Source organism: Inhella crocodyli (assembly GCF_004004565.1).
Lineage (GTDB): Bacteria > Pseudomonadota > Gammaproteobacteria > Burkholderiales > Burkholderiaceae_C > Inhella > Inhella crocodyli.
Window position 1 is genome coordinate 1,177,422 of record NZ_SACM01000001.1, and the last position, 56,696, is coordinate 1,234,117.

Below are 56,696 nucleotides of genomic sequence, written 5' to 3' on the forward strand. Positions count from 1 at the left end.
CGCGCGAAGTACACGCTGCAGAAGGTCAGCAAGGCCCAGGCGCACAGCAAGCCACCGGTCAGGCGCCGCGTGGCGCGCCAGTGGCGGGCGGCGCCCTTGTCGGGGGTGTCGGGCACCGCGTTCATGCCAGCACCGGCTTTATGACAGCGTTTGGCTGCGCCAGTTCCTGCGCCACCGCGCGGGCCACGGCCGCGTCCACCTGCCCCAAGCGCGCCATCGCCGTGCGAACGCGGTCGTCGAGACCAAGTCGGTGCCCCACCCTGGCGATCTGGGTCCAACCGTAGGGGCTGATGGGTTGCAATTGGGCGTTGACTTCGAAGGCCTGCAGGGCCTCCTGCCAACGCCCAAGGCCGACCAAGGCCAGTCCGCGCCCGTACCAGGCGCGGTCGGCGCGCGGGTCCAGGGCGCAGGCGGCCTCAAAACAGGCCAAGGCCCGCGCCGGCTGCCCCGCTTGGTCACACACGAAACCCAAGTTGTACTGGGCCACCGCGTCCTGCGGCGAGGCGGTGACGACCGCCTCCCAATCGTCGCGGGCCAGCGCCCATTGACCGGCCCGCCCGGCGGCCCAGGCCCGCGAAGCCCGCGCGTCGACGGAATCCGGCTGGACCGCCACCACCCGGTGCCAAGCGCGCAAGGCCCGGTCCCATCGGCCCGTCCAAGCCGCCCCATGCGCCACCACGCACCAGTGCAGCGCGCGCCACCCCGGCCTCATGCGCACACCACCCGACCCGCGTCCACGCACAGGCTTAGCTTGGCCACCGCGGCACCGAGCCACACCGCCAGCGCGAGCGCGGCCGCGCACCAAGGCACGAGCCGGGGCGACGGCGTCCCCGGCCAGCAGCGGCGCACCAAGCCCTCCACGGGCTGCGTCACCGTCCAAAACAGGCGATGCATGAGGTTGTCGGGGGCGCGAGACCCGGCCAGCACGGCCAAGACGCCACGGGCGGCGAAGGCCATCAAGGCCACCTCCGCCAGCAACTTCATGCTCGTCACGAACCACAACATGCGCCACATCCTAAAAGCCCCGAATCCCGTCCGACGGGGGCTCCCAAAGGAAAGGGGCGGAGCCGTCGCCGACCCCGCCCGCCTCGTCACTGGAAAACCGTCAGGCTTCAGCGCGTGTCGTCGGCAAAGATGTCCTTGTCCTTGTTCTCGGGCACGAACAGCAGGCCCAGAACGACCGTCATCAGCGCGATCACGATGGGGTACCACAGGCCGTAGTACACGTCACCCGACTGGGCGATCATGGCAAAGGCCGTGGCCGGCATCAGGCCACCGAACCAGCCGTTGCCGATGTGATACGGCAGCGACATGCCGGTGTAGCGGATGCGCGTGGGGAACAGTTCCACCAGCGCCGCAGCGATGGGGCCGTAGACCATGGTCACCAGGAGCACCAGGTAGGTCAGGATCAAGACCAAGGGGAAGGCCTGGCCGTTGAAAACGCCGAAGAAGCCCTCGACCTTGACGGCGCCCTCACCCGCCTTGCCCGGCGCGGGGTAGCCCGCCGCGGCCAGCTTTTCGTTCACCGCCTTGGCGAACGCAGCCGGCACGGCCTTGACATCGTCGCCCGAGAGCTTCGTGGTCTCGTAGGCCACGATCTCGGCGTCGCCCACCTTGACCTTGGCCGGAATGGCACCGGGTTGGTAGTCGACCGAGTAGTTGACCGAACTGCGTGCCAGCAAAGCCTTGGTCACGTCGCAACTGCTGGTGAACTTGGCCGTGCCCGTGGGGTTGAACTGGAACGAGCAGTCGTTCTTGTCGGCCACGATCGTGACCTTGGTGTTCTGTTGGGCCGCGTGCAGAGCCGGGCTGGCAATGCTCGTGATGGTCTTGAACACCGGGAAGTAGGTGATCGCTGCGAGCACGCAACCGGCCAAGATGATCGGCTTGCGGCCGATGCGGTCCGACAGCGAGCCAAAGATCACAAAGCCCACCGTGCCCAAGATCAGCGACCAGGCGATCAGCACGTTGGCCGTGAACATGTCGATCCGCAGGATGGTCTGCAGGAAGAACAGTGCGTAGAACTGGCCCGTGTACCAAACCACGGCCTGACCGGCCACCAGGCCGAACAGGGCGATCAGCGCGAACTTGGCGTTCTTCCACTGGCCAAATGCTTCGGACAGCGGCGCCTTGGACTGCGTGCCCTCGGCCTTCATCTTCTTGAAGGCCGGCGACTCTTCCATCTGCAAGCGGATCCAAACCGACACGGCGAGCAGGAAGATCGACAGCAGGAACGGCACGCGCCAGCCCCAGGCCTTGAACGCGTCCTCGCCCACGAAGGTGCGAACGCTCAAGATCACCATCAGCGACAGCAGCAGGCCCAGGGTGGCCGTGGTCTGAATCCAGCTGGTGAAGAAACCGCGACGACCGTGCGGGGCGTGTTCGGCCACGTACACGACCGCGCCCCCGTACTCACCCCCCAGGGCCAAGCCCTGCAGCATGCGCAGCGCGATCAGGATGATCGGCGCCGCCCACCCGATGGTGTCGTAGCCGGGCAGCAAGCCGACGATGAAGGTCGACGCGCCCATGATCAGGATCGTCATCAGGAAGGTGTGCTTGCGGCCGATCAAGTCGCCCAAGCGCCCGAAGAACAGCGCGCCAAACGGACGCACCAAGAAGCCGGCAGCGAAGGCCAACAACGCGAACACGTTGCGCGTGGCCTCCGGGAACGACGAGAAGAACTGCGCGCCGATGATGGCGGCGAGCGAGCCGTACAGGTAGAAGTCGTACCACTCGAAGATGGTGCCGGCCGACGACGCCAAGATGACGCGCTTTTCCTCGCGTGTCATCGGTCGCTTGCGGTCGGCGAGGTTGGGTACCGCGTTGCTGGTTGCCATGGGGTGTCTCCTCTTGGATGTCAAGCCATGTTGGACGGGTCGACTTGATCAGGATCAGTGTTGCCAGCCAAACTGACCGCTTCCTTACATCCCTGACAAGCGGAAAGGAAGTTCGTCCGCTCGCGTTTTCGCCCGGTTTCATAGGGGGCCGACGGGGTGGCTCACGCAGAATTCGGGGCGGTCCCGACCGGGAAGTCCCCATGCGGAGTTACCCGAGACGTGGCCAACGCGGCCTGTGAGGCCTCGGTCCGGGCCGCCAAAACCCCGTGAAACCTAGAATCCGCGCTTTCGCCGCCCCTGGGGCGGCCCACGCACGCCACAACGCAAAGAGACCTATGGACGCCGAACGCATCAACGCCTTGGGCACGCTGATCAATGACCTCCGTGCGCGCACCGACGCGCTCCGGGGGTATCTTTGACTACGACCGCAAAGCCCTGCGCCTGAACGAGGTCAACGCCGCCCTCGAAAACCCCGCGGTCTGGAACGAACCCAAGCGCGCCCAGGAACTGGGCAAGGAAAAGCGCGAACTCGACCGGGTGGTGGAGACCATCAACCACTTGGACGCCAACCTTGGCGACAACCTCGAACTCTTCGAGATGGCCAAGGAAGAAGGCGACTTCGACTCCATCGAAACCCTGGAAGGCGAGACCGCCAAGCTGACCGCCCTGGTCGAGGAGTTCGAGTTCCGCCGGATGTTCAACAACCCGGCCGACCCGAGCAACTGCTTCATCGACATCCAGGCCGGCGCCGGCGGCACCGAGGCCTGCGACTGGGCCGGCATGCTGCTGCGCCAGTACTTGAAGTACTGCGAGCGCAAGGGCTTCAAGGCCACCGTCGAAGACGAAACCCCGGGCGACGTGGCCGGCCTCAAGAGCGCCACGATCAAGGTGGAGGGCGAGTACGCCTTCGGCCTGCTGCGCACCGAAACCGGCGTGCACCGCCTGGTCCGCAAGAGCCCCTTCGACAGCGCGGGCGGCCGCCACACCAGCTTCGCCTCGCTGTTCGTGTACCCGGAAATCGACGATTCCATCGAGATCGAGATCAACCCGGCCGATGTGCGCACCGACACCTACCGCGCCAGTGGCGCCGGCGGCCAGCACATCAACAAAACCGACTCGGCCGTGCGCCTGACGCACATCCCGACCGGCATCGTGGTGCAGTGCCAAGACGGGCGCAGCCAGCACAGCAACCGCGACGTGGCCTGGAAACGCCTGCGCTCGCGCTTGTACGACCACGAGATGCGCAAGCGCCAAGAAGAGCAGCAAAAGCTGGAAGACACCAAGACCGACGTGGGCTGGGGCCACCAGATCCGCTCCTACGTGCTGGACCAGAGCCGCATCAAGGACCTGCGCACCAACGTCGAAATCTCCAACACCCAAAAGGTGTTGGACGGTGACTTGGACGCCTTCATCACCGCCAGCTTGAAGCAAGGCGTGTGATCCATGGCCCCCGGTCTCCCTTCGGTCGCCACCCCCCAAGGGGGCCGCGGTCGCCTTGGGGCGGCCCGGCGCCGACCGGCCGCATGAAAACGACGTTTGCGCTCGCGCTCGGCATCGCCATCGTCGGCCAGGTCCTGTACCAGGTCACGCAAAAGACGGTGCACGCCGAGGCCCACCCGGTGCTGGCCCTGATCGCCTTCTACTTGGTGGCGGCCGTGCTGTCGCTGCCCTTGTTCTTCCTGTTTCCCCTGCAGGGTTCGCTGTCGGGCGGCATCGGCCAGCTCAACGCCTCGGTGCTGGGCGTGGCCCTGTCGATCGTGCTGATCGAGCTGGGCTTTTTGCTGGCTTATCGCGCCGGCGGCAGCCTCTCCAGCACCTACGTGCTCAGCGCGTCCGTCGTGACCTGCGTGATGCTGCTGCTCGGCACCCTGTTTTTCAAGGAGGCCGTGACGGCCTCGAAGCTGGCCGGCATCGGCCTGTGTTTTGCGGGCATCTGGCTGCTGACGCGGCCCGCCGCCTGACCCCCTGATTTCCAAAGGAACCGCCATGCGCGAAGGCAACGCCACCGCCATCCAACGTCTGGACTACCGAGCCCCGACCTACTGGATCGCCACTGTCGACCTGACGTTCGACCTCGACCCGGCCAAGACCCTGATCACCAGCAAGATGGCCGTCAAGCGAAACAGCGCGCAGGCCCACGGCCCCCTGGTGCTGGTGGGCGAAGAGCTGACCCTGCTGCGCTGCCTGATCGACGGCGAGCCCGTGAGCTTCCGGCAGGAAGGCAACGACCTCGTCATCGACGCGCCCGACCGCGACTTCGAGCTGACCCTGCGCAACACCTGCGCGCCTGAAAAGAACACGGCGCTCAGCGGCCTGTACACCTCGGGCGGCAGCTTCTTCACCCAGTGCGAGGCCGAGGGCTTCCGCCGCATCACCTACTTCCTGGACCGCCCGGACGTGATGGCCGTCTACACGGTCACCCTGCGTGCCGACGCCGCCAAGTACCCGGTGCTGCTGAGCAACGGCAACTTGCTGGAGCAGGGCACGCTGGACGGTGGCAAGCACTTCGCCAAGTGGCACGACCCCTTCCCCAAGCCCAGCTACCTGTTTGCTGTGGTGGCCGGTGACCTCGTCGCGCGCGAGCAGCGCATCACCACGCGCTCGGGCAAGGACCACCTGCTGCAGGTCTACGTGCGCCGCGGCGACCTGGACAAGACCGAGCACGCGATGAACTCGCTCATCGCCTCCATCGTGTGGGACGAGAAGCGGTTCAACCTGCCCCTGGACCTGGAGCGCTTCATGGTCGTCGGCGTGTCCGACTTCAACATGGGCGCGATGGAGAACAAGGGCCTGAACATCTTCAACACCAGCGCCCTGCTGTGTTCGCCCGCCACCGCCACCGATGCCGACTTCCAACGCGTCGAGGCCATCGTGGCCCACGAGTACTTCCACAACTGGACCGGCAACCGCGTGACCTGCCGCGACTGGTTCCAGCTCTCGCTCAAAGAAGGCCTGACCGTCTTCCGCGACCGCGAGTTCAGCATGGACATGGCCGGCAGCGCCAGCGCGCGCGCCGTCCAACGCATCCAGCAGGTGCGCAACCTGCGCGCCATCCAGTTCCCCGAAGACGCGGGCACGATGGCGCACCCGGTGCGCCCTGACAGCTACGTCGAGATCAACAACTTCTACACCGCCACCGTCTACGAAAAGGGCGCCGAGGTGGTGGGCCTGTACCAAACCCTGCTGGGCCGTGACGGCTTCGCCAAGGGCATGGCCCTGTACTTCGAGCGCCACGACGGCCAGGCCGTGACCTGCGACGACTTCGCCCAGGCCATGGCCGACGCGAACCCCGGCTCGCCGCTGAGCAGCCGCCTGGACGCCTTCAAGCGCTGGTACAGCCAGCCCGGCACGCCTCACGTGGCAGCCCAAGGCGAGTACGACGCCGAAGGCCACACCTACACGCTGCGCCTGAGCCAGCGCAACGCCAAGGGCCCGCTGCCGCAGGTCATCCCGGTGCGCATGGGCCTCGTCGGCCCCGAGGGCCAGGCCCTGCCCTTGCAACTGCAAGGCGAGATCGCGGCCCGCGGCACCGACACCGTGCTGATCTTGGAAGAGGCCGCGCAGGCCTTCACCTTCGTGAACGTCATGGTGCCGCCGGTGCCCTCGTTGCTGCGCGGCTTCTCGGCCCCGGTGCTGCTGGAAGACGGCCTGAGCGACCCGCAACTGCTGACCCTGCTGCGCTTCGACGCCGACGCCTTCAACCGCTGGGAAGCCGGCCAGCGCCTGAGCCTCAAGCGCCTGCTGCGCGCGGCCCGTTCGGGCCAGCCCTTGCAGCTGGACAACGCCTACGTGGAAGCCATGCGCGCCGTGCTGCGCCATGCCGACCTGGACCCGGCCTTCAAGGCCGAGGCCCTGAAGCTGCCCGACGCGGCCTACATCGCCGAGCAACTCGAGGTGGTCGATCCGCAGGCCATCCACGCCGCGGTGGAAGCCGCGTGGGACCAACTGGCCGCCGCCCTGCGCGACGACTGGGCCTGGGCTTTCGACGCCCACCAAGTGACGGGCGGCTACAGCCCGAACGCCGTGGACGCGGGCAAGCGCGCCCTGGCCAACCTGGCCCTGGCCATGCTGGTGCGCGGCGCCGTGGCCCAAGGCGACCCGGTGTGGCCCGGCCGCGCCTACCAGCGCGTCAAGACCGCCAGCAACATGACCGAGCGCTTCGGCGCCTTGGCCGCACTGGTCAACGCCCATGCCGAGCTGGCCGAGCCGGCTTTGGTGCACTTCCACGCCCTCTTTGCCGACGACGCCCTGGTCATCGACAAGTGGTTCATGCTGCAAGCCCGCACGCCCGAGCGCGGTGGCGCCGTGTTCGAGCGCGCGAAGAAGCTGCTCCAGCACCCCGACTTCACGCTGAAGAACCCGAACCGCGCGCGCAGCCTGCTCGTGCAGCTGTGCAACATGAACCCGGGCGCCTTCCATCGCAGTGACGCGGCCGGCTACGTGCTGTGGGCCGAGCAAGTGGCGGCCATCGATGCCATCAACCCGCAACTGGCCGGCCGCCTGGCCCGCGCCATGGACCGTTGGAGCACCTTGGCCGAGCCCTACCGCACCGCCGCGCAAGAAGCCCTGAAACGCTTGGCCGAACGCTCTACTTTGTCCAACGACGTTCGCGAGATCGTCACCAAAGCCTTGGGGGCCTGAAGATGGCACAGCGCATCAGCCTGACCCAGTACCTCGTCGAACAGCAACGCGCCCACGGCCACATCCCGCAGCAGCTGCGCCTGCTGATCGAGGTGGTGGCCCGCGCCTGCAAGCGCATCGCGATCAGCGTCAACAAGGGCGCCCTGGGCGACGTGCTGGGCACGGCGGGCAGCGAGAACGTGCAAGGCGAGGTCCAGAAGAAGCTGGACATCATCGCCAACGAGGTGCTGATCGAGGCCAACGAGTGGGGCGGCCACCTGGCGGCCATGGGCTCGGAGGAGATGGACAGCATCCACGTCGTGCCCAACCGCTACCCGCAGGGCGAGTACCTGCTGCTGTTCGACCCGCTCGACGGCAGCAGCAACATCGACGTCAACGTCAGCATCGGCACCATCTTCTCGGTGCTGCGCAAGGTCAACAACCAGCGCGGCATCAGCGAGGAAGACTTCCTGCAGCCCGGCAAGCAGCAGGCCGCTGCGGGCTATTGCATTTACGGCCCCCAGGTCACCCTCGTGCTGACCGTAGGCGACGGCGTGGCCATGTTCACCCTGGACCGCGAGATGGGCTCTTGGGTGCTGACCGAGGACGACATCAAGATCCCGGCCGACACCAAAGAGTTCGCCATCAACATGTCGAACATGCGCCATTGGGCGCCGCCGGTGAAGCGCTACATCGACGAGTGCCTGGCCGGCAGCACCGGCCCGCGCGAGAAGGACTTCAACATGCGCTGGGTGGCCAGCATGGTGGCCGACGTGCACCGCATCTTGACCCGCGGCGGCATCTTCATGTACCCCTGGGACGCCCGCGAGCCCAACAAGGCCGGCAAGCTGCGCCTGATGTACGAGGCCAACCCCATGGGCTTCATCGTCGAGCAGGCCGGTGGCATGGTGACCGACGGCAAGCGCCGCATCCTGGACATCGTGCCCACCAAGCTGCACGAGCGCGTGGCCGTGGTACTGGGCTCCAAGAACGAGGTGGAGCGCGTGACGCGCTACCACCTCGAAGCCGCAACGGGCGATTGACACCAGCCGGGCTCCATCCGTGAAAAGCATCCGCTAATGGCGGGTGCAAAAGCCCCGGGGCTTGTCCGGCATCAAGGCAGCGCGCATCATCGACGCACCTCCTTCACCTCGAAAGGTGCTTCATGAAGCTGCTTCACTTTGCCGCCGCCTTCAGCGTGGTTGCCATGGGCGGGATTGCCAATGCACAGGACCCCAAAGCCACCATCGCCGATCTGGAAGCTCGCCTCGGAAAGATCGGGGCACCCAAGGTCGAAGGCACGGACACCGTGGCTGGAAAGACCGTGCCCGCCCTGTTTTTTGGGGATCGCAAGATCAACAACAACTACGAAGTGGTGGATGCCGTCCGGAAAGCGCATGGGGCCACGGCCACCTTGTTCGTCAAGGACGGCGACGAGTTCATTCGCGTCAGCACCAACGTCCTGACACCCGAAGGCAAGCGGGGCGTTGGCACGGCGTTGGCGCGCAATCCGGCCTATGAAGCCCTTTCCAAGGGCAGCAACTACTGCGGCACGGTTGACGTGCTAGGAACCTCGTTCGACGCTTGCTACAACCCGATCAAGGTGGCGGGCAAGGTGGTCGGAGCCACTTATATCGGACACAAGAAGTAACTCCCGAACCCCGCCATGGCGGGGTTCGCTTTATTTCATTGGAGTGGCTCGCCATGAATCCCTGGACCAAGCTGCAATCGGCGTTGGGTCGCCTCCCCATCGGGTGGCAATTGACCTTGGCGTTTGGGGTCATCCTTGTTTTGAGTGCCGTCGCTGGGCTGGGCTCGCTGGCGGCATTGGCGCGCGTGGAGTCCCAAGCCCAAACGCTGAGTAGCAAGTGGCTCGCTGGCGTGGGAAGCCTGGCGACTGCGCGCAGCGCACTGATTGACATGCGGGACTGGGAGATCAAGCACAGCCGAACCTCGGACAAGAGCTACCACAGCGAGTACGAAGACAAGATCAACAGCAGCACTGAGACGCTGGAGAAGTCCTTGAGTTCCTTCGAGGCCCTCGTCAGCGAATCCGCCGAGCGGGACATGATGAAGAAGCTTCGTGCGGGATGGGAGGAGTACGCCAAGTTCCGCAAGACCGTCCTCAGCCTGGGGCGGGAGGGGCAACAGACAGACGCCGCCGATGTGAGCGATGGCGCGGCGAGCATGGGTTTTGACAACGCGCTCACGGCCCTGGATGCATTGACGCGGCACAGCTTCGATGGGGGACGTCAGGCCGCCCAGGACTCCAAGCGCACGTACGAAACGGCGCGCAATGCCCTTCTAGGCTTCCTCATGCTGAACCTGGGGATCGGCCTGTTGTTTGCCTTGGCCATCACGCAGGTGCTGGTTCGACAGCTCGGCGGGCAACCCACCACCGCTGCCCAAATCGCCCGTTCAGTGGCCGATGGCGAACTCAGCCAAAGCATCCGCGTCCGCCATGGCGATGAGGACAGTTTGATGGCCAGCCTGAGCCAGATGCAAACATCGCTTCGCGACGCAGTCAGCCGCGTGCGGCAGGGGTCAGAGAGCGTGGCCACGGCGAGCGCAGAGATCGCCACAGGGAACCAAGATCTGTCCAACCGCACCGAGCGGCAGGCCAGTGCCCTTCAACAAACGGCAGCGGCCATAGACCAGTTGAACCAAACCGTCACGGCCAACGCCGACAGTGCCAGCCAAGCCGCGCGCTTGGCCCAGAGTGCCTCGGACGTCGCTTCGCGCGGCGGCACGGTCGTCACCCAGGTCGTCGACACCATGGGCGGCATCCAAGAAAGCAGCCGCCGCATTGGCGACATCATCGGCGTGATCGACGGCATCGCGTTCCAGACCAACATCTTGGCCTTGAACGCAGCGGTTGAGGCCGCCCGTGCGGGTGAGCAAGGGCGCGGGTTTGCCGTGGTGGCGGGCGAAGTCCGCAATTTGGCGCAGCGCAGTGCCGAAGCGGCCAAGGAGATCAAGACCTTGATCGGCACGAGCGTGGAACGCGTTGAACAAGGCACCGCACTGGTGGGCGAAGCTGGGCAGACCATGCGAGAAATCGTCAATGCCATCGAACGAGTGACCACCATGGTGCAGGAGATCAGCGTCTCAAGCGCCCAACAGCGTTCGGGCATTCAACTCGTCAGTGACGCGATCTCGGAGATGGACCACGCGACGCAGCAGAACGCGGCGCTGGTGGAGGAAAGTGCAGCCGCGGCGGAAAGCTTGAAGCAACAAGCCCGTGGTCTGGTCGATGCGGTTGCCGTGTTCCGCGTGGACTGAGCAACAACAGCACAAACACCCCGCCGCATTGAGAGAAGCTCGACACCGAACAGAGGTGAGGCGAACAAAAATGGGGCCCGTGGGCCCCTTTTTCAAGCCGAGGTAGCGACCCTCACTCGCACAGCTTCTTGAAGGTGGCGATCACCGCGTCGCCCTTGAAGGGCTTGACGATCCAACCCTTGATGCCGGCGGCCTTGCCCCGCTCCTTCATCACCGGGCTGTTTTCGGTGGTGAGCATGACGATGTTGACCGTCTTGTTGCCCAACTCGCCGCGGATCTTTTCGGCCATGGTCAGGCCATCCATGTTGGGCATGTTGACGTCGCTGACCACGAGCTTGATCTTCGGGTCCATCTTCAGCTTGGCCAGGCCATCGCGGCCGTCCACGGCCGTGGCCACGTCCAGGCCACTCTTCTTCAAAAAGCCGGCGACTTCGTCGCGCACGGTGCTGGAATCATCGACAACGAGGACTTGGGCCATGGTGATGCTCTTGTTGAAAGTGACGGGGATTCAGAACAACTCTAGCTCGCCCGAGGCCAGCATCGACTCGACGTTGGCCTGGTTTTCGCGGAAGAGTTCCGGGGACCAGTTCAGGTTGAACACGAAGCGCTGATGCAACTCGATGGGCTCGCCCTGCTGCAGCAGGTTGTCCCAGATGTGATAGCGGAAACAGAGCTGCGGGTCCTCGGAGCCGAAGGAGATGTAGCGCTGCGGGTGATTGATGACGATGGGCACCTGGGTCATCTTGGCCAGGGCCGTGTCGTCGTAGGCGATGAAGCGGTTCTTGAACGCGCCCCAGATCAAATTGGTCGTCTCCGAGAAGACGTTGTTGATGGCCCGGATCGAATCCTTGTGCACCGGGTCCATGTCGCCCAACTGGTGCATTTGCAAGCGGCGCAGGCTGCGCTCCTCGACCTGCAGCATCATGTACCCGCGGCACCAGCTCGCTTCCAACGGGATCAGCGAATACACCTCGCCGTAGATGAGCCGGTCGCGGACGATCATCGGGGCCTCGGCCACCACGCTGATCTCCTTGAATTGCCCCTTCAGCGCCCCCAAGGTGAGGTCCGAGATGCCACGCACCAAGGCCTCCGGATAAACGAGGCAGAACAAGGACTCGCGCACGACCTCCGTCATCGTGGCAAGTTCCCCCAGGTGATAGGCATGGCGAACGAAGCGCCGCTCGCTGTCGCTGAGCGTGTGCGGTGCCGCCGTGCGCATCAAGATGGGCAATTCCGGCCGGATCCGGTTGAGCTCCTGGGCCAGCCGCATGCCACTCAGGCTGTGGCTTTCGAAGCCCTCGGCCAGGAAGACCGCCCCGAGGTCGATGCTGGAGCGCAAGACCGGCATCAAGTTGTCGGGCAGCACCTTCACCGGCACCAGGTCGTGCGCCTCGCAGAAGGCGCGCACCTGCTCGGCGGCGGCAGGGTCTTCGTCGAGCACCAGCACCTTCACTTGGATCTTGGCTGCAGAGGCTTCCATCGCACCAGACTCCCGGTTCAAAACATTTCGAGTTCGCCCGAATCGACCGCGTCTTCCAACTGCTCCACCTCGGCGCGGAAATCGACCGTGCTGGTGGCCGCGACGAACAAGGCCGCGTAAAAATCAATGGCCAGTCCGGTGACGTGGAACAGGCGCTTGTGCCCCGGCCCCAACGCATCCAGGTAGCTCAGCGCCTCCCGGTCCAGCAGGTTGGGCGTCGACATCCCCACGTTGGGAAAGTAGCGCCCCACGTCGCGGTTCATGGCCCCGACGATGATGTTCCCGCACTCGTTGACTGCGTCCTGGAACGCTTGGTCGGACCAATCGGCCGGGTCCACGCGGTTGAGCCGCGCAAAGTGCGCCTTGCTGTCCTCGTCCAGGCGGCACATCAAGGCCAGCACCAAGCGGAAGCGGTCGCTGGCGATCGACAGGACCACCGCCTTCTTCTCTTTCATCCGGCGGGGCAGTTCGGACACGATGGCCACCTGCGCCGACTCGCCTTCGGGCGCCAAGCTCTTGGCCAGGGCCACCGAGGCGATCGTTTCGAAGCTCGTCTTCGCCTGCTCCGAAAGGGTGCCGGCCGGCGCACTCGGCTTGCCGCCGCGCGACGGACCCTGGGTTGACGGGCGACCCGGGGCACTCATGCTTCCAGGGCTCCAAGGGTGTCACGGGTGCGGTTGGCCACGAGGTCCACGCCGGAAATCGCCGACGTGATCATCTTGGCGCCCGCCTGCAGGTCCTGGAAGGTGGCCGTCGTGATCATGTCGTTCTTGAACAGGTTGGCCCGGTACTCCTTGGACAGCTTTTCCGCGCGACCAGCCAGGCTGCGGATCTCGCTGGCGACGACGCCGAAGCCCCGGCCGTGCTCGCCCGCCCGTGCGGCCTCGATCGAGGCGTTCAAGGCCACGATGACCACCTGCTCCACGATGGCCGCAAACTCTTCGTTGCGCGTGTGCATCTCGCGGTTGTGCGCCAGCAGGTGGTGCATCTCGCTTTCCCAGCGCTCGAAGGTGCGCACCACGCTGTGCATGTGGCCCATCTGATCGCCCAGGCCTTGCAGCGTGGACAAGGCGTTGTGGCGCACCTGCGCGTTGCTGTTCAGCAATTGGGTCAGCGCCTGTTCCACGTCTTGACGCGCGGTGTTGCAGTCCCGGGCGGCTTGCGCTTGCTGCTGGGACAGTTCACGGCGAAGGCTCTCCACCTCCGCCTGCGCCGCATCCCGCTCGGCCTTGAGTTCGGTCAGCACCTCCCGGTCGGGCCCCGCCTCGGTGGCCATTTCCGTCGGGCCTCCCGCGCGCTGCCGGCACCAAAACCACATGGCCCCGGCGCCCAGAAGCAAGCCCACCAGCCCCGCCATCCAACTTGTCATGGAATCCTCCCTGGGGACCCGGCCGCGTCAGCCGGCCACCGCCGCCGCACCCGGCAAGCGGATCACGAACTCGGCCGCACGGAACGCCTGGCCAGCGTCCGCGCTGCTGCGGAAGCGCAACTCAATGCGACCCGATTCTCGGGCCAAGAAGTCGCGCACCGCGTCCATGCCCACCCCGCGGCCCGACACCTCGGTCACCACCTCGGCGGTGGAGAAGCCGGGCAAGAAGATCAGGTCGGCGACTTGCTCGTCGGACAACTGGGCCCCCTCATCGATGAAGCGCCGCTCCAGGGCGCGCTCGCGGATCTTGGCCAGGGCCAAACCACGACCGTCGTCGCTGAGGGTGATGACGAAGTCGTCGTTCTCCACGGCCGCGCGAACGTCGATGCGGCCCTGGGCGGGCTTGCCTGCGGCCTGCCGCTCGGCAGGGGCCTCGAGCCCGTGATCGACCGCGTTGCGCAGCAGGTGCGTGAACAGGTTGCGCAGCAAGCCCGAGAGTTGGCTCTTCACCAACAGGCCTTGGTCGTCGATCACGACCTTGGGCGGCTCCTTGCCCAACTCCCGCGCCAAGGAAGGCAGGGACTCGACCACGCCCGAGAGGGCTTCCGGCAGTGGCTCGGTGCCCATGCGACGCAGGGTCTGCTGGACGCCCGCGATGGCGGCCATCATGGCGGCCACGTCGTTGCGGTCCAGGCCGTCGAGTTGGCGCAGCGCCTTGCCCAGGTGGTCCTTGTCGACCATCAAGAACTTCTCGACGTTGCCGCGACGGCCCGGGCCCTTGCGGCCCAGGGTGTGGTCGTTGATCTTGGCGTACTCCTCGACCAGCGCCTCCACCGCGTTCAACTGCGCCAGAAGCGACGCGGCGTCCCACACGGCGTCCTCGTCCTTGCGCAGCACGTCGTAGGCGACCTCGGCCTCGTGCACCGCGTTGGTCATGTTCAGCAAACCGTACGTGCGGGCATTGCCCTTGATGGTGTGCATGTTGCGGAACAGCAGGTTCACCGCGTCGGCGTTGCGCCCGGTTTGCGCTTCGATGACCTGGCGGTTCTCGACGATGAAGGCCCGCGAGGATTCGACGAAGGACTGGAACTTCTCCTGACTGACGCGCAGGATTTCCCCGATCAGGTCCAGCTCGCGCTTCTGGCCGGCGGCTTCGGCGGCCAAGCGCTTGTACTCGGTCACGTCGCGCACGCAGAGCATGAGCTTCTCGACATTGCCCGCCTCGTCGGCGATGGGGGACCAGCTGAACTCCAGCGACTTCTTCGCCCCACTGCCCGTGAACAACTCGCACTCCGACACCAAGAGGTGGGAGTTGAACTCGTAGTTCATGCTGTCTTCGCCGATCACCGACGACATCGCGGTCTCGACTTGCGAGCGCGCGTCAGATCCCAGGTTGGAGCCGCCGAACAAGAAGTCCATCGCATCGCGACCGGCGATGTTCTTGGTGTCGAAGATCGTCTCCAAGTACGCCGAGTACTCGGGGTGGATCTTGCTGCCGGCCACGATGGTCAACACGCCTTGCGGCATGTTCTGCAGCATCGACTGGATGTCGTTGGTCTTCTCACGCAAGGCCGCCGTGCGGTCGCTGACCAAGCCCTCCAAGTTCTCGTTGATGCTGGTCAGGTCGCGCACCAAGCGCTTGTTCTCGACGAAGGTGTCAGAGAAGCGGCGGCTCGCCACGAAGAGCATGGCGCCCAGGTACAGCGACAACCCGGTGGCGCCCAGGCTGACCGACTGGATCACGCCCATGCCGAGCAAGGCATCGTTGAAGCTCGACACCGAGAACAAGAGCATGCCCACCAGCATGATCCCCGCGCCTTGCTGGCGCGCCATCACGCCCCTGGCGTAGAAGTAGATGCACGCCACCGACATGGCCAACAGCATCAAGAAGAACACCGACCGAAGCGCCTGGAACACCGCCAGGTTCTCGTGAACGGCCATGGCGGCAATGCCCAAGACGGGAATGGCCGACACGATGGCAAAGGCCACATTGAGCCGCGGGAAGAACTTGTAGAAGTACTGGGCAAACACGAAGAACAGCATCACCCCGTACAGGCCCACGTAGTGCAGGTACGTGAGCGTCTTGGTCGGGAACAAGGCCATGAAATAGTCGGCCGGAAAGCTGAGGAAGATCCACCCCAGCATCGTGCTCAGCGACGCCACCAAGTACATCGAGTACTTGACCTTGACGTACACGAGCATGAAGAACAGGCCGAAGAAGAGCGCGATCCAGCCAACGGTCACGCGCATCTCCCCGCCCCACACCGCCCAGCCCACCAAGGTGTTGTCGTGCGGGTCGTAGCGGTGCAACTCAAACGGCAGTTGGTACACGCCCGTCATCAGCGGCGTGTTCACTCGGATCGCGATGTCCACCTTGCCGTCGGGAATGACAAAACGCACCGGCGCGGCCTGGATCGAGTAGTAGCGGTCCACGTTGGCATGGTTCGGCCGGCGGTAGACCTCCTTGCCATTGACGAACACCTGCATGTGGGCCATGTAGGTGTTGAGTAGCAGCGCCACCTCTTGGCCCACCAAGGCCTGGTTGAACTCGAAGCTGCCGCGGTACCACCCAACTTGGTAGACCTGCTTGTCGTCGTAGGCCTTCTTCCAGGGCCCCGGGGCTTTGATGACCTTCCAGGCCGAGGTGTCGATCCCGGGCTGGGCGTTGGTCGGCGCGTCATCGCGCGTGAACAACCAAGTGCCGGCGAGTTTGACCGGCTGGTCCAACGAGTCGATCCGTTTGCCGCAAGCGTCGCAGCGCGACTGCGCTTGCGCGCCAGAACCCCACACCAAAAACCAAGCTGCTACCAGCAGAGCGAGCCAACGCATCATGTTGTGTGTCTCCATGCGCCCCCCGCCGACGCGGCGAGAGCGTGGTGTAGGTTGCCGCACCTAAAGTCCAACGCATCCGAGTGTTTGCCCGATGGCGCGTCATAAATCGCGAATTGGCCGATTTATTCGCATTGATGCGGGAGCTTGCTTGGCGGCGCTGTGGCGCCGGCGCGGCAAGCACCAGTGCATCGTTTTGCGGATTTGCCGGGAGCGCCAAAAATCTGGCTAGAATGGCGGGCTTCGCCGGCGCCGGTGTAGCTCAGTTGGTAGAGCAGCGCATTCGTAATGCGAAGGTCGGGGGTTCAACTCCTCTCACCGGCACCATCAGAAGAAGAACGCACAAAGCCCGGTCCAGCCGGGCTTTCGTGTTTCTGTGCCCCACTCGCCATAGTTCAATGGATAGAACGGGCCCCTCCTAAGGGTCAGATGCAGGTTCGATTCCTGCTGGCGGGGCCACCTCAGCGCAGGCGCATCGCGCGCCACAGCAGCGCCACGGGCAGCAGGCCCACCACCGCGATGGCGACGGCCGGCAAGGCCGCTTCGCCCAAGCGCTCGTCGCGCGCCAACTGGTAGGCCATCACGGCCAAGGTGTCGTGGTTGAACGGACGCAGCAACAGCGTGGCCGGCAACTCCTTCATCACGTCCACGAACACCAGCAAGGCCGCGGCCAGGCCAGCGCGCCGCAGCAGCGGCAGGTGCAAGCGGCCCAGCAAGCGCAGGCGCGAAGCCCCCAGCAGGCGGGCGCTGTCGTCCAAGGTGGGCGGGATGCGGGCGTAACCCGCTTCCACGCTCTGCAAGGCCACCCCGCCGAAGCGAACGGTGTAGGCCACCAAGAGCCCCAGCACCGTGCCGGTGAAGGCCAAGGTGGCGCCCGACCACAGTTGCTGCAACCAGCCCATGGGCAGCAACAAGCCCACGGCGATCACCGCACCGGGCACGGCGTAGCCAAGGCCCAGCAGCCGCGTGGCGGCGCGCGCCATCCAGCGGCGCAGGCCCTGCTGTTCGAAGCGCTGCACCGCCACCAGGGCGAAGGCCAGCACCACGGTGATGGCCGACGCCCAGCCCGCCAGCTTCAGGCTGGCCCAGGTCCATTGCCAGAAGCGCGGGCCCAGTGCCAGTTCCGACACCCGCCACTCCTGCCAGGCCAGCCAACCCAGCCACGTCAGCGGCGCGAAAAAGCCCAGCAGCACCGGCAGGCTGCACAGGGCCAGGGCCACCCCCGCCCGCCAACCCCGCAGCGGCACCCGCGGCGCGGGTGCACCGCCCGCGTTGCGAGCCCCGGCAAAGCGCATGCGGGCCTGCGCGTGGCGCTCCAGGGCCATGCACACCAACACCACGACGAGCAGCAAGGACGCCAACTGCGCCGCCGCTTGGCGATCGCCGTTGACCAGCCACGCCTTGTAGACCCCTGTGGTCAAGGTGGACAGGCCGAAGTAGCTGCCCACGCCGTAGTCGGCCAAGGTTTCCATCAACACCAACAGCACGCCGGCCGCCAACGCGGGTCGGGCCAGCGGCAAGGCCACGCCGAGGATGCGACGCGGCAGGCTGGCCCCCAGCAACTGCGCCGCCTCCAGCAGGGCCGCCGCGCGCTCGGCCAGGGCCGTGCGGGTCAGCAGGTAGACGTAGGGGTAGAGGCAGAGCACGAACAACAACACCGCCCCAGGCAGGCTGCGCACCTCGCCCCAAAGCCGCCCCTGCAGTCCCAAGGCCTCGCGCAGCCCCGACTGGAGGGCGCCGCTGTACTGCAGGGCGTCGGTGTAGGCATAGGCCGCCACGTAGGCCGGCATGGCCATGGGCAGCAGCAGCGCGAAGTCCAACCAGCGGCGGCCGCGGAACTCGAAGAGGCTCACCAGGGCCGCGGCACCCCCGCCCACCATCAGGGTGCCCAGGGCCACGCCCAGAGAAAGCAGGGCCGACTCGACCGCGTAGCCCGGCAGCACCGTGGCGGCCAGGTGCTGCCATTGGGCCCAGCCGGCGGCGTCCAGCGCGAACCAGGCCCCCAGCACCGTGAGCACCGGCAAGACCAGCAAGAGCACCAATCCCAGCAACAACAGCAGGCCCATCGGTGCCCAGCCACCCTCTTAAATGCGAACGATGTGCATTTGCACTGCCGGCTATCATAGGCGGATGCTTCTTGCTCTCGAGGACGTGGGCCTGCACTACCGCCAACGCGGCCAGGCCGTGGAGGCCGTTCGCGGCGTGTCGTTCGGCCTGGCGCGGGGCGACATCGGGGTGCTGATCGGCCCGTCGGGCTGCGGCAAGACCTCGCTGCTTCGCGCCATCGCCGGCCTGGAGCCCCTCAGCAGCGGCCGGCTGCGCGTGGGCGGCGAGCGCATGGCCGACGCCGAGGCCGGCCTTCACCGCGCGCCGGAAACCCGCCGCATCGGCATGGTGTTCCAGGATTTCGCGCTGTTTCCGCACCTCAGCGTGCGCGCCAACGTGGCCTTTGGTCTGGCAAAGCTGGCCGACAAGGAACAGGCCGAGCGCGTGGAGCAGATGCTGCGCCTCGTCGGCTTGGAGGCCCTGGGCAAGCGCATGCCCCACCAACTCAGCGGCGGCCAGCAGCAGCGCGTGGCCCTGGCCCGGGCCCTGGCCCCGGCGCCGGACCTGCTGCTGCTCGACGAGCCCTTCTCCAGCCTCGACGTGGACCTGCGCGAGGAGCTGTCGCAGGAATTGCGCGCCATCCTGAAGGCCGATGGCACCACGGCCCTTTTCGTGACCCACGACCAGGCCGAGGCCTTCGCCCTGGGCGACCGGGTGGGCGTCATGCACCAAGGCCGCCTCGTGCAGTGGGACGAGGCCTACACCGTCTACCACCGCCCGGCCACGCGCTTTGTGGCCGACTTCATCGGCCACGGGGTGTTCACCCCCGCGCAGTTGGAGATGGGCCCCGACGGCCCGCAACTGCGCACGCCCCTGGGCGTGCTGCGCGACGCCACCGAGTGCCCCCTGCCCGACGCCTACCCCGGCGGTCGCTGCGAGGTGCTGCTGCGGGCCGACGACGTGGTGCACGACGACCACGCGCCCGTCCAGGCCCGCATCGAGCGCAAGGTCTTCCGCGGCGCCGAGTTCCTCTACACCCTGCGCTTGGCCGACGGCACGCAGGTCGTGGCCGCCGTGCCCTCCCACCACGACCACCACGTGGGCGAGTGGATCGGCGTGCGCGCCCAGGTGGACCACGTGGTGACTTTCGCCCCCCTGCCGCCAGCGGCCGTGTAATACGGGGCAATCTCGTCGTTTTCCTACCCGCCACGGGGAGAAAGCGGCTGCCTATACTGAAATCGAGTCGGTCTTTCGGAAGTTGAGGCGCACCATGGGCGCAAAGTTGAAGGTTGTCGGTTGGGTCACGGTGGGCGCCATCGCGGGCGCCCTCACCTCCCTGCAGTTCAGTGCCACGGCCCGGTCCACGCCCAGCGTGGGCCTGCCCCTGGAGGAGTTGCAACAGCTGGCCCAGGTGTACGGCCTGGTGCGGGCCAATTACGTCGACCCGGTCGATGACAAGAAGCTGATCAGCGACGCCATCGCCGGCATGGTCAGTGGCCTGGACCCGCACTCTCAGTATTTCGACAAGAAGTCCTTCGGCGAATTCCGCGAAGGCACCTCCGGCAAGTTCGTCGGCGTGGGCATCGAAATCGGCATGGAAGACGGCTTGGTCCGCATCGTGTCGCCCATCGAAGGCTCGCCCGCCCACCGCGCCGGGCTGCGCTCGAACGACCTCATCACCCGCATCGACGACACCAACGTCCGCGGCCTGACCATGGACCAGGCGGTCAAGCGCATGCGCGGCCAGCCGAACACCAAGGTCGTGCTCAACATTTGGCGCAAGAGCGAGAACCGCAACTTCCCGGTGACCATCGTGCGCGAAGAAATCCGCACGCAGTCGGTGCGCGCCAAGCTCGTCGAGCCCGGCTACGGTTGGATCCGCGTGTCGCAGTTCCAAGACCGCACCGTGGACGACTTCGCCCGCAAGGTCGAAGAGCTGTACAAGCAAGACCCCAAGCTCAAGGGCCTGGTGCTGGACCTGCGCAACGACCCCGGCGGCAATCTCGAGGGCGCCATCGCCATCTCGTCGGCTTTCTTGCCGGCGGGGGTCGAAGTCACCTCCACCAAGGGCCAGGTCGAGGCCGCGCAGTTCAGCTACCGCGCCGTGCCCCAGCACTACCTGCGCCCGGGCCAGGCCGACGTCATCAAGCGCCTGCCCGCCGCGCTGAAGACCGTGCCGCTGGTCGTCTTGGTCAACGAAGGCTCGGCCTCGGCCAGCGAGATCGTGGCCGGTGCCCTGCAGGACCACAAGCGCGCCACCATCATGGGCGGCCAAACCTTCGGCAAGGGCTCGGTGCAAACCGTGCGCTGCCTGGCCGGCAACGTGCGCCTGGACGAGTGCCCCGGCGCCGCCATCAAGCTCACCACCGCCCGCTACTACACACCCAACGACCGCAGCATCCAGGCCCAAGGCATCCTGCCCGACGTGCCGCTGGACGAAACCGCCGAGGGCAACGTGTTCGCCGCCTTCTACACGCGGGAGGCCGACCTGGAGCGCCACCTGAACAACGGCGACAAGGCCGCCGAGGAAGAGGCCACCAAGGCTCGCGAGGCCGAGCGCAAGCGCCTCGAAGAACTGCGCGCCAAGCGCAACGAGCCCTTCAAGCCCCTGCCCGATTTCGGCTCGCCCGAAGACTGGCCGCTGCAGCAAGCCCTGAACCAGTTGCAGGGCAAGACCGTCGTCATCGCCAAGGCCGCGGCCGAACGCAAGGCCCAGGCGAACGCCAAGCAGCCCTGATGCGGGCCTTCTCTTTCTCACCAAGGGCGCTGCACAGCGCCCTTTTTTGTCGCCGCTTGGGATGAACGACGAGCAACTGCAGCGCTACGCCCGGCACGTCATGCTGGACGGCATTGGCATCGAGGGCCAAACCCGCTGGATGGCCAGCCACGCCTTGGTCGTCGGGGCCGGCGGTTTGGGCGCCAGCGCCTTGCTGCAACTGGCCGCCGCGGGGGTGGGCCGCATCACCGCGATCGACCCCGACACCGTCGACCTCACCAACCTGCAGCGCCAGGTGGTGCACACCACGGCCCGCGTGGGCCAGGCCAAGGTCGAATCGGCGCGGGTCGCCCTGCAGGCGCTCAACCCCAACGTCGACGTGGTGGCCCTGCAAGCGCGGGCCGATGCCAGCACCCTCCCCCCGCTGGTGGCCGGCGCCGACGTGGTGCTGGACTGCAGCGACAACTTCGCCACCCGCCAGGCCGTGAACGCCGCCTGCGTGGCCGCCGGCAAGCCCCTGGTGTGGGCCGCCGGGGTCACTTGGCACGCCCAGGGCTCGGTGTGGTGGCCGGGGCACAGCGGCCCCTGCTACGCCTGCCTGTTCCCCCCCGACGCCCCGGTGCAAGACGTGGCCTGCAGCACCCTGGGCGTGTTCGCGCCCCTGGTGGGCCTCGTGGGCACCTGGCAGGCGGGCGAGGCCCTCAAGGGCTTGGCCGGCCTGCCCACCGCCACCGGTCGCCTGTGGCTGTGGGACGCCCGCCAGGCCCAGGCCGACACCCTGCAGGTGCAACCGCGGGCGGCATGCCCCGTTTGCCGCCCCCAGCCAACCCCAGCTCCAAACGAACAATAATTTCTCGTTGATGGCACTATGCTTGCCATAGTCAACAGCGATCCCTGAGGAGAACGCCGTGTCACCCAAAAAAGACCTGCGGATGAGAAATTTTTCTTCCGCCGAAGAAGACCTCCGCCGAACCCCGCCGCCCCTGGGCGTGGTGGACCAGGCTCCCAGCTACCGCCTGGCCTTTGCCGACGACGACTTTTTGGTGCGCGAAGAGCTGCGCCCCGTGCGCATGCAACTGGAGCTGCTCAAGCCCGAGCTGCTGCAGCAAGAGGCCGGCATCGAGTCCACCCTCGTCATCTTCGGCAGCGCGCGCATCCCCGACCCCGTCAAGGCCCAGGCCGAGCTGGATGCCGCGGTGAACAGTGGCGACGCCGCCCGCGAGCAGCGCGCCCGCACCCAGCTGGGCATGAGCGCCTACTACGAAGAAGCCCGCCGCCTGGCCGAGATCGTCACCCGCGAAACCCAGCGCTGCGGCGCGCCGATCTACGTCGTGACCGGGGGCGGCCCCGGCATCATGGAGGCCGGCAACCGCGGCGCTTTCGACGCCCACGGCAAGAGCATCGGCCTGAACATCGTGCTGCCCCACGAGCAGCACCCCAACCCCTACATCACGCCCGAGCTCTGCTTCCGCTTCCACTACTTCGCCATGCGGAAGTTCCACTTCCTCATGCGCTCGGTGGCCCTGGCCTGCTTCCCCGGGGGCTTCGGCACCCTGGACGAGCTCTTCGAGTCGCTCACCCTCATCCAAACCGGCAAGTGCCGCCGCCGCCCCATCCTGATGTTCGGCCGCGAGTTCTGGACGCGCCTGATCGACTTCGACTACCTGATCGAAACCGGAATGATCAGCCCCGGCGACGAGAAGCTGTTCCGCTTCGTCGAGACCGCCGAAGAGGCCTGGGAAATCCTCGAGCACGAGTACGACCTGAAAGGCGCCGCCCAGTGCGCCGTTTGACGAAAGAGCCCCCACCATGACCCTCCTGCGCAACGTCTCCCTGATCGGCGCGCCCACCGACATCGGCGCCGGCGCCCGCGGCGCCTCCATGGGCCCCGAAGCCATCCGCGTGGCCGGCCTGGCCGAAGCCCTGCAAGCCCACGGCGTGGACGTGGAAGACCGCGGCGACCTCAGCGGCCCGCGCAACCCATGGCAGCCGCCCGTGGACGGCTACCGCCACCTGCCCGAGGTCGTGGCCTGGAACCGCGCCGTGCACGACGGCGTGCACGGCATCCTGAAAGACGGCCGCCTGCCCATCTTGCTGGGCGGCGACCACTGCCTGGGCATCGGCTCCATCAGCGCCGTGGCCCGCCACTGCCGCGACACCGGCAAGAAGCTGCGCATCCTCTGGCTCGACGCCCACGCCGACTTCAACACCAGCGCCCTCACCCCCAGCGGCAACATCCACGGCATGCCCGTGGCCACCTTGTGCGGCTTCGGCGCGCCAGACCTCGTGCAGGTCGGCGGCTTCAGCGCCGAGCGCCCCGCCATCAGCCCGAAGTGGGTGCGCCAGATCGGCATCCGCAGCGTGGACCAAGGCGAAAAGCGCTTCGTGCACGAGCAAGAGCTGGAGGTGTTCGACATGCGCTACATCGACGAGATGGGCATGAAGCACACCATGGAGCTGGCCCTGGCCACCCTGGACGCCAACACCCACCTGCACGTCAGCTTCGACGTCGACTTCCTCGACCCCGCCATCGCCCCCGGCGTGGGCACCACCGTGCCCGGCGGACCCAGCTACCGCGAGGCCCAGCTGTGCATGGAAATGATCGCCGACACCGGCCGCCTGGCCAGCCTGGACGTGATGGAGCTCAACCCCGCGCTGGACGAAAAGAACCGCACCGCGCTGCTGGCGGTGGACTTGATCGAGTCGCTGTTTGGCAAGTCGACGTTGATGCGGAAGTGATCGACGCCTTCACGATGAAGCCAGGGCCCCTCGGGGCCCTTTTTTATTCCGCCCCTGCAATCCACCCTTCCACTGGATCGAGATCGGCCGGCAACCCCCAATCCGGCCGCCCGGCCGCCCAGGCCGCCTGCAGCAGGCACATCGCCGCGTCCAGCGGGTCGCCGCTGGGGTCGTCCAGCATCAGCGTGTGCAAGTCCTCTGGCCAGTTCATGGCCAGCCCCAGGCCCCCGCCGTCGCGGCGCAGCGCGGCCAGCAGGTCGGCGCGGGCCGCACGGCGCTCGGCGTCGTCGGTGTTCTTGTACGAGCGGCGGCCGATGGCCTGTTGGGCCAGCCAGCCGGGGTAGGCCTCCAGGGCCAGGCGCGCGGGGTCGGCGGCGTGTTGGCCGAGCAGGGTGACGCCGGCGTCCAGCACGCGGGGCAGGCCCTCGAACAGCATGAAGCCCACGGGCACGTAGCGCGTTTGCAGCGGGCTGGTGGAGCGAGCGCCGCCGGGCAAGGCGGTGTCGCAGCGGCGGTGGACGAGGCGCTGGCCGGCGGGGCGGGCGTTGCCCCAGGTGTCGATCAGGGCCTGCCATTCGCGGCGTGTGCGTCGGCCGCGCTGGCGCAGGGCATGGGCCAGGTCGGGCAGCGTCGGGCCCCAGCCTTGGGCGTCGACGAACGCGCGCGGCAGGCCCAGGGGCAGATCCAGCCCGGCCAGCCAGGGGCCGGGGCGGCGCAGCCAGGCCTCAAAGCCCGTCCAGTCGGTCAGGGGGTACAGGGCCTGCAGGCGAACGCCAGACAATGCGGCCTCGCCTTCGGCGACCCAGATGGGCTTGCGCTTGCTGGGTGCGCTGCTGAAGTCCACCCCGAACAACCGTTGTGTGTGCATGCATGGATGCTAAGGACCCTTCCCCCGCCCCGTCGGTGACGGCACCGAATCCGGCCCCCATGCCGGTGTTCGAACGCGAACACAGCGTCACGCTGAACGGGCAGGCCATCCGTTACCTGGCGCGCGCCACCTGGCACGAGATCCGCGAGCCCAAGCAGGGCAAGGACGGCGAGCACGAGGGCGAGCCGCCGCGCGCCAAGCTGTTCGCCATGAGCTACACGCGCTTGGACGTGCCGCGCGAAGGCCGGCCGCTGCTGTTCGTGGTGAACGGCGGGCCGGGCTCCAGCAGCGTGTGGCTGCACCTGGGCCTGGTGGGACCGCAGCGCGTGGCGGTGGACGACTTTGGCCGCACGGGCGCCCCGCCCTACGCGCTGACGCCCAACGACGACAGCCTGCTGGCCGAGGCCGACCTGGTGTTCATCGACCCCATTGGCACCGGCCTGTCCACCATGCACGAGGGGCAGAAGACCACCGAGTTCCACACCTACCAGCGCGACCTGGATTCGCTGGGCGAGTTCATGCGCGCTTACCTGACGCGCGAGAACCGCTGGGGCAGCCCGAAGTACCTGATGGGCGAAAGCTACGGCAGCACGCGCGGCGCGGCGCTGGCGCGGCAGCTGCAAGAGAAGCACCAGATCCACCTCAACGGCGTGGTGCTGATCTCGCTGGCGCTGGACTTCCAGCTCTTCAGCTTCGACCCGGTCAACGACCTGCCCTACACGCTCTTCCTGCCCACCTACGCGGCCACGGCCTGGTTCCACCAGCGCCTGAGCCCCGCGCTGCAAGCGCTGCCGCTGCGCACGCTGCTGGACGAGGTGGAGGCCTTTGCCCAAGGGCCCTACGCCAGCGCCTTGCTGCAGGGCGACCGCCTGCCGGCCAGCCTGTTCGACAGCATCGCCACGCAGCTGGCGGCTTACTCGGGCCTGGGCGTGGACTTCGTGAAGCGCAGCCGCCTGCGCGTGAGCGACGAGCGCTTCTTCAAGGAACTGCTGCGCGAACAAGGCCTGGCCACCGCGCGCCTGGACAGCCGCTTCGTGGGCTTCGACGCCGACGACGCCGGCGAGAAGGTGGAAGACGACGCCAGCTACAGCGCCATGGCCGGGGCCTTCAAGGCCGGCATCCAGCAGGTGCTGGGCGCGCAGTTCGGCTGGACGGGCGAGGCGCCCTACCACCTGCTGGCGCCGCTCTACAAAAGCTGGCGCTACAACGACCACGAGAACAAGTACCTGGCCACCGGCCCGCTGCTGCGCGACGCCCTGCACCGCGACCCGCACCTGCGCGTGTACGTGGCCAGCGGCTACTACGACCTGGCCACGCCCCACGCCGCGGGCGACCACAGCCTGGCCCACCTGGGCCTGCGCCCCGGCGTGCGCGAGCGCATCCAGGTGCGCTACTTCGAGGCGGGCCACATGATGTACCTGCAGGCCGAGGCCCGCCGCCGCATGGCCGAGGACCTGCGCCGCTTCCTGCTGCCGGCATGAGCGAGGTCGGCATGAGCGCCGAGGCGCCACACGCCGCCTGGCAGGAGGCCCTGGCCCGCCTGCGCCACGACACGCGACAAGCGGACGTGGACGCGCTGGTGGCCGCCATGCCCTCGCGCGAGCACGAGGCCGAGCGCGCCGCCGCCTTGCTCGGGCTGACGCGCGCCCTGCCCCGCGTGGGGCGCCTGGCCGAGGCCGTGCGCAGCGGCAGCGAGGCCTTGCACCACTTCGAGCTGCTGGGCGACCTGCCCGGGCTGGTCGACACGCGCTGTGCCCTGGCGGTGGTGTACGCCCACCTGGAGCTGGGGCGCGAGGCCATGGAGCACGCGCTGGGGGCCCTGGACCTGGCGCGCCAACTGGGCGACCGGGAGCGCGAAACCTGGGCCCTGCTGCGCATGGGCAACGCCTACCAGGCGCTGGGCGACCCGGTGCAGGCCCGCGAGACCACGCAGCAGGCCCGCGAGTTGGCGCAGGCCATGAACCTGACCGAGCTGGAGTTCGGCTGCCTCAACAACCAGGCCCACTTCACCTTGGACGAGTGCGAGCAGCTGCTGCGCGACGGCGAGCTGGAGCGCGTGCCCTTGGTGCAAGCCCTGGCCCAGACCCTGGCCCAGGACGCCGTGCTGCTGGCCCAGCGCGAGGGCCACGCCTACTGGCAGGCCCTGGCGCTGAGCAACCTCATCGACGCCCTGATGCTGGGCGACGACTGGCGGCGCGCCGAGCCCCTGCTGATGTCCTTGTCCGAGTTGGCCGAGCGCTGCGGCTACGCCACCCTGCGCCTGGAACTGCGCCTGCAGCACGCGCGGGTGTCGGCGGCCCAAGGCCATGTCGACGTGGCCCTGGCACAGGCCGAGGCCCTGCTGCACGACAACGACCCCGCCAAGGCCCGCCGGCTGGAGCGCCGCACCCTGCAGGTGCTGTACGCCGTGAACAAGCAGCACGGGCGCACCGACGCCGCGCTGCACCACCTGGAGCGCCTGCTGGCGGCCGACCGCCGCGCCACGCGCCAGGCCCAGGCGCTGCAGATCCAGGCCTTGCTGATCCGGCAAGAGGTGAAGTCGGCCATGGCCCGGGCCGCGCACGCCCAGGCCGATGCCCAGGCCGCCCAGGCGCGGGCCCGCCACCTAGAGATGGAAAAGCAGCGCTTGCAAGAGCGCCTGACCCGCACCGAGCACGACGCACTGGAAGACCTGCTGACCCGGCTGGCCAACCGCCGCCATGCCGAGACCGCCTTGCCCTTGTTGATGCAGCGCACGCTGAACGAGCCCTTGGCCCTGGCGCTGCTCGACATCGACCACTTCAAGCGCGTGAACGACCGCTTCGGCCATGCCGTGGGCGACCGCGTGCTGCGCGAATTCGCCAACCTGGTGCGCCAACAGGTGCGAGGCGCCGACCTGCTGGCCCGCTGGGGCGGCGAAGAGTTCGTGCTGGTGCTGCTGGGCAACGGCGCGCAGCAGGCCTTGCCCATCATGGAGCGCTTGCGCGAGGCCGTGGCCCAGCATCCCTGGGGCCAGGCGCAGGAGGGCCTGACCCTGTCCACGTCCATCGGTTTCACGCTGCAGCCGGCAGGCAGCCCGGCGCCGACCTGGCCCGTGGTGATGCAGCGCGCCGACCAAGCGCTGTACCGCGCCAAGGCTGGCGGGCGCAACCAGGTGTGCAGCGCTTGATCGGCCCCTGATCGGGCCCGATCGGCCCCTGCTCAGTCCCGCTGACGCCCTGCCACCCACACGCCCGACCACAGCGGGCCGGCGCTGGCGAACACCAGCGCGTCCAGCCACTGCTCGCAGGGCAGGCTGTCGAGGTCGGCGGTGGCCAGGTCCAGCAGCAGCGCGTCGGCGCGCGCCCCTGGGCGCAGGCCCCAGCCGGCAAAGCCCGCCGTGGGGCCGGAGCCGGCGCGCATGGCCTCGAAAAGGCGTGCGCCGGTGCTGGGCTGCGAGCCCGGGGCGGCGCACACGTTTCGGCGGCGGTGGCGCAGGCGCTGGCCGTATTCCAGCCAGCGCAGCTCCTCGCGCCATTCGCGGCCCACCTGGCTGTCGCTGCCCAGGCTCAGCGGCACACCGGCCTCCAGCCAACCGGGCACGTCGGTGAAGCCGTCGCCCAGGTTGGCCTCGGTGCTGGGGCACAGCACCACGCCGGCCCCGGACGTGGCCACGGCCTCGATCTCGTGCGGCAGCGCGTGCGTGGCATGCACCAACTGCCAGCGGGCGTCCAGGGGCACGTGGCTGCTCAGCCACTCGATGGGGCGCTGGCCGTGCCGGCGCACGCAATCGTCCACCTCGCGGGTTTGCTCGGCCACGTGGATGTGGATGGGGCACTCGGTGTCGCCCACGTGCGCCAGCAGGGCATGGATGTCGGCCTCGTGCGCGGCGCGCAGCGAATGCAGGGCCACGCCCGCGTTCACCAGCGGCAGGCCGGCCGCTTGAAGCCGCTGCTGCGCCCGCCACACCCAGTCGGCGTCGGTGGCAAAGCGGCGTTGCTCGGGGCGCAGGCCGGGTTCGTCGAAACCGCGGTGCGCGTACAGCGTGGGCAACAGGGTCAGGCCGATGCCCACCTCCTGCGCCGCCTCGGCCAGGGCCCAGGCCATGGCCAGCTCGTCGTCGTAGGGCTGGCCGTCGGGCGCGTGGTGCAGGTAGTGGAACTCGACCACCTGCGTGTAGCCGCCGAGCAGCAGCTCGCGGTAGAGGCGCGTGGCGATGCGCCGCAGGCTCACCGGGTCCAGCGCCAGCGCCGTGCCGTACATGGCCTCGCGCCAGCTCCAAAAGTCGTCGTCGCCGGCGTGCTCGCGCACCTCGGCCAGGCCGGCCATGGCGCGCTGGAAGGCATGGCTGTGCGCGTCCACCAGGCTGGGCAGCAGAGCGCCCTGCAGCACGCGGGTGCCTTCGGGCGGCTGCACCACGCCGCTGGTGATGGCGCCCCAGTGCCCGTCGGGCTGGATGGGCAGCAGCACCTGCTGCTGCCAGCGGCCATCGACCCAGGCCCAGGGGGCCCAAAGAGCGGGTTCGAGCGGCTTCATCGCGAGGCGGTCTCCAGGTAGGTTTGCAGCAGCTGCTGCAGCAGCGGGCGCAAGACGTCCACCTTCTGCGGCACCAGCGGTCGGGGCGTGGGATGGGCCTTGTCTTCCAGCATGTAGATGGCCTGCACCATTTCCATCTGGATGGCCTGCACGCCCTCGTGCGGGCGGCCGTAGTGCCGGGTGATGTGGCCGCCCTTGAAGCGGCCGTCCACCACCTGCGTGTAGCGCGTTTGTGCGGCCAGCACGGCGCCCAGGGCCTCGCGCACGGCTGGGGTGCAACTGGCGCCACTCGCGGTGCCCAGGTTCAGGTCGGGCAGGCGGCCCTCGAACAGCCAGGGCAGTTCGCTTTCGATGCTGTGGCCGTCCCACAGCAGCGCGTGGCCGTGCCGCGCCTTCAAGCGCGCCAACTCAGCGGCCAGGGCCTGGTGGTAAGGGCGCCAGTGGCTGTCCACACGGCGGGCCTGCTCGGCCGCATCGGGGGCGCGGCCGTCTTGGTAGATCGGCGTGCCGTCGAAGAAGCGCGTGGGGCAGAGCTCGGTGTTGTTCGCCCCGGGGTACATGGGCGCGTTGTCGGCCGGGCGGTTGAGGTCGATCCAGTAGCGCGAGGCCTCGGGCACCAAGAGGCTGGCGCCCAGGGCCTGCGCAATGGGGGCGTACACGGCCTCGAGGTGCCAGTCGGTGTCCTCGCTGGCCAGGGCGCGCGGGCGGTAGGCGTCGCGGCCCTCAACTGGGATGTGCGTGCCCACGTGGGGCAGGCTGATGAGCAGCGGGGCACTGCCCGGGATCAAGCGGTAGCTCGTCATGCGGGCAGCCTCCCGTCGGCGCGACCGGCGTGAACGCGCTCCAGCAAGGGGCGGTGGCCCAGCCAGTAACTCAACTCGCGCGGGTGCTCCACGTCCCACGCGCAGAAGTCGGCGCGCAGGCCCTTCTGCAAGCGGCCGCGGTCGTGCAGGCCCAGGGCCTTCGCGGCCACGTGGGTGCAGCCGCGCAGGGCCTCTTCGGGCGTGAGGCCGAACAGGGTGCAGGCCAAGTTCATCATGAGGGTGAGCGACAGCGCAGGCGAGCTGCCGGGGTTGTGGTCGGTGGCCACGGCCATGGGCACGCCGGCGGCGCGCAGGGCGGCCACGGGCGGCAGGTGGGTGTCTTTGAGCGTGAGGTAGGCGCCCGGCAGCAGCACGGCCACGGTGCCGGCCTGGGCCATGGCCTGGATGCCGGCCTCGCTCAGCCACTCCAGGTGGTCGGCACTGAGCGCGCCGAACTCGGCGGCCAGCGCCGCGCCGCCTTGGTCGCTGAGTTGCTCGGCGTGCAGCTTCACGGGAAGGCCCAGGCCTTCGGCGTGCTGGAACAGGCGCGTGACCTGCCCCGGCGTGAAGCCGATGCGCTCGCAGAACGCATCGACCGCGTCCACCAGGCCTTCGGCGTGCAGGGTGTCGAGCCACTGGCAGGCGGCCTCGGTGTAGCCGTCGGCATTGCCATCGAACTCGGGCGGCACCGCGTGCAGGGCCAGGTAGGTGCTGCGCACGTCCACCCCGTGGCTGGCCAGGTGCCGGGCCACGCGCAGCATCTTGCGCTCGTGCGCCAGGTCCAGGCCGTAGCCGCTCTTGATTTCGACGGTGGTCACGCCGTCGGCCTTGAGCTGCGCCAGCCGGCGCTGGGCGTGCTTGAGCAGGTGACTCTCAATGCTGTGCCGCGTGGCCGCCACGGTGCTGCGGATGCCGCCGCCTGCGCGGGCGATCTGCTCGTAGCTCACGCCCTGCAGGCGCAGTTCGTGCTCGTGGGCGCGGGTGCCGCCGTAGACCAGGTGCGTGTGGCAGTCCACCAGGCCCGGGGTGACCCAGGCGTTGTGCAGGTGCACCTCGTCGTTGACGCGTGACGCCCATTCGCGCGGCAGCTCGGGCAGCGGGCCCACCCAGGCCAGGCGGTCGCCCTGGACGACGAGGCAGGCGTTGTCGATGGCGCCCCAGGCCGCGTCGCCGGCGAGGGTGGCGGCGCGCAGGTCGCGCCACAGGGTGATGGGCAGGTCGGGGCTCGAACTCACGTTGTGACTTTTCCTTGCAGCACGTAGCGGTCGCCCGGGTGCACCAGCCGCACCCAACTGACCGGACCTTCGTGGCTGTGGGTCAGGCGCTGCACCACCAAGCAGGGCTGGGCATCGCTCAAGCCCAGCAACCGGGCCTCGTGGGGCTGCGCCAGCGCGGCCTCGATTTGAACCTCGGCCCCCACCAGGGGCGCCACCTGCAGCAGATAGGCGGTGGGCGTGACCTGACCGAAGTCCTGCTTCAGGTACTGCGGCGCCCGCGCCGGGTGGACCCAACGCGACTCGACCTGCAGCGGCACGCCGTTGTCCAGGTGCAGCAGCTGGCTGTAGAAGGCCGTGCCGCCCTTGCGCAGCTGCAGCGCCGCGGCCACCGCCGGCGGTGGCGTTTGGCGGTCCAGCGCCAGCACCTGGGCCTGGTGAACGTGCCCGCGCTCGGCGATTTGCTCGTGCACGTCGCGCACCTGCAGGGTGGCGGCCAGGCGCTCCAACGGCGCCACGAAGCTGCCCGAGCCCTTCACCCGCCGCACCAGGCCTTGCGCGTGCAGCTCCGTCAGCGCGCGGTTCACGGTCATGCGGCTCAGGCCGAACTGGGCCACCAGCTCGGCCTCGCTGGGCAGGCGATCGCCCACGCGCCAGCGGCCTTGGGTGATGCCCTCGCGCAGCCAGCGCTGCACGGTCAAGTAAGCGGGGTCAGGAGGGGCGACGCGGGTCGGCATGGCCGGCATCGTAAGCCGGCTTGACGCGAGTTGTCTAGACAACTTACGATGCCCATCGCCCACCCCTCACCCTGTTGTTTGGAGCCTTCCCATGAGCGGACCCCGGACCGTGCGCGCCCCCCGCGGCAGCACCCTCACCTGCAAGAACTGGCTGACCGAAGCCGCTTACCGGATGATCCAGAACAACCTCGACCCCGAGGTGGCCGAGCGCCCCGAGGACCTGGTGGTCTATGGCGGCATCGGCAAGGCCGCACGCAACTGGGAGGCCTTCGACCGCATCCTGGCCGCGCTGAAAGACCTGAACGCCGACGAGACCCTGCTCGTCCAAAGCGGCAAGCCCGTGGGCGTGTTCCCCACGCACGCAGGAGCCCCGCGCGTGCTGTTGGCCAACAGCAACTTGGTGCCGCACTGGGCCACCTGGGAGCACTTCAACGAGCTCGACCGCCAGGGGCTGATGATGTACGGCCAGATGACCGCCGGCAGCTGGATCTACATCGGCACGCAGGGCATCGTGCAGGGCACCTACGAAACCTTTGCCGAGGCGGCGCGCCAGCACTACGGCGGCGTGGCCCAGGGCAAGTGGGTGCTGACCGCCGGCTTGGGCGGCATGGGCGGCGCGCAGCCGCTGGCCGCCACCTTCGCTGGCTTCAGCTCGCTCAACATCGAGTGCCAGCAAAGCCGCATCGACTTCCGCCTCAAGACCCGCTACGTGGACGAGCAGGCCCGCGACCTGGACGACGCCATCGAGCGCCTGCGCCGTTACGGCGCCGAAAGCAAGGCCATCTCGATCGCGCTGCTGGGCAACGCCGCCGAGGTGCTGCCCGAACTGGTGAAGCGCGTGCGCGCCGGCAGCGCCCCACAGCCGCACATCGTGACCGACCAAACCTCGGCCCACGACCTGCTCAACGGCTACCTGCCGGCAGGCTGGACCGTCGAGCAGTGGCGCGCCGCCGCGGCCGATCCGGCCCAGCACGCCACGCTGAAGGCCGCCGCCGCCCAAGGCTGCGCCGTGCACGTGCAGGCCATGCTCGACTTCCAAGCCATGGGCGTGCCCACGGTGGACTACGGCAACAACATCCGCCAGGTGGCGCTGGACCAAGGCGTGAAGAACGCCTTCGACTTCCCCGGCTTCGTGCCCGCCTACGTGCGCCCGCAGTTCTGCGAGGGCCGCGGCCCCTTCCGCTGGGTGGCGCTCTCGGGCGACCCGGACGACATCGCCAAGACCGACGCCAAGATCAAGGAGCTGTTCCCCCACGAGGCCCGCGTGCACCGCTGGCTGGACATGGCCGCCGAGCGCATCGCCTTTCAGGGCCTGCCCGCGCGCATCTGCTGGCTGGGCCTGGGCCAGCGCCACCTGGCCGGCCTGGCCTTCAACGAGATGGTCGCCAAGGGCGAGCTGAAGGCCCCCATCGTCATCGGCCGCGACCACCTGGACTGCGGCAGCGTGGCCAGCCCCAACCGCGAGACCGAGGCCATGCAAGACGGCAGCGACGCCGTGAGCGACTGGCCGCTGCTCAACGCCATGCTGAACACCGCCGGCGGCGCCACCTGGGTGAGCCTGCACCACGGCGGCGGCGTGGGCATGGGCTTCAGCCAGCACAGCGGCGTGGTCATCGTGGCCGACGGCACGCCCGAGGCCGCCGAACGCTTGAAGCGTGTGCTGTGGAACGACCCCGGCACGGGCGTGATGCGCCATGCCGATGCCGGCTACGACCTCGCCAAGGCCTGCGCCCGCACGCAAGGCCTGAACCTCCCTTCTCTTTGAACGACACCCGCGCCATGCAGCTCCAACCCGGACACCTCACCCTCGCGCAGCTGCGCGTCATCGCCGACGGCACCGAGACGCTGACGCTCACCGACTGGTCCGCGCTGGACGCCAGCGCGGCCCTCGTGGCCGCCGCGGCCGCGGGCGACGCGCCGGTCTACGGCGTCAACACTGGCTTTGGCAAGCTGGCCAGCACGCGCATCGCCAAAGACCAGCTGGCCGCGCTGCAGCTCAACCTCATCCGCAGCCACAGCGTGGGCGTGGGCGCGCCCATGTCGCCGCCCGTCGTGCGCCTGATGCTGGCCACCAAGGCCGCCAGCCTGGCCCGCGGCTACAGCGGCGTGCGCCGCGAGGTGGTGCAGTCCCTGCTGGACGCCTTCAACGCCGGCTTCGTCCCCTACATCCCGGCCCAAGGCTCGGTGGGCGCCAGCGGCGACCTGGCCCCCTTGAGCCACATGACCCTGGCCCTGATGGGCGAGGGCGAGGCCCTGGTGGACGGCCAACGCCGCCCCGCCCTGGCCGAGCTGCAACGCCTGGGCCTCAAGCCCCTGACCCTGGCCGCCAAGGAAGGCCTGGCGCTCATCAACGGCACGCAGGCCAGCACCGCCTTGGCCCTGCACGCCCTGCTGCGCTTCGACACCCTGTTCGCCACGGCGCTGGCCGCCGGCGCCATGACCCTGGACGCCGCCCGCGGCAGCGACGGGCCCTTCGACCCCCGCATCCACGCCGTGCGCGGCCAGCCGGGCCAGATCGAAACCGCGGCCGTGTACCGCGAGCTGCTGGCCGGCAGCGCCATCCGCCAAAGCCACAAGGAAGGCGACGAGCGCGTGCAAGACCCCTACTGCCTGCGCTGCCAGCCCCAGGTGATGGGCGCCTGCCTGGACCAAGCCCGCCACGCCGCCGAGGTGCTGGTGCGCGAGGCCAACGCCGTGACCGACAACCCGCTCGTGTTCGACGACTGCATGGTCTCGGGGGGCAACTTCCACGCCGAGCCCGTGGCCCTGGCCGCCGACGGCCTGGCCCTGGCCATCGCCGAGGTGGGCGCCATCGCCGAGCGCCGCATCGCCATGCTGATCGACCCGGGCATCAGCCGCCTGCCGCCCTTCTTGACGGCCGACGCTGGCCTGCACAGCGGCTTCATGATTGCCCACGTCACCGCCGCCGCCCTGGCCAGCGAGAACAAGAGCCTGGCCCACCCGGCCAGCGTGGACAGCCTGCCCACCAGCGCCAACCAGGAAGACCACGTCAGCATGGCCACCTTCGCGGCCCGGCGCCTGCACGCCATGATCGACAACACCGCGCACATCGTGGCCATCGAGCTGCTGGCCGCCGCGCAGGGCATCGACTTCCTGCGCCCGCTGCGCAGCTCCGCGCCCGTGGAGGCCCTGTACGAGCGCCTGCGCCAAGACTGCGCCAGCCACCCCGCCGACCACTACCTGGCGCCCGACATCGAGCGCGCCGCGGCCTTGGTGCAAGGCGGGGCGCTGCAGGCGCCCGGGGCGCCCCACGTGGGTTGATCCTCGGCTGAGACAATCGCACCCTTCCCCGTTCAGGACGCTCTGCCATGCCCTCCATCGCCATCGGCCCCGCCATTTCCGTCGACAACCGCAAGCCCTTCGTCTTGTTCGGCGGCATGAACGTGCTCGAGTCGCTGGACCTGGCGCTGCGCACCTGCGAGGCCTACGTGCAGGTCACGCAAAAGCTCGGCATTCCCTACGTCTTCAAGGCCAGCTTCGACAAGGCCAACCGCAGCAGCATCCACAGCTACCGCGGCCCTGGCTTGGAAGAGGGTTTGAAAATCTTTGAAGCCGTGAAGGCCCGCTTCGGCGTGCCCTGCATCACCGACGTGCACGAGCCCCACCAATGCCAGCCCGTGGCCGAGGTGGTGGACGTGCTGCAGCTGCCCGCCTTCCTTGCCCGCCAGACCGACCTCGTCGTGGCCCTGGCCAAGACGGGTCGCGTCATCAACATCAAGAAGCCGCAGTTCCTGAGCCCCTCGCAGATGAAAAACATCTGCGAGAAGTTCCAAGAAGCCGGCAACGACCAGCTCATCCTGTGCGACCGCGGCACCTGCTTCGGCTACGACAACCTCGTGGTCGACATGCTGGGCTTCGGGGTGATGAAGAAGCACTGCGGCGACCTGCCCGTCATCTTCGACGTGACCCACGCGCTGCAGCAGCGCGAGTCGGGCGCGGCCGCCAGCGGCGGCCGCCGCGAGCAGGTGGCCGACCTGGCCCGCGCCGGCATGGCCGTGGGCCTGGCCGGTTTGTTCCTGGAAGCCCACCCCAACCCGGCCGAAGCCAAGTGCGACGGCCCCAGCGCCCTGCCCTTGGGCCAGTTGGAGCCCTTCCTGGCGCAGGTCAAGGCGGTGGACGACTTGGTGAAGTCGTTCCCGCCCTTGGCCATCGCCTGACCCTGCGCAGGCTTCAGTACCGCTCGTTGCCAGCCATGCGCAGGTAAAGCTGCGCCGCCCAGGCCACCAGGCGGCGGCGCAGCCAGCCGCGCAGGCCGCGCCACCCCGGCGGCGGTCGCTCGGCCAACACCTCCTCGGCGCCCTCCAGCGCCGCCTCGAAGGCCTGGCGCACTTGGGCGGCCACGGCCTCGTCCCAGACGACGACGTTGGCCTCCAGGTTCAGCACCAGCGAGGTCGGGTCCAGGTTGCTGGAGCCCACCGTGGCCCAGCGCCCGTCCACCTGGGCCACCTTGGCGTGCAGGAAGGCCGCGCGGTACTCGAACACGCGCACGCCCCGCGCCAGCAGGTCGGCGTAAAGGGCGCGAGCGGCCATTTCGGCCAGGCGGTAGTCGAACTGCCCTTGCAGCAAGAGGCGGATGCGCACGCCGCGCCCGGCGGCACGGTGCAAGGCGCGCAGCAGCCGGGCGCTGGGGTAGAAGTAGGGACAGATGAGGTCGATGGCCTGCTGCGCCTCGCGCAGGGCGTGCAGGTACTCGCGCTCGATGGCGTGGCGCTGCACCAGGTTGTCGCGGCGCACGAAGGCGGCCCGCACCGGCCGCAGGTCGGCCAAGGCCTCGCGGCGACTTCGCCGCCAGGCCAAGGCCTCGGCACGCGCCCCCTGCCAGTCGCGCCAGCGCGCGTCGATCCACTGCCGGGCCCGGTGCAAGGGCTCCGGCGCGGTCAGCAAGGCACGCAACTCGTCGCCGAAGTCGGCGCCCAGCCAGGCCCGCGTCCAAAGGCGGCGCACCGTGCGGTGCACGTCGGCCACGATGGGTCCGCTGACGCGCACGGCGAAGTCCAGACGCGGCGTGGGCAGGGCGCCGTGGCGAAGGTCCCAGCGGTCGTCCAGCAGGTTGATGCCGCCGACGAAGGCCACGGCCTCGTCCACCACGCACAGCTTCTGGTGCAGCCGGCGCAGCTGGCCGGGCTGGAACCAATGCCACCAGCGGTCGATGGGACGGAACACCGCCAGCGCCACCCGGCTGCCTTGCAAGCGCTCGCGCCACCACGGCAGGGCCTCGCGCGCGCCGAAGCCGTCCACCACCACGCGCACGCGCACGCCGCGCCGGTCGGCGCGCAGCAGGGCTTGCACGATGGCCTCGGAGGCCGCGTCGGTGTGCACGATGTAGCTGGCCATCCACACATCGTGCGCCGCGCGGTCGATGGCCTCGGCCATGGCCGGGAACAGCGCGTCCCCGCCCTGCAGCAACCCCAACTCGTGCCCGCCTTGCGGCAGGGCGCGCTCGCGCCAGCCGCGCATCATGCGGGGTGCAGGTCGACGAGCAGGGGCAGGTGGTCGCTCATGCGCACCCAGGGCCCGCCGCGCGGCACGTGCGCTTGGCTGGCGCGCAGACCGCGGGTGTAGACCCGGTCGAGCGCGAACAGCGGCGCCCGCGCCGGGAAGGTGCGGTGCAGGCCCTGCGGTTCGCGCGCCAGGCCCAGCTCGCGCATGGGCCGGTCGAGTTGCTCGCGCCAGTCGTTGAAGTCGCCGGCCACCAGCACGCGGGCCTGGGCCGGCACCTCGTCGGCCAGGTACTGCCCCAGTTGCTGCACCTGGCGCACACGACTGCCATGGAACAGGCCCAGGTGCAGCACCAGCACGTGCAGCGGCTGCCCGTGCCAGTCCACCTCCACGTGCAGCAGGCCGCGCTGCTCGAAGCGGTGGTCGGAGACGTCGTGCTGGCGCACGCCCTGGATGGGCAGGCGCGACAGCAAGGCGTTGCCGTGCTCGCCCCCCCGGGTGATGGCGTTGCTGCGGTAGGCCACGTGGTAGCCCTCGGGCGCCAGGTACTCCGCCTGCGGTCCTGGCCAACCCAGCAGGGGGTGCGAGAAGCGCCGCGCGTCGCCCAGGTGGTGGCTGCGCACCTCTTGCAGGCACACCAGGTCGGCGCCGAAGGCGTGCACGCCCAGCTTCAGCGCGTGGATCTCCAGGCGCTTGGCCATGGCCAGCCCGCGCACGCCCTTGTGGATGTTGTAGGTGGCCACCCGCAGCGGGCGGTCCAGGTCGGGCGCGCGGGCACCTTCCGGGCCCAAGGCACCCAGCGGGCTCACGGCGCGGCCCCTTCGCGCGCGGGCTCGAAGCCCTGAACGCGGTCCCGGCCGGCCGATTTGGCTTGGTACAGCGCGGCATCGGCCCCCGCCAGCAGGGCCTGCGGGGTGAGCACGGGCACCTGGGTGGTGCAGGCCACGCCGAGGCTGATGCTGAGGTGCGGCTGCACCTCGCTGGTGGGGTGCGGCATCCGCAAGGCGGCCACGGCGGCGCGGAGGCGCTCGGCCACGGCCAGCGCCCCGGGCAGGTCGGTGCCGGGCAGCACGCAGGCGAACTCTTCGCCGCCGAATCGGGTCACGAGGTCCATGGGCCGGAGCATGCCAGCCCGCAGCGCCGCGGCCACCTGCCGCAGGGCGTCGTCGCCCGCCAGGTGGCCGTAGTGGTCGTTGTAGCGCTTGAAGCGGTCGACGTCGATCATGACCAGGGACAGGGGCGTGCGATCGCGTGCCGCGTGGCGCAACTCGGCGGCCAGGCGCTCGTCGAAGGCCCGCCGGTTGTGCAGGCCGGTCAGGCCGTCCAAAAACGCCAAGTCGCGCAGCACGTCGCCCTGGCGCTTGAGGAGCAGGTGGGTCTGCACCCGCGCCCGCACGATGGCCGGCCGGATGGGCTTGCCGATGAAGTCCACCGCCCCCAGGGCCAGGCCGCGGGCTTCGGCGGCCTCGTCGTTGTGGGCGGTGACGAACACCACGGGGATGTGGCGGGTGGCCGGATCGGCCTGCAGCCGGGTGCAGACCTCGAAGCCGTCGAGGTCGGGCAGGTCCAGGTCCAGCAGCACCAGGTCGGGCCGGCGTTCCTGCGCCAACTCCAGCGCCTGCCGGCCGCTGGTGGCCATGAAGACCTGGTGGTCGCTGGCGAAGGTGCGGTACAGCGCTTGGATGTTGGCGGGCTGCTCGTCCACCACCAGCAGGCGGGGCCGGTCCAAAGGGGGCAGGGGCATCGAACTCATGCGGCCAGCGCGCCATGCCAGGCCTGGGCCAGGCGCACGGCGTCTTCGAAAGCAAAGGATTCGACGGCCTCGCGCAGCGGGCGAAAGCGCGGGTCGTCGGCCAGGGGGGCCAAGGGCTCCAGGGCGTCGAGCGCGGCCGCGTCGAATTGCCCCAGCAGGTCCATCAGCTGCTGCAGCGCCGCCCGCTGCTGGGCGGGCGACAGGGGCGCGGGCCGCGGGCCTTCGCTGGCCACGGTCGGCTCGGCGTGGCGGGCGCGCAGGCACTGCAGGCCGGCCTGGGCCGCCTCCAGCGCCGCCAGCGCGTTTTGGCTGGCCAGGGGCTCGGGCTGGCCCTCGGCCCGGCGCACGCGCTCGCAGGCCGCCACGGCCCCCAAGGTGCCCAGGTTGCCCTTGAGGCTGTGCAGCAAGCGCTGGCGCTGTGCCACCGCCGCCTCGCCCTCAGCCGGCGAGGCCAGCTCGGCCATCCACTGGGGCAGGGCCTCGGCGAACCGGTCCAGCGAGCGCCCGTACAAGGCGCGCTGGCCGCCCAAGCGGGCCAGGGCTTCGGCGCTGGCCCAGCCCTCGGGTTCGTCGGCGCCCGCCGGGTCCACGGCCGCGCGCGTCGGCACCGCGTCGGCCCGCCCGGTCCAACGCGCCAAAGTGGCCACCAGCTGGTCCAGCTCGAAGGGCTTGCCCACGTGGTCGTTCATGCCCGCCTCCAAGCAGGCCGCGCGGTCGCTGGCGCTGGTGTTGGCGGTCATGGCGATGACCGGCAAGTGGCGGTCCAGGGTGGCGCGCAGCGCCCGGGTGGCGCTCAAGCCGTCCATGACCGGCATTTGCAGGTCCATCAGCACGGCGTCAAAGCTGTCGGGCTCGGCGGTCAACAGGTCCAGCGCCTCCTGCCCGTGGGCGGCCACGCGCACGCTGGCGCCCTCCGCGCTGAGCAGCTCGCAGGCCACCTGCTGGTTGATGGCGTTGTCCTCGGCCAGCAGCAAACGCAGGCCCGCCAGGCGCTGGTGGCCGGGCAGGCCCACGGCCGCGCTCCCCAGGCCCAGGGGCGCCGGGGTGGGCAAGGCCTCGGCGAGGGGCAGGTCCAGCTCGAACCAGAAGGTGCTGCCGCGGCCGGGCTCGCTGCGCAGTTGCAAGCGCCCGCCCATCAGCGCCACCAGGCGCTGGCTGATGGCCAGGCCGAGGCCGGTGCCCCCAAAGCGCCGGGTGATCGACGACTCGGCCTGCGTGAAGCCTTGGAAGATGCGCTGCTGGTGCTCGGGGGCAATGCCGATGCCGGTGTCGCTGACGGCCACGCGCAGGCGCACCGCCCCCGCCGCGGCGCCCTCTGCGCGCTGCAGTTGCACGCGCACCTCGCCCTCGGCCGTGAACTTGATGGCGTTGCCGCCGAGGTTCACGAGCACCTGCTGCAGGCGCAGGGCGTCGCCCAAGACCGCGGCCGGCAAGGCCGGGTCCAGCGTCAGGACCAACTGCACCGGTTTGTCCTTGAGGCCGGGTTGCAAGATCACGCCGGCGTCCTGCAGCAGGGTGGCCAGGGACAGCGGCCGGGCCTCCAAGTCCATGCGACCGGCCTCGATCTTGGAGAAATCGAGGGTGTCGTTGATCAGCGCCAGCAGCGTGCGGGCGGCCGAGCCGGCCTTGGTGAGGTAATCGACCTGGCGGTCGTCCAGGGGCGTGCGCGTGAGCAGCTGCAGCATGCCCAGCACCGCGTTCAGCGGCGTGCGGATCTCGTGGCTCATGTTCGCCAGGAATCGGCTCTTGGCGACCACGGCCTCCTCGGCCTGCTGGCGCGCGCGCACCAGCTCGGTCAGGTCGATGCGGATGCTGACCAGGTGCCCGTCGGGCATGGCCCGGTCGATGCGGCGCAGGGTGCGCCCGGAGGGCTCGGCCTCCAGCTCGTCCAGGGGCCCGGTTCGGCGGCGCGCCACCCGGGTGCGCACCCAGGCCTCGGGGGCTTCGCCCTGGGTCACGCCCGGATCCAGCTCCACCAGGTCGCGCAGCAGGTCCTCGAACCGAATGCCGGGGCGCACCAAGTCGGCGACCACCGGGTCCATCTGACGGAATCGCTCGTTGCAGTAGAGCAAGCGGTCGTCGGGGCCCCACAGGGCGAACGGTTGGTCCAGCGCGTCGATGGCGTGCCGCAGCAGCTCCGCCCCGCGCCGGATTTCGGCCCGGGCCTCGCGCTGCGCCGTGATGTCCTGCAGCGCGCCCACCAGCCGCGCGGGGCGGCCACCGTCGAGCTCCACCTCGGCCACGCAACGCACCCAGATGCGGCGGTCTTGGGCGGTGACGGCGGCCAGCTCCAGGTCGAAGCCCTGGCCGCGGTTGCGGGCCTCGCCCAGGGCCGCGTGCAAGGCCAGCTGGGCCTCGGGCGAGAAGTAGCCGATGGCCTCGGCCACCGTGGGCTGGTGCCCCGCGGGCAGGTCGTGCAGGCGGCCGGTTTCGTTCGTCCAGCGCATGGTTTCGCGCTGCAGGTCGTAGACCCAGCCGCCCACGCCGCCGATGCGACCGGTTCGGTCCAGCAGGTCCAGGCTGGCCGCCAACTCCTGCTCGGCCGCCTTGCGCTCGCCGATGTCTTGCGCAATGCCAAACATCAACTCCGGGTGGCCGTCGGCCGTGCGGCGCATCAGGCGCCCGCTGAGCATCAGCCACACCCAGTGGCCGTCGCGGTGGCGAATGCGCACCTCGGCATGGCAGCGCTCGGTCACGCCCTCGAAGTGATCGCGCAGGGCCTGGCGGAAGGCGGGCTCGTCGTCGGGGTGGAGCGCCTGCTCGAAGTCGACCATGGTGGCCGTGGCCAGTTCCTCGAGGGTGTAGCCCCGCATGGCGGCCAAGGTGGCGTTGCGGCGCAGGCGCTGCGTCGGGATGTGCCATTCCCAGGTGCCGAGCCGGGTGGCGTCGATGATGCCCTCGAGCCGCTCGCGCTCGGCCTGCAAGGCGTGTTCGGCGCGCAGGCGCTCCGTGACGTCGTTCTGGATGGCAATGAAGCCGCTCACCGCCCCCGCGTCGTCGCGCACCGGCTGCAGCGCGAGCTCGACCCAGTAGTCGCCGCCGTCCACCCGGCGGTTGCACAGGGTGACGCGCAGGGCCTCTGCCTCGGACCAAGCACGCTGCAGGCGGATCAAGGTGCCTGGGTCGGCGCCGCTGGACTGCTGCAGCTCGGTCAGCTGCTGACCCAGGACTTGGGCCGCGGTGAAGCCGGTGAGGCGCTCGTAGCCCTGGTTCACCCAGGTCATGCGCCCCATGGGGTCGCACAGGGCCACGGCGTTGCTCGTGCGCTCGGCCACCAGGGCCAGGCGCTGCAGGTCGCCCGTCATCTCCAGCACGCGGGCCTCGGCCTCGTCGCGCGCCCGGTGGCTTTGCAAGCCCAGCACCAGCAGCAGGCTGCTGAGCAGCACGCCCACCCCGCCCAGGGCGCCGGCGGGCCACAGGGGGAAGTTGGCGTCGTAGGCGGTGGTGGAGCGGGCCTCGAGCGTCATCGCCCGGCCGAACGCCTGAACCGGCAGGTGCACGACGCGGGCGCCGATCGGGACCTCGCTGGCCCAGCGGATCCAACGTTCGGCGCCGAGGCCGGGGTTCACGGCGTCGGTGAGCGTGAGGTCCATGCGCTCGCTCAAGCCCTCGTCAACGCCCTGGAGCAACTCGGGCACGGTGACCCAGGCCACGAGCACCCCGTCGAGCGCGTCCCAGCGCTGCTGCGGCGTGGCCTTCGGGGCCCCGGCTCGGAACAGCGGCAGGGCGAGCAGCGCGGCCGATGCGGGCGACGCGCGGTCGCGTTGCAGCTCGATCGGGGCGGAGAAGGCGGTGGTGCCCAGGCTCACCGCCTGCACCACGGCGTCGTTGCGGCGCGGCTCGCTGCGCAGGTTCAGGCCAAGTTCCCGGCCAAAGCCCTCCGCCGGCGCGATGGCCACTTGCACCAGGAGGTCGCCCGCTTCACCTGGGACCGAAGCGGGTCGCAGCTCGAAGGTTCCGCCGGTGCGACGCAGGGCCGCCAGCCGGGCCGGCACTTCGTCCGCGGACCAGCGTTGCACCAGGCCCAGGGCCTGCAAGCCCGGCAAGTCGCGCGACACCTCGCGCGCGGCCATGTAGGCCTGCAGGCGCGGTGCGTCCATGCCGCCGGTGGCGCCGTGCAGGGCGCGCAGGCCTTCCAGCACAAAGCCCGGCTGCGCCAGGCGCCGCTGCACATCACCGGCCACTTGCGTCGCACGTTGGTGGAATTCCACCTTGGCCTTGCGCTCGATCCAGGTGGCCATGGCCGCGCCGCCCAACAAGGAGAGCACGCAGCCCAGCAGGGCCAGCGCCAGGATCAGGGCGTGCCGGTGCAGGGCCCAACGCGATGGGGGGGCGGGAGCGGCAGGCATGGCCGGATCATGCTGAAGCGCCCTGCTCGCGGCCCTTCGGGTTTGCGCGGGTGCGCTCAGGCGGGGGCGACCCAACGCGGCAGGTGCGAGATGGCCTCGGCGTTGGACGGCGAGAAGCAGGCCTCGGCGGCGGCGGCCCAAGGCAGCCAGCGCGAGGCGGCGTGCTCGCGCGGCGACAGGCGCACGGGCGTGCCCTCGGGCACCAAGAGACCGAAGACCCGCTCGCGGTTGTGGGTCACGCCCGGCGCGTAACGGTGGCGCCAGCGGGGGTAAATCTCGTAGACGTTCTCCAAGCCCCAGTCGCACAACTGGCAGCCGGGCGCCCGGGCGTCGATGCCCGTTTCCTCGGCCACCTCGCGCAGCGCCGTGGCCTCCCAGGATTCGTCCTCGTGGTCCTTGGAGCCGGTGACCGATTGCCAAAAGCCCGGCGCATCGGCCCGCTCGATCAAGAGCACCTGGAGCGACGGGGTGTGGATGACAACGAGGACCGACTCGGGAACCTTGAACGCGGGCATGCCGGCAGTATCAACCGCCCTTCTTCGGCACCGGCGGCGGGAGGTCTTTGGCCGCCAATTCGCGCACCTGAGCGACGAGTTGGTTGTGCGCGTCCAAGAAGGCCGCGGCGATCACCTTGCCTTCGTTGCTGTTGGCCCAACCGGCCCCGCCGCCGCTCAAGCGCCCCACCACCAGGCCGCCCACACCCAGGTCGGTCACGCGCACCGAGCCCGTGGCCGCAGCCACCTGCTCGGTGGTTTCGTTGTCGGTCAGCAGCAGGGTGACCTGCGCTTCCTTCAGCTTGACCTGCTCGGCCGCGCCCACGAAGTTGCGCAGCACGGGGATCTGCGCCATCAGGCCACCCACTTGTCGCCCGGCGTCCATCTCGCTGAAGTTGAGCGCCGGCGTGAGCGAGTACTGCGCCTCGTAGCCCTTGCCCTTGTGCACCGTGCTGCCCGTTTGCCGCAGCACGCCAGCCTCTTTCAGCTCCTGCTCACGGATGGTGGCCTTGAGGCCCGCGCTGCGGTCGACGACGCGAAAGCAGCCGCTTTGCTGCGCCAGCAAGCGCACCAGTGGCAAGGGCGACGGGGGCAGGCCGTTGGCGCTGCCGTACTGGTAGCCGTTGGGGTTCTCCACCAGGGCCAGCGTGGCCACCGGCGCGTCGCAGGTCACCAAGGACTTGGCACCGTGCCGTGCCCCGGCCGGACCGGCCGAGCCGCTGACGGCCGAGCCGCCCTCCCCCAGCGCCTCGCCCTGCTTGCCGCAGCCCACCAACACACCCAAGGCCATCACGGCCATGCCCAACTTCAACTTCGATGCACCCACGCCCGATCCTCCGCTACGTTTGCTCACACGCCAAAAAAAAAGGGCAGCCGAAGCTGCCCTTGGGGGTTGCTGGCCAACGGCATCAGGCCGTGGCGGCCGCCGCGTTGCGCAGGCGGATGTGCAGCTCGCGCAGCTGCTTTTCGTCCACCATGCTGGGGGCGCCGGTCAACAGGCACTGCGCGCGTTGCGTCTTGGGGAAGGCGATCACGTCGCGGATCGACTCGGCCTTGGTCATCAGCGTGACCAAGCGGTCCAGGCCGAAGGCCAACCCGCCGTGCGGGGGCGCGCCGTACTGCAGCGCGTCCAGCAAGAAGCCGAACTTCAGGCGCTGGTCGTCTTCGCTGATGTTCAGGGCCTCGAAGACCTTGGCCTGCACGTCGGCGCGGTGGATCCGCACCGAGCCGCCGCCCAGTTCCCAGCCGTTGAGCACCATGTCGTAGGCCTTGGCGATGCACTGGCCCGGGTCGGTGGCCATGAGGTCCTCGTGCCCGTCCTTGGGCGCGGTGAAGGGGTGGTGCACGGCCGCCCAGCGGTTGTTCTCGTCGTCGTGCTCGAACATCGGGAAGTCCACGACCCACAACGGCGCCCAGCGGTCTTCGAACAGGCCCTTGGCCTTGGCAAAGTCGCTGTGACCCACCTTCAGGCGCAGGGCACCGATGGCGTCGTTGACGATCTTGGCCTTGTCGGCGCCGAAGAACAGGATGTCGCCGTCTTGGGCGCCGGTGCGCTTCAGCACCTCGGCGATGGCGGCGTCGTGCAGGTTCTTCACGATGGGCGACTGCAGGCCGTCACGGCCCTTGGCCACCTCGTTGACCTTGACCCAGGCCAGGCCCTTGGCGCCGTAGATCTTCACGAACTCGGTGTAGGCGTCGATGTCGCCGCGGCTCAGCTCGGCGCCACCGGGCACGCGCAGGGCCACCACGCGGCCGCCCGGGGTGGTGGCCGGGCCGCTGAAGACCTTGAAGTCCACGTCCTTCATGCAATCGGTCAGCTCGGTGAACTCGAGCTTCACGCGCAGGTCGGGCTTGTCCGAGCCGAAGCGGTGCATGGCCTCGGCGTACTGCATCACCGGGTAGTCGCCCAGCTCCACGTTCATGGCCTTGCGGAAGACGTGGCGGATCATCCCTTCGAACATCGCGCGGATCTCCTCTTCTGTCAGGAACGAGGTCTCGATGTCGATCTGGGTGAATTCCGGCTGGCGGTCGGCGCGCAGGTCTTCGTCGCGGAAGCACTTGGTGATTTGGTAGTAGCGGTCGAAACCGGCCACCATCAAGAGCTGCTTGAAGAGCTGGGGCGACTGCGGCAGCGCGAAGAACTGGCCGTCGTGCACGCGGCTGGGCACAAGGTAGTCGCGCGCGCCCTCGGGCGTGCTCTTGGTCAGCATCGGGGTCTCGATGTCGACAAAGCCCAGCTCGTCCAGGTACTTGCGGCACTCCATGGCCACGCGGTAGCGCAGCATCAGGTTCTTCTGCATCTGCGGGCGGCGCAGGTCCAGCACGCGGTGCGTCAAGCGCGTGGTTTCGCTCAGGTTCTCATCGTCGAGCTGGAAGGGGGGCGTGACGCTGGGGTTCAGCACCGTCAGCTCGTGGCACAGCACCTCGATCTTGCCGCTGACCAGGTTGCCGTTTTCGGTGCCGGCCGGGCGGGCGCGCACCTTGCCTTTGACCTGCAGGCAGAACTCGTTGCGCACGCCCTCGGCCGTCTTGAACATCTCGGCGCGATCGGGGTCGCAGACGATCTGCACCAGGCCCTGGCGATCGCGCAGGTCGATGAAGATCACCCCGCCGTGGTCGCGCCGGCGATGGGCCCAGCCCATCAAAGTCACGTCTTGGCCCAACAGGGCCTCGCTCACATCGCCACAGTAACTCGTACGCATTGCATTGCTCCAAACCGGCCGCATTCGCCGGCCTTGTCATTCAAAAAGAGGGGGGAGTGGCGCTGACCCTGGCTGAACCCGACGCCGGCGGGCTCAGCCGATCGGATTGGGGTCGCTCGGCGCTGCCGCTGCCGCCGGGGTGCTGGGCGCGACGACGCCCATGGAAATGATGTGCTTGAGCGCGGCGTCCACGCTCATCGCCAAGGGGCGGAGCTGGTGCTTGGGCACCATCAGAAAGAAGCCCGAGGTCGGGTTCGGGGTGGTGGGCACATAAATCGACACGTGCTCGCGGCCGTCACCCAGCAGGGGGGCGACTTCGGGGGCCGGCGTGCCGGTCACGAAGGCGATGGTCCAGCTGCCAGCGCGCGGGTACTCGACCAGCACGGCCTCGCGAAAGGCGTTGCCCTTGCTCGAGAACAGGGTGTCGGAGACCTGCTTGACCGAGCTGTAGATGCTTTTGACGATGGGCACCTGGTGCAGCACCCGGTCCCACTGCTTGAGCCACCACTGCCCCACGATGTTGGCGGCAAATACTCCCGTGCCCAAGAGCAGCAGCACCAGGGTGAGCACCCCCAGGCCGCGCACGTTCTTGAGCTCGCGCAGCGCGTCGCCCATGGCCTGGGGCAGCACCGAGGCGGCGGCGCCCACGACCCCGCCAAAGATGCCGTCCATCAGGCCGAGCACCCACAGCAGCACCCAGACCGTGATGGCCAAGGGGAGCCACACCAAGAGGCCGGCGAGGAGGTACTTGCGGAACAGGGCCATCAGGGTCCGATCGGGGGAGCGCGTGCTCAGTGGCAGCCGGAGCCGGCGCAGCTGGTGCCGCAGCCGCCCGCGGCGGGTGCGGGGGCCGGCGTGGCGTCGGCCGACGCCGGGGCGGGCGCGCTCGACGAAGCGCCGCCGCCTTTGAAGTCGGTCGCGTACCAGCCCGAGCCCTTGAGCTGGAAGCCGGCGGCGGTGAGTTGCTTGCTGAAGGCCTCGGCGCCGCACGCCGGGCAGGCGGTCAGCGGCGCGTCGGACAGCTTTTGCAGCACGTCCTTGGCGTGGCCACAGGCGCTGCAGCGGTAGGCGTAAATGGGCATGGTCGTTCCGAACGAAAAGCGGGCGATTCTACGAAGTCGGCCCGGCGCCCCCCGCTGGAGCGCCGGCCGGCGCCCCGCAGATGCGGTTCAGGGGTGCGGTTTCAAGTGGTGGCTGACGTGGTCGTGGCGGTTGGCCAGGACCTGCGGCGCCAAGGACCCGACCAGCATGCCGGCGAAGGCGGCGATCAGGCCGGCCAGCTGCCCCGGGAAGGCTTCGCCCCAGGTCGTGACCTGGGGGAAGAACAGCACCCAGGTGGCGATGCCGGCAAAAATCGAGAAGATCGCCCCCTGGGTCGTGGCGCGCTGCCAGTACAGGCCCATCACCAGGGGCACGAAGGCCCCAACCAAGGTGACCTGGTAGGCGCCGCTGACCAATTCGTAGATCGGCGTGCCCTGCATGGCGATGGCGTAAACCAGCACGGCAAAGGCGAACACGACCAACGCCACGCGCATCGCCAGCAGCTGTTGCTTGTCCGTCATGCCCGGACGGATCTGCTTGAGGATGTTCTCCACGAAGCTGGTCGTCGGGGCCAGCAAGGTGGCCGACGAGGTGCTCTTGATGGCCGAGAGCAGCGCCCCGAAGAACAAGATCTGCATCAGCAGCGGCATGTGGCCCATGATGAAGCTGGGCAGCACGCGCTGGTAGTCGTTCTGGGCCAGGTCCATGGCCTTGTCGCCCATCACCACCACGGCGGCCAGCACGATGAACATGGGCACGAAGGCGAACAGGATGTAGCTGATGCCACCGATCACCGCACCGCGCTGCGCGGTCTTGGCGTCTTGGGCCGACATCACCCGCTGGAAGACGTCCTGCTGCGGGATGGAACCCAGCATCATGGTCAAAGCCGCAGCGATGAAGAAGGCCAGATCGGTGAAGGTCATGGCGGGCAGGAACTTGCCCAGGTCCTTCTGCACGGCCAGGTCCAGCACCACGCCCGCACCACCGGCCAGGTCGGCGGCGAACACGGCGATGGCCGACAGGCCCAGCACCAGCACGATCATCTGGATGAAGTCGGTCCAGGCCACGGCCAAAAAGCCGCCGATGACGACATAGATGAGCACGGCCAGGGTGCCGATGACCATGCCGGTGGCGGGGCTCATGGCGCCGTTGGTCAGCACGCTGAACACCAGGCCCAGGGCCGTGATCTGCGCGGCCACCCAGCCCAGATAACTCAGGATGATGGCCAGCGAGCAGAAGATTTCGACGCCCTTGCCGAAGCGCTGACGGTAGAAGTCGCCGATCGTCAGCAGGTTCTTTTGGTAAAGCTTGGCGGCAAAGAACAGGCCCACCAGCACCAGGCACATGCCGGCGCCGAAGGGGTCCTCGACCACCGCGCCGAGCCCGCCTTGGACGAACTTGGCCGGGATGCCCATGACCGTCTCGGCACCAAACCAGGTGGCAAAGGTGGTCGTGACGACCATGATCAAGGGCAGGCTGCGGCCGGCGATGGCGAAGTCGGCCGTGTTCTTGACCCGCGTGCCCGCCCAAACGCCAATGGCCAGGGTGCCCAGCAGGTAGAGCACGACGAAGACGATCAAGGTGGTGTTCATGGGCCAGGCGGGGGTAGAAGGGGGCCGCTGCGGCGCAGCGGAATTTCGGCGCGCGGGATTATGGCGGCGGTGGCTCGCGCGCCGGCTAGAGCGCAACCCCCAAGACGCGCACGGCCACCAGGGCGATGACCCCGCCGGCGGCAAAGCCAGCGATCGCCCACAAGCCGGCCGTCAGCAGGCGGTTGGTGCGGCGCAACTCGGCCAGCAAGGGCGCCAGGTGCGCGTGCTCGGGCCGACCTTGGGCCTGGGCCTTGAGCGCGTCGTGCAAGAGGCGGGGCAACTCGGGCAGAAAGGGGGCGAAACGGGGCGCCTCCTTCTTCAAGGCCTTCAGGAAGGCGCGCCCCCCCACCTGCTCGTCCATCCAACGCTCCAGGAAGGGCTTGGCGGTGCTCCACAGGTCCAGGTCGGGGTCGAGTTGCCGCCCCAGGCCCTCCACGTTCAGCAAGGTCTTCTGCAAAAGCACCAGCTGCGGCTGGATCTCGACGTTGAAGCGGCGCGAGGTCTGGAACAGGCGCATCAGGACCTGGCCGAGCGAGATGTCCTTCAAGGGCCGGTCGAAATGCGGCTCGCACACCGCGCGGATGGCGCCCTCCAGGGCGTCGATGCGGGTCTCGCGCGGCACCCAACCGCTTTCGACGTGCAACTCGGCCACGCGCTTGTAGTCGCGGCGGAAGAAGGCGATGAAGTTCTGCGCCAGGTACTCCTTGTCCACCTCGGACAGGGTGCCGATGATCCCGAAGTCCAGCGCGATGTAGCGCTGGAAGGTCTCGGGCGCCAGGCTGACCTGGATGTTCCCGGGGTGCATGTCGGCGTGGAAGAAGCCGTCGCGAAACACCTGGGTGAAGAAGATGGTGACGCCATCGCGCGCCAGCTTCTTGATGTCGACCCCGGCGGCGCGCAGGGTGTCGAGCTGGCTGATGGGCGTGCCGTGCATGCGCTGCATCACCATCACCTGCGGCGTGCACAGCTCCCAGACCATCTCGGGCACCAGCACCAAGTCCAGCCCCGCCATGTTGCGGCGCAGCTGCGCGGCATTGGCGGCCTCGCGGACGAGGTCCAGCTCGTCGTGCAGGTACATGTCGAACTCGGCCACCACCTCGCGCGGCTTGAGCCGGCGTCCGTCGGCGCTGAGGCGTTCCACCCAACCGGCCAGCCAACGCAGCAGGGCCAGGTCGTCGTCGATGACGGCCAGCATGCCCGGCCGCAGCACCTTGACGGCGACCTCCCGCCCGTCGGGCAACTGGGCAAAGTGGACCTGCGCGATCGATGCACTGGCCACCGGCTCGGGGTCAAAGCGGGAGAAGACCTGCTCGATCGAACGGCCAAAGGCCTGTTCCACCAGGCGCCGGCTCTCCGCCGCCGGGAAGGGCGGCACCCGGTCCTGCAGCTTGGCCAGTTCCTCGGCGATGTCCGGCGGCACGAGGTCGCGTCGCGTGCTCAGCACCTGGCCGAACTTGACGAAGATCGGGCCCAGGCGCTCCAGCGCCAGGCGCAAGCGCACGCCGCGCGGCTGCTCCCAACTGCGCCCCAGGCCGATGAGCCGACGCAGCCAGCGGGCCCGGCGGTGGCGCTGCAAGCCCGACAGGGCCAGGTCGTCCAGGCCGTAGCGCAGGACGGTCCAGCCGATGACCCAGGCGCGAAGGAAGTTGCGCACGGTCAGCGTGCGCCGCGTTGCAGGAGCGCCGCCAGGCCGTCCTTCAGGCCCTGCCCCACCTGGGCCACGAACTGGGCCGGTGCCGGCCCCACGGCCCGGGCCAATTCGTCGGCCGGGTCGAAGCGCAGGTTCTCGAACAGCCAGTTCACCGCGCCGGCCAGGGCCGCGTCGCCGCTGACATTGACCCCTTGGCGCTGGCCCTTCAGCGCGGCCATGGCGCTGGCCACCGGGTTGCTGGCGTCCAGCGTGACGCGCAATTGCGCATCGGCCACGGGCTCGGCCACGCGCTCCAGCAGGCCCGCGGGCGTGATGCGCAGGGCCAGATCCGGCAGCGCCGGCGCCCAAGCCGGGGCCCCTTGCACCGAAACGACCATCGTCGACTGCTGGAAGGGCAAGAGGCGGGCCATGGCGGCCGGCTCGCGACCGATGACGTGGTTGAGGAGGAGCACCAAGCGCTCTTGCAGCGCGGGAGCCAGGACGTTGGGCCAATCGATCATGCGACCGATTCTAGGGACGCCCCCCCGGGCCCCGGGGTCGGCAGGGCCTTGCCGGGCAGCGCTGAACTACGATCCCGCCGCTCACCATGACCGCACGCATCCTGCTCACCGGCGCGACCGGGTACATCGCCACGCACACCTGGTTGGCCCTGCACGAGGCCGGCTTCGAGGTGCTGGGCGTCGACAACTTTGCCAACAGCTCGCCGCGGGTGTTGGACCGCCTGGCCACCCTGCTCGGTCACCGCCCCCGCTTCGAGGAACTCGACGTCACCGACACCGCCGCGCTGAGTGCCCTGCTGACGCGCGAACCCGTTCAGGCGGCGGTGCATTTCGCGGCGCACAAGGCCGTGGGCGAGTCCACGCAGCAGCCGTTGGCCTACTACCGCAACAACTTGAGCGGCCTGATCAGCGTCTGCGAATCGCTGCGCGCCACCGGCTGCCATCGCCTGGTGTTCAGCTCCAGTGCCACGGTGTACGGCGACCCGGCCACCCTGCCGATCCGCGAAGACGCCCCGATCAGCAGCACCAACCCCTACGGCGCCACCAAGCTCATCGGCGAGCAAATCCTGCGCGACCTGGGCACCGCCGACCCGCACTGGCAAACCGGCTGCCTGCGCTACTTCAACCCGGTGGGCGCGCACGCCAGCGGGCTCATCGGCGAGGACCCGCGCGGCACGCCGAACAACCTGATGCCCTACGTGGCCCAGGTGGCGGTCGGCCGTCGGGCGCGCTTGCAGGTCTTCGGCAACGACTACCCGACGCACGACGGCACGGGCGTGCGCGACTACATCCACGTCGTCGACCTCGCCGAGGGCCACGTGGCGGCGCTGCGCCGCCTGCTGGACACACCGGGCTCGTTCACCGTGAACCTGGGCACCGGCCAGGGCTACAGCGTGCTGGACCTGGTGCGGGCCTACGAGGCCGCCAGCGGCCAGCCCGTGCCCTACGAGCTGGCGCCCCGCCGACCCGGCGACGTGGCGGCCTGTTACGCCGACCCGACCCTGGCCGCCGAGCTGTTGGGCTGGCGCGCCCGGTACGGCCTGGACCGCATGTGCGAAGACTCCTGGCGCTGGCAACGCCTCAACCCCCAAGGCTTCGACAGCCCCCTGCCGAGCACCGCATGAGCACCTTGAACGTACAACCCGTCGTGATGGCCGGTGGCTCCGGCACGCGCCTGTGGCCCTTGTCGCGCGCCGGCTACCCCAAGCAATTCCTCGTGCTGTCGGGCAACCAGAGCCTGTTCCAGCAGGCCGTCGCCCGCCTGGCGGCCTTGGCCGACGCCGACTTGGCCGTGCGCCCTCCCCTGGTGGTGGGCAACGAAGAGCACCGCTTCTTGGTGCTGGACCAGTTGCGCGAGTTGCCGGTGCCGCCGGCCGACGTGCTGCTGGAGCCCTGCGGCCGCAACACGGCGCCGGCCGTCACCTTGGCCGCGCTGCAGGCCATGAGCCAGGGCGACGACCCGGTGATGGTGGTGACGCCGGCCGACCAGACCGTGACCGACGCCGACGCCTTCACCGCCGCCCTGCGCCGTGCCGTGCACCGCGCGGCCGGGGGCGACCTGGTGGTCTTGGGCGTCGACCCCGACCGCCCCGAAACCGGCTACGGCTACATCCAGGCCGCTGGGCTCGCCGGGGCCCAGCGCGTGGCGCGCTTTGTCGAGAAGCCCTCGCTGGCCACGGCCCAGGCCTATTTGGCCGAGGGCGGTTACTACTGGAACGCCGGCCTGTTTGTGCTGCGCGCCAGCACCTGGTTGAAGGCCTTGGGGCAGTTCCGCCCTGACATCCTGGCGGCCACGCGCACCGCCTACGACGGCGCGCAGCGCGACGGCGCCTTCTTGCGCCCCAACGCCGCCGCCTTCGCCGCGGTGCCCGCGGAGTCGGTGGACTACGCGGTGATGGAAGCCTGCCCAGGCAGCGCCTTCCACCTGGCCATGGAGCCGCTGAAGGCCGGGTGGAACGACCTCGGCGCGTGGGAGGCCGTCTGGCAGGTGGGCGAGCACGACGCCCAAGGCAACGTGGCGCGCGGCGACGCCCTGCTGAGCGGCTGCGAGAACACGCTGGTGCAGGCCGGCGAGCGCCTGGTGGCGGCCGTGGGCCTGCGCGACGTGATGGTGGTGGAAACCGCCGATGCGGTGCTGGTGGCCGACCGCAGCCGCAGCCAAGAGGTCAAGCACATCGTGGCCCAGCTGGCCCAGTCGGGCCGGGGCGAGGGCCTGCTGCACCGCAAGGTGCACCGCCCCTGGGGCTGGTACGACAGCATCGACCAGGGCGAGCGCTTCCAGGTGAAGCGCATCTTGGTCAAGCCCGGGGCCGCCCTGAGCCTGCAAATGCACCACCACCGCGCCGAGCACTGGATCGTGGTCAGCGGCACGGCCGAGGTGACCGTGGGCGACAAGACCCTGCTGCTGGGCGAGAACCAAAGCACCTACATCCCGCTGGGCGTGGTGCACCGCCTGGCCAACCCCGGCAAGCTGCCGCTGGAAATCATCGAGGTGCAGTCGGGCAGCTACTTGGGCGAAGACGACATCGTGCGGTTTGAAGACACCTATGGAAGGACTTGAGGCATGACGATCCTCGTCACCGGCGGTGCCGGCTTCATCGGCAGCAACTTCGTGCTGGACTGGCTGGCGCAGTCGGACGAGCCCGTGCTCACCCTGGACGCGCTGACCTACGCCGGCAATCGCGAAAACCTGGCATCGCTCGCGGGCGATGCGCGCCACACCTTCGTGCACGGCGACATCACCGACCGGGCCTTGGTCGACCGGCTGATGGCCGAGCACCGTCCGCGCGCCATCGTCCACTTCGCGGCCGAGAGCCACGTCGACCGCTCGATCCACGGCCCGGGAGCCTTCATCCAGACCAACATCCAAGGCACCTTCACCCTGCTGGAGGCGGCGCGCACGCACTGGCAATCCTTGGCGGACGAGGCCAAAGCGGCCTTCCGCTTCTTGCACGTCAGCACCGACGAGGTCTACGGCAGCCTGGCCGCCGACGCCCCGGCCTTCACGGAGACCCACCCCTTCGAGCCCAACAGCCCCTACAGCGCCAGCAAGGCGGCCAGCGACCACCTCGTGCGCGCTTGGCACCACACCTACGGCCTGCCGGTGCTGACCACCAACTGCAGCAACAACTACGGGCCCTACCACTTCCCCGAGAAGCTGATCCCGCTGATGATCGTCAACGCGCTGGCGGGCAAGCCCCTGCCCGTGTACGGCGACGGGCAACAGATCCGCGATTGGCTGTACGTCAAGGACCACTGCGCCGCCATCCGCCGCGTGCTCGAGGCCGGGCGCTTGGGCGAGACCTACAACGTGGGCGGCTGGAACGAAAAGGCCAACATCGACATCGTCAAGACCGTGTGCGCGCTGCTGGACGAGATGCAGCCCAGCGCCGAGGGCCCCTACGCCCGCCTGATCACCTACGTGAAGGACCGGCCCGGGCACGACCGGCGCTACGCCATCGACGCCCGCAAGCTGGAGCGCGAGTTGGGCTGGAAGCCGGCCGAAACCTTCGAGACCGGCATCCGCAAGACGGTGCGCTGGTACCTCGACCACCCGGATTGGGTGCTGCGCGTGCAGTCGGGCGCCTACCGCGATTGGGTGGCCACCCAGTACCAAGCATGAAGCTGCTGGTCTTGGGGGCCAATGGCCAGGTCGGCTGGGAACTGCAGCGCGCCCTGGCCCCGCTGGGCGAGGTGCACGCCTGGGACCGCACGGCGGGCGACCTGGGCCAGCCCGAGGCCCTGGCGGCGGCAGTGCAGGCCTTGGCGCCTGCGGCCATCGTCAATGCCGGGGCGTACACGGCCGTGGACAAGGCCGAGTCGGAAGCCGCCTTGGCCCACACCGTGAACGCGGAAGCCCCGGCGTACCTGGCCCAGGTGGCCACGCGCCTGGGTGTGCCCTTGGTGCACTACAGCACCGACTACGTGTTCGACGGCAGCGGCACGCATGCCCGAACCGAAGACGCCCCCACCGGCCCCTTGAGCGTGTACGGTCGCAGCAAGCTGACCGGGGAAGACGCCATCCGTGCCAGCGGCTGCCACCACCTGATCCTGCGCACCAGCTGGGTGTACGCCGCCCGTGGGGGCAACTTCGCCAAGACCATGCTGCGCTTGGGCCAAGAGCGCGAACGACTGCGCGTGGTGAACGACCAGTGGGGCGCCCCCACCGGCGCCGAGCTCCTGGCCGATGCGACGGCCCACGCGCTGCGCGCGGTGCTGGCGCAGCCCCAGCTTGGCGGCACCTACCACCTGTGCGCCGCCGGTGAAACGAATTGGGCGGCATACGCCCGCTTTGTCGTCGACACCGCGCGCGCGATGGGCCGCACACTCGCCTGTCAAGCGGTGGACGGCATCCCGACCAGCGCCTACCCCACGCCGGCGCAGCGCCCCCTGAACTCGCGGCTCGACTGCCGTCGCTTCGAGCAGGCCTTCGGGCTGCGCCTGCCGGCCTGGGAGCAAGGCGTGCGACGGATGCTGGCCGAAATCACCTGAAGGACGCGCCATGCGCAAAGGCATCATCCTCGCCGGGGGCTCGGGCACCCGGCTGCACCCGGCCACCTTGGCCGTCAGCAAGCAGCTGCTGCCGGTGTACGACAAGCCCATGGTCTATTACCCGCTCAGCACCCTCATGCTGGGGGGCATGCGCGACGTGCTCTTGATCAGCACGCCACAAGACACCCCGCGCTTCAGCCAGTTGCTGGGCGACGGCAGCGCCTGGGGCATGAACATCCAGTACGCGGTGCAACCCAGCCCCGACGGCCTGGCCCAGGCCTTTCACATCGGGCGGGATTTCATCGGCGGCGCCCCCAGCAGCCTGGTGCTGGGCGACAACATCTTCTACGGCCACGACCTGCCGGCCTTGCTGCGCGAGGCCAATGCCCGCACGGAAGGGGCCTCGGTCTTCGCCTACCACGTGACCGACCCGGAGCGCTACGGCGTGGTCGAGTTCGACGGCCAGCAGCGCGCCATCTCCATCGAGGAAAAGCCGCGCCAGCCCAAGAGCAATTTCGCCGTCACGGGCCTGTACTTCTACGACGAACAGGTCTGCGATCTGGCCCGCGACCTCCGGCCCAGCCCACGCGGTGAGTTGGAGATCACCGACCTCAACGCGCTCTACTTGG

At 69.1% G+C, this 56,696-nt stretch carries 48 protein-coding genes and 2 tRNA genes (2 of these 50 cut by a window edge); 23 read left to right on the forward strand and 27 right to left on the reverse strand.

Annotation, left to right across the window (positions count from 1 at the left end; translation table 11 throughout):
- The 4 genes from EOD73_RS05450 to EOD73_RS05465 form a co-directional block, all read right to left on the reverse strand.
- Positions 1-125 carry the 5' portion of a DUF4212 domain-containing protein gene (locus EOD73_RS05450; RefSeq protein WP_127681590.1) on the reverse strand. 166 nt of this gene lie to the left of the window's left edge, so 125 of the gene's 291 nt are visible here — the first part of the coding sequence; the start codon lies at positions 123-125; its stop codon lies off the left edge, out of view.
- A complete protein-coding gene (locus EOD73_RS05455; RefSeq protein ID WP_127681592.1) occupies positions 122-712 on the reverse strand; it encodes a tetratricopeptide repeat protein in 591 nt (196 codons plus the stop codon). Before EOD73_RS05455 ends, EOD73_RS05450 begins: the two co-directional genes overlap by 4 nt.
- The gene (locus tag EOD73_RS05460; protein ID WP_127681594.1) at positions 709-1,005 is read right to left on the reverse strand and encodes a hypothetical protein; all 297 of its coding nucleotides are present in this window, start codon (positions 1,003-1,005) and stop codon (positions 709-711) included. The genes EOD73_RS05455 and EOD73_RS05460 overlap by 4 nt, the downstream gene beginning before the upstream one ends.
- A 107-nt stretch (positions 1,006-1,112) precedes the next feature.
- Positions 1,113-2,837 carry an MFS transporter gene (locus tag EOD73_RS05465; protein WP_240660603.1) on the reverse strand — a complete coding sequence of 575 codons (1,725 nt, stop codon included), beginning with the start codon at positions 2,835-2,837 and terminating at the stop codon, positions 1,113-1,115.
- Positions 2,838-3,172: 335 nt separating this feature from the next.
- On the opposite strand from EOD73_RS05465, the gene prfB reads away from it, so the two are divergent.
- From prfB to EOD73_RS05495, 6 genes are all read left to right on the forward strand, one after another.
- A protein-coding gene (prfB, locus tag EOD73_RS05470) for a peptide chain release factor 2 (protein WP_127681596.1) occupies positions 3,173-4,277 on the forward strand; the annotation gives its coding sequence in 2 pieces (ribosomal slippage) (positions 3,173-3,253 and positions 3,255-4,277; 1,104 coding nt in all).
- An 83-nt stretch (positions 4,278-4,360) separates the two neighbouring features.
- The gene (locus EOD73_RS05475; RefSeq protein WP_127681598.1) at positions 4,361-4,798 is read left to right on the forward strand and encodes a hypothetical protein; all 438 of its coding nucleotides are present in this window, start codon (positions 4,361-4,363) and stop codon (positions 4,796-4,798) included.
- Positions 4,799-4,823: 25 nt separating this feature from the next.
- Positions 4,824-7,478 carry an aminopeptidase N gene (pepN, locus tag EOD73_RS05480; RefSeq protein WP_127681600.1) on the forward strand — a complete coding sequence of 885 codons (2,655 nt, stop codon included), beginning with the start codon at positions 4,824-4,826 and terminating at the stop codon, positions 7,476-7,478.
- Positions 7,479-7,480: 2 nt separating this feature from the next.
- Complete coding sequence (locus EOD73_RS05485) at positions 7,481-8,500, forward strand: class 1 fructose-bisphosphatase (protein ID WP_127681602.1); 1,020 nt, start codon at positions 7,481-7,483, stop codon at positions 8,498-8,500.
- Between the two features lie 122 nt (positions 8,501-8,622).
- Positions 8,623-9,108 (forward strand): Cache 3/Cache 2 fusion domain-containing protein, encoded by a 486-nt coding sequence (locus EOD73_RS05490; protein WP_127681604.1) that lies wholly within the window; start codon positions 8,623-8,625, stop codon positions 9,106-9,108.
- 53 nt (positions 9,109-9,161) lie between these two features.
- A complete protein-coding gene (locus tag EOD73_RS05495) occupies positions 9,162-10,739 on the forward strand; it encodes a methyl-accepting chemotaxis protein (protein WP_127681606.1) in 1,578 nt (525 codons plus the stop codon).
- A gap of 112 nt (positions 10,740-10,851) precedes the next feature.
- Here EOD73_RS05495 and EOD73_RS05500 read toward each other — a convergent pair whose 3' ends face one another.
- The 5 genes from EOD73_RS05500 to EOD73_RS17925 are packed head-to-tail and all read right to left on the reverse strand — an operon-like array spanning position 10,852 to position 16,420.
- Positions 10,852-11,217, reverse strand: a complete 366-nt coding sequence (locus EOD73_RS05500; protein ID WP_127681608.1) for a response regulator — start codon at positions 11,215-11,217, stop codon at positions 10,852-10,854.
- Between the two features lie 30 nt (positions 11,218-11,247).
- Positions 11,248-12,219, reverse strand: a complete 972-nt coding sequence (locus tag EOD73_RS05505; RefSeq protein ID WP_127681610.1) for a chemotaxis protein CheX — start codon at positions 12,217-12,219, stop codon at positions 11,248-11,250.
- A 17-nt stretch (positions 12,220-12,236) separates the two neighbouring features.
- Positions 12,237-12,863, reverse strand: coding sequence for a hypothetical protein (locus EOD73_RS05510; RefSeq protein WP_127681612.1), 627 nt, complete (start codon positions 12,861-12,863; stop codon positions 12,237-12,239).
- A complete protein-coding gene (locus EOD73_RS05515; protein ID WP_127681614.1) occupies positions 12,860-13,588 on the reverse strand; it encodes a methyl-accepting chemotaxis protein in 729 nt (242 codons plus the stop codon). Before EOD73_RS05515 ends, EOD73_RS05510 begins: the two co-directional genes overlap by 4 nt.
- Positions 13,589-13,615: 27 nt before the next feature.
- Entirely contained in the window at positions 13,616-16,420 is a 2,805-nt protein-coding gene (locus EOD73_RS17925) for an ATP-binding protein (RefSeq protein ID WP_127681616.1), read from the reverse strand.
- A 248-nt stretch (positions 16,421-16,668) separates the two neighbouring features.
- Here EOD73_RS17925 and EOD73_RS05525 point away from each other — a divergent pair.
- Both EOD73_RS05525 and EOD73_RS05530 read left to right on the forward strand, forming a co-directional pair.
- Positions 16,669-16,744 (forward strand) — tRNA-Thr (locus tag EOD73_RS05525).
- A gap of 57 nt (positions 16,745-16,801) precedes the next feature.
- Positions 16,802-16,876, forward strand: a tRNA-Arg gene (locus tag EOD73_RS05530).
- A gap of 2 nt (positions 16,877-16,878) precedes the next feature.
- On the opposite strand, the gene EOD73_RS05535 is transcribed toward EOD73_RS05530, so the two are convergent.
- Positions 16,879-18,483, reverse strand: coding sequence for an ABC transporter permease (locus tag EOD73_RS05535; RefSeq protein ID WP_127681618.1), 1,605 nt, complete (start codon positions 18,481-18,483; stop codon positions 16,879-16,881).
- Between the two features lie 64 nt (positions 18,484-18,547).
- On the opposite strand from EOD73_RS05535, the gene EOD73_RS05540 reads away from it, so the two are divergent.
- From EOD73_RS05540 to rocF, 5 genes are all read left to right on the forward strand, one after another.
- Positions 18,548-19,639 (forward strand): ABC transporter ATP-binding protein, encoded by a 1,092-nt coding sequence (locus EOD73_RS05540; RefSeq protein WP_127681620.1) that lies wholly within the window; start codon positions 18,548-18,550, stop codon positions 19,637-19,639.
- Between the two features lie 94 nt (positions 19,640-19,733).
- Positions 19,734-21,200 carry a S41 family peptidase gene (locus EOD73_RS05545; RefSeq protein WP_127681622.1) on the forward strand — a complete coding sequence of 489 codons (1,467 nt, stop codon included), beginning with the start codon at positions 19,734-19,736 and terminating at the stop codon, positions 21,198-21,200.
- Between the two features lie 61 nt (positions 21,201-21,261).
- Entirely contained in the window at positions 21,262-22,029 is a 768-nt protein-coding gene (locus EOD73_RS05550; protein WP_127681624.1) for a HesA/MoeB/ThiF family protein, read from the forward strand.
- An 82-nt stretch (positions 22,030-22,111) separates the two neighbouring features.
- A complete protein-coding gene (locus tag EOD73_RS05555; protein WP_127682432.1) occupies positions 22,112-22,972 on the forward strand; it encodes an LOG family protein in 861 nt (286 codons plus the stop codon).
- Between the two features lie 16 nt (positions 22,973-22,988).
- Positions 22,989-23,918, forward strand: a complete 930-nt coding sequence (gene rocF, locus EOD73_RS05560) for an arginase (RefSeq protein WP_127681626.1) — start codon at positions 22,989-22,991, stop codon at positions 23,916-23,918.
- Positions 23,919-23,961: 43 nt separating this feature from the next.
- On the opposite strand, the gene EOD73_RS05565 is transcribed toward rocF, so the two are convergent.
- Positions 23,962-24,786, reverse strand: a complete 825-nt coding sequence (locus EOD73_RS05565; RefSeq protein ID WP_127681628.1) for a DUF429 domain-containing protein — start codon at positions 24,784-24,786, stop codon at positions 23,962-23,964.
- A 59-nt stretch (positions 24,787-24,845) separates the two neighbouring features.
- Between EOD73_RS05565 and EOD73_RS05570 the strand changes: the two genes are divergently transcribed.
- Both EOD73_RS05570 and EOD73_RS05575 read left to right on the forward strand, forming a co-directional pair.
- Positions 24,846-26,267: a S10 family peptidase gene (locus tag EOD73_RS05570; RefSeq protein ID WP_164845950.1), complete on the forward strand. Its 1,422-nt coding sequence runs from the start codon at positions 24,846-24,848 to the stop codon at positions 26,265-26,267.
- The gene (locus EOD73_RS05575; protein WP_127681632.1) at positions 26,264-27,934 is read left to right on the forward strand and encodes a GGDEF domain-containing protein; all 1,671 of its coding nucleotides are present in this window, start codon (positions 26,264-26,266) and stop codon (positions 27,932-27,934) included. The genes EOD73_RS05570 and EOD73_RS05575 overlap by 4 nt, the downstream gene beginning before the upstream one ends.
- Positions 27,935-27,966: 32 nt before the next feature.
- On the opposite strand, the gene hutF is transcribed toward EOD73_RS05575, so the two are convergent.
- From hutF to hutC, 4 genes are read right to left on the reverse strand one after another with little or no spacing between them, the layout of a single operon-like run.
- Complete coding sequence (hutF, locus tag EOD73_RS05580; RefSeq protein ID WP_127681634.1) at positions 27,967-29,280, reverse strand: formimidoylglutamate deiminase; 1,314 nt, start codon at positions 29,278-29,280, stop codon at positions 27,967-27,969.
- Positions 29,277-30,083, reverse strand: coding sequence for an N-formylglutamate deformylase (hutG, locus tag EOD73_RS05585; protein WP_127681636.1), 807 nt, complete (start codon positions 30,081-30,083; stop codon positions 29,277-29,279). The genes hutF and hutG overlap by 4 nt, the downstream gene beginning before the upstream one ends.
- Positions 30,080-31,318 carry an imidazolonepropionase gene (hutI, locus tag EOD73_RS05590; protein WP_375137427.1) on the reverse strand — a complete coding sequence of 413 codons (1,239 nt, stop codon included), beginning with the start codon at positions 31,316-31,318 and terminating at the stop codon, positions 30,080-30,082. The genes hutG and hutI overlap by 4 nt, the downstream gene beginning before the upstream one ends.
- Positions 31,315-32,034 carry a histidine utilization transcriptional repressor HutC gene (hutC, locus tag EOD73_RS05595; RefSeq protein ID WP_127681638.1) on the reverse strand — a complete coding sequence of 240 codons (720 nt, stop codon included), beginning with the start codon at positions 32,032-32,034 and terminating at the stop codon, positions 31,315-31,317. The genes hutI and hutC overlap by 4 nt, the downstream gene beginning before the upstream one ends.
- A gap of 91 nt (positions 32,035-32,125) precedes the next feature.
- Here hutC and hutU point away from each other — a divergent pair, with 91 nt between their 5' ends.
- The 3 genes from hutU to kdsA are packed head-to-tail and all read left to right on the forward strand — an operon-like array spanning position 32,126 to position 36,212.
- Complete coding sequence (gene hutU / locus EOD73_RS05600; RefSeq protein ID WP_127681640.1) at positions 32,126-33,799, forward strand: urocanate hydratase; 1,674 nt, start codon at positions 32,126-32,128, stop codon at positions 33,797-33,799.
- A 14-nt stretch (positions 33,800-33,813) separates the two neighbouring features.
- Positions 33,814-35,316, forward strand: a complete 1,503-nt coding sequence (gene hutH / locus EOD73_RS05605) for a histidine ammonia-lyase (RefSeq protein ID WP_127682434.1) — start codon at positions 33,814-33,816, stop codon at positions 35,314-35,316.
- Positions 35,317-35,363: 47 nt separating this feature from the next.
- On the forward strand, positions 35,364-36,212 hold the full coding sequence (gene kdsA, locus EOD73_RS05610; RefSeq protein WP_127681642.1) for a 3-deoxy-8-phosphooctulonate synthase: 849 nt from the start codon (positions 35,364-35,366) through the stop codon (positions 36,210-36,212).
- Positions 36,213-36,225: 13 nt separating this feature from the next.
- On the opposite strand, the gene clsB is transcribed toward kdsA, so the two are convergent.
- The 12 genes from clsB to EOD73_RS05670 form a co-directional block, all read right to left on the reverse strand.
- A complete protein-coding gene (clsB, locus tag EOD73_RS05615; RefSeq protein ID WP_127681644.1) occupies positions 36,226-37,515 on the reverse strand; it encodes a cardiolipin synthase ClsB in 1,290 nt (429 codons plus the stop codon).
- Positions 37,512-38,303 carry an endonuclease/exonuclease/phosphatase family protein gene (locus tag EOD73_RS05620; RefSeq protein WP_240660605.1) on the reverse strand — a complete coding sequence of 264 codons (792 nt, stop codon included), beginning with the start codon at positions 38,301-38,303 and terminating at the stop codon, positions 37,512-37,514. The genes clsB and EOD73_RS05620 overlap by 4 nt, the downstream gene beginning before the upstream one ends.
- Positions 38,300-39,247, reverse strand: coding sequence for a diguanylate cyclase (locus tag EOD73_RS05625; protein ID WP_127681646.1), 948 nt, complete (start codon positions 39,245-39,247; stop codon positions 38,300-38,302). Before EOD73_RS05625 ends, EOD73_RS05620 begins: the two co-directional genes overlap by 4 nt.
- On the reverse strand, positions 39,244-43,596 hold the full coding sequence (locus tag EOD73_RS05630) for a PAS domain S-box protein (RefSeq protein ID WP_127681648.1): 4,353 nt from the start codon (positions 43,594-43,596) through the stop codon (positions 39,244-39,246). Before EOD73_RS05630 ends, EOD73_RS05625 begins: the two co-directional genes overlap by 4 nt.
- Before the next feature lie 56 nt (positions 43,597-43,652).
- Positions 43,653-44,111, reverse strand: coding sequence for a dihydroneopterin triphosphate diphosphatase (gene nudB, locus EOD73_RS05635; RefSeq protein WP_127681650.1), 459 nt, complete (start codon positions 44,109-44,111; stop codon positions 43,653-43,655).
- 10 nt (positions 44,112-44,121) lie between these two features.
- Positions 44,122-44,889 carry a CsgG/HfaB family protein gene (locus EOD73_RS05640; protein WP_127682436.1) on the reverse strand — a complete coding sequence of 256 codons (768 nt, stop codon included), beginning with the start codon at positions 44,887-44,889 and terminating at the stop codon, positions 44,122-44,124.
- A gap of 109 nt (positions 44,890-44,998) precedes the next feature.
- Positions 44,999-46,816, reverse strand: coding sequence for an aspartate--tRNA ligase (gene aspS, locus EOD73_RS05645; RefSeq protein ID WP_240660606.1), 1,818 nt, complete (start codon positions 46,814-46,816; stop codon positions 44,999-45,001).
- A gap of 69 nt (positions 46,817-46,885) precedes the next feature.
- Positions 46,886-47,557: a DUF502 domain-containing protein gene (locus EOD73_RS05650; RefSeq protein WP_127681654.1), complete on the reverse strand. Its 672-nt coding sequence runs from the start codon at positions 47,555-47,557 to the stop codon at positions 46,886-46,888.
- Positions 47,558-47,583: 26 nt separating this feature from the next.
- On the reverse strand, positions 47,584-47,874 hold the full coding sequence (locus EOD73_RS05655; protein ID WP_127681656.1) for an FmdB family zinc ribbon protein: 291 nt from the start codon (positions 47,872-47,874) through the stop codon (positions 47,584-47,586).
- A gap of 87 nt (positions 47,875-47,961) precedes the next feature.
- Positions 47,962-49,425, reverse strand: a complete 1,464-nt coding sequence (locus EOD73_RS05660; protein WP_127681658.1) for a high affinity choline transporter 1 — start codon at positions 49,423-49,425, stop codon at positions 47,962-47,964.
- A gap of 85 nt (positions 49,426-49,510) precedes the next feature.
- Complete coding sequence (gene ubiB / locus EOD73_RS05665; RefSeq protein WP_127681660.1) at positions 49,511-51,079, reverse strand: ubiquinone biosynthesis regulatory protein kinase UbiB; 1,569 nt, start codon at positions 51,077-51,079, stop codon at positions 49,511-49,513.
- A gap of 2 nt (positions 51,080-51,081) precedes the next feature.
- Complete coding sequence (locus EOD73_RS05670) at positions 51,082-51,576, reverse strand: hypothetical protein (protein ID WP_127681662.1); 495 nt, start codon at positions 51,574-51,576, stop codon at positions 51,082-51,084.
- An 86-nt stretch (positions 51,577-51,662) separates the two neighbouring features.
- Between EOD73_RS05670 and galE the strand changes: the two genes are divergently transcribed.
- The 5 genes in view from galE to rfbA are tightly spaced (at most 10 nt apart) and all read left to right on the forward strand, a layout consistent with a single transcriptional unit that may run on beyond the window.
- Positions 51,663-52,700 carry a UDP-glucose 4-epimerase GalE gene (gene galE, locus EOD73_RS05675; protein ID WP_127681664.1) on the forward strand — a complete coding sequence of 346 codons (1,038 nt, stop codon included), beginning with the start codon at positions 51,663-51,665 and terminating at the stop codon, positions 52,698-52,700.
- A complete protein-coding gene (locus EOD73_RS05680) occupies positions 52,697-54,136 on the forward strand; it encodes a mannose-1-phosphate guanylyltransferase/mannose-6-phosphate isomerase (protein WP_240660607.1) in 1,440 nt (479 codons plus the stop codon). Before galE ends, EOD73_RS05680 begins: the two co-directional genes overlap by 4 nt.
- Before the next feature lie 3 nt (positions 54,137-54,139).
- Positions 54,140-55,198 carry a dTDP-glucose 4,6-dehydratase gene (rfbB, locus tag EOD73_RS05685; protein ID WP_127681666.1) on the forward strand — a complete coding sequence of 353 codons (1,059 nt, stop codon included), beginning with the start codon at positions 54,140-54,142 and terminating at the stop codon, positions 55,196-55,198.
- Positions 55,195-56,067, forward strand: a complete 873-nt coding sequence (gene rfbD / locus EOD73_RS05690) for a dTDP-4-dehydrorhamnose reductase (RefSeq protein ID WP_127681668.1) — start codon at positions 55,195-55,197, stop codon at positions 56,065-56,067. Before rfbB ends, rfbD begins: the two co-directional genes overlap by 4 nt.
- Positions 56,068-56,077: 10 nt before the next feature.
- Positions 56,078-56,696 carry the 5' portion of a glucose-1-phosphate thymidylyltransferase RfbA gene (gene rfbA / locus EOD73_RS05695; protein WP_127681670.1) on the forward strand. 248 nt of this gene lie beyond the right edge of the window, so the window shows 619 of its 867 coding nt (coding positions 1-619); the start codon lies at positions 56,078-56,080; the stop codon falls past the right edge of the window.

Excerpts from the sequence above, each read along its gene's own strand:
- EOD73_RS05500 (WP_127681608.1), bottom strand. The coding sequence starts at position 11,217 with ATGGCCCAAGTCCTCGTTGTCGATGATTCCAGCACCGTGCGCGACGAA.
- hutU (WP_127681640.1), top strand. The coding sequence starts at position 32,126 with ATGAGCGGACCCCGGACCGTGCGCGCCCCCCGCGGCAGCACCCTCACC.
- EOD73_RS05510 (WP_127681612.1), bottom strand. The coding sequence starts at position 12,863 with ATGAGTGCCCCGGGTCGCCCGTCAACCCAGGGTCCGTCGCGCGGCGGC.
- EOD73_RS05545 (WP_127681622.1), top strand. The coding sequence starts at position 19,734 with ATGGGCGCAAAGTTGAAGGTTGTCGGTTGGGTCACGGTGGGCGCCATC.
- hutH (WP_127682434.1), top strand. The coding sequence starts at position 33,814 with ATGCAGCTCCAACCCGGACACCTCACCCTCGCGCAGCTGCGCGTCATC.
- EOD73_RS05630 (WP_127681648.1), bottom strand. The coding sequence starts at position 43,596 with ATGCCTGCCGCTCCCGCCCCCCCATCGCGTTGGGCCCTGCACCGGCAC.
- EOD73_RS05475 (WP_127681598.1), top strand. The coding sequence starts at position 4,361 with ATGAAAACGACGTTTGCGCTCGCGCTCGGCATCGCCATCGTCGGCCAG.
- galE (WP_127681664.1), top strand. The coding sequence starts at position 51,663 with ATGACCGCACGCATCCTGCTCACCGGCGCGACCGGGTACATCGCCACG.
- EOD73_RS05555 (WP_127682432.1), top strand. The coding sequence starts at position 22,112 with ATGAGAAATTTTTCTTCCGCCGAAGAAGACCTCCGCCGAACCCCGCCG.
- EOD73_RS05570 (WP_164845950.1), top strand. The coding sequence starts at position 24,846 with ATGCCGGTGTTCGAACGCGAACACAGCGTCACGCTGAACGGGCAGGCC.
- EOD73_RS05550 (WP_127681624.1), top strand. The coding sequence starts at position 21,262 with ATGAACGACGAGCAACTGCAGCGCTACGCCCGGCACGTCATGCTGGAC.
- EOD73_RS05625 (WP_127681646.1), bottom strand. The coding sequence starts at position 39,247 with ATGAGTTCGATGCCCCTGCCCCCTTTGGACCGGCCCCGCCTGCTGGTG.
- EOD73_RS05495 (WP_127681606.1), top strand. The coding sequence starts at position 9,162 with ATGAATCCCTGGACCAAGCTGCAATCGGCGTTGGGTCGCCTCCCCATC.
- EOD73_RS05640 (WP_127682436.1), bottom strand. The coding sequence starts at position 44,889 with ATGGCCGTGATGGCCTTGGGTGTGTTGGTGGGCTGCGGCAAGCAGGGC.
- EOD73_RS05670 (WP_127681662.1), bottom strand. The coding sequence starts at position 51,576 with ATGATCGATTGGCCCAACGTCCTGGCTCCCGCGCTGCAAGAGCGCTTG.
- EOD73_RS05540 (WP_127681620.1), top strand. The coding sequence starts at position 18,548 with ATGCTTCTTGCTCTCGAGGACGTGGGCCTGCACTACCGCCAACGCGGC.
- rocF (WP_127681626.1), top strand. The coding sequence starts at position 22,989 with ATGACCCTCCTGCGCAACGTCTCCCTGATCGGCGCGCCCACCGACATC.
- EOD73_RS05655 (WP_127681656.1), bottom strand. The coding sequence starts at position 47,874 with ATGCCCATTTACGCCTACCGCTGCAGCGCCTGTGGCCACGCCAAGGAC.
- EOD73_RS05575 (WP_127681632.1), top strand. The coding sequence starts at position 26,264 with ATGAGCGAGGTCGGCATGAGCGCCGAGGCGCCACACGCCGCCTGGCAG.
- EOD73_RS05485 (WP_127681602.1), top strand. The coding sequence starts at position 7,481 with ATGGCACAGCGCATCAGCCTGACCCAGTACCTCGTCGAACAGCAACGC.
- EOD73_RS05660 (WP_127681658.1), bottom strand. The coding sequence starts at position 49,425 with ATGAACACCACCTTGATCGTCTTCGTCGTGCTCTACCTGCTGGGCACC.
- EOD73_RS17925 (WP_127681616.1), bottom strand. The coding sequence starts at position 16,420 with ATGATGCGTTGGCTCGCTCTGCTGGTAGCAGCTTGGTTTTTGGTGTGG.
- hutC (WP_127681638.1), bottom strand. The coding sequence starts at position 32,034 with ATGCCGACCCGCGTCGCCCCTCCTGACCCCGCTTACTTGACCGTGCAG.
- nudB (WP_127681650.1), bottom strand. The coding sequence starts at position 44,111 with ATGCCCGCGTTCAAGGTTCCCGAGTCGGTCCTCGTTGTCATCCACACC.
- pepN (WP_127681600.1), top strand. The coding sequence starts at position 4,824 with ATGCGCGAAGGCAACGCCACCGCCATCCAACGTCTGGACTACCGAGCC.
- kdsA (WP_127681642.1), top strand. The coding sequence starts at position 35,364 with ATGCCCTCCATCGCCATCGGCCCCGCCATTTCCGTCGACAACCGCAAG.
- EOD73_RS05680 (WP_240660607.1), top strand. The coding sequence starts at position 52,697 with ATGAGCACCTTGAACGTACAACCCGTCGTGATGGCCGGTGGCTCCGGC.
- rfbD (WP_127681668.1), top strand. The coding sequence starts at position 55,195 with ATGAAGCTGCTGGTCTTGGGGGCCAATGGCCAGGTCGGCTGGGAACTG.
- hutG (WP_127681636.1), bottom strand. The coding sequence starts at position 30,083 with ATGACGAGCTACCGCTTGATCCCGGGCAGTGCCCCGCTGCTCATCAGC.
- EOD73_RS05650 (WP_127681654.1), bottom strand. The coding sequence starts at position 47,557 with ATGGCCCTGTTCCGCAAGTACCTCCTCGCCGGCCTCTTGGTGTGGCTC.
- EOD73_RS05505 (WP_127681610.1), bottom strand. The coding sequence starts at position 12,219 with ATGGAAGCCTCTGCAGCCAAGATCCAAGTGAAGGTGCTGGTGCTCGAC.
- EOD73_RS05535 (WP_127681618.1), bottom strand. The coding sequence starts at position 18,483 with ATGGGCCTGCTGTTGTTGCTGGGATTGGTGCTCTTGCTGGTCTTGCCG.
- clsB (WP_127681644.1), bottom strand. The coding sequence starts at position 37,515 with ATGATGCGCGGCTGGCGCGAGCGCGCCCTGCCGCAAGGCGGGCACGAG.
- aspS (WP_240660606.1), bottom strand. The coding sequence starts at position 46,816 with ATGCGGCCGGTTTGGAGCAATGCAATGCGTACGAGTTACTGTGGCGAT.
- EOD73_RS05490 (WP_127681604.1), top strand. The coding sequence starts at position 8,623 with ATGAAGCTGCTTCACTTTGCCGCCGCCTTCAGCGTGGTTGCCATGGGC.
- EOD73_RS05455 (WP_127681592.1), bottom strand. The coding sequence starts at position 712 with ATGAGGCCGGGGTGGCGCGCGCTGCACTGGTGCGTGGTGGCGCATGGG.
- EOD73_RS05565 (WP_127681628.1), bottom strand. The coding sequence starts at position 24,786 with ATGCACACACAACGGTTGTTCGGGGTGGACTTCAGCAGCGCACCCAGC.
- rfbB (WP_127681666.1), top strand. The coding sequence starts at position 54,140 with ATGACGATCCTCGTCACCGGCGGTGCCGGCTTCATCGGCAGCAACTTC.
- EOD73_RS05465 (WP_240660603.1), bottom strand. The coding sequence starts at position 2,837 with ATGGCAACCAGCAACGCGGTACCCAACCTCGCCGACCGCAAGCGACCG.
- hutF (WP_127681634.1), bottom strand. The coding sequence starts at position 29,280 with ATGAAGCCGCTCGAACCCGCTCTTTGGGCCCCCTGGGCCTGGGTCGAT.
- EOD73_RS05460 (WP_127681594.1), bottom strand. The coding sequence starts at position 1,005 with ATGTTGTGGTTCGTGACGAGCATGAAGTTGCTGGCGGAGGTGGCCTTG.
- EOD73_RS05515 (WP_127681614.1), bottom strand. The coding sequence starts at position 13,588 with ATGACAAGTTGGATGGCGGGGCTGGTGGGCTTGCTTCTGGGCGCCGGG.